Below are 57,167 nucleotides of genomic sequence, written 5' to 3' on the forward strand. Positions count from 1 at the left end.
CGCGCACCGCGCCACTGGCCATGGCGCGCGCCAGCTCGCGCAGGTTCATTTCCTCGCTGCGCTGGCCGCGGCGGGTGATGAACAGACTCTTGCCAGTGACCGGCGAAAACCAGGCCAGCTTGCGCCGGCTGGTCTTGCCGGTGTCCAGGTCGGTGAATTCGAACCAGCTGCCGTAGGGCAGCTGGCGCAGACGGTTGTGGATGCGTGCTTCCTGCGGGCCCAGCGGTGGCTCCTTGTCATCGTCGTTCGCCGAAGCCGGTTTGCCCTGCGGCGATTCGCCCAGCCGCTGGCGTTGCTTGAGGCGCAGCGCGAGGTCGGTGGCGCTGGGCAATTCCGCGGCGGCGGGCGGGGCTGCTGTCACGACAGGCGCTATGGCGGCGGGAGCAGGGGCCTCCGCGACGGGGGCGCTCCCGGCGGCGGCAACGCCATCCGGCGATGACGGTATGACGGCAGACGGCATGGCGGCAGACGCTGCCGTAGTTGCAGGCGGCGTGGATCGAGGCGGCGCGGCAATCGGCTCGATCTCGCCTTCGCCGATCAGGCGCAGCGCCACCTGGCTGGCTTCCTCGGCGTGCATGCCGATCTGTTGCAGGCCGGCTTGCACCTCGAGGCGCAGCAGGCCGGGGTCGTCCGTGGGCAGGCGACCCAGCAGTTCGTCGGTGACACGCAGGCGTTGCGCGAAGGCGGGACTGTCTTCGCCGTGTTGCAACACGGCGAGTGCCAGCACGTCGGACCAGGCGCGGTCTAGCAGGGTACGCAGCAGGCCGCGCGGCGGATTCTGGGCGTAGCGTTCGGCCAGCAGTTCGTTGGCGCGATGGCGAGCGAGATCCAGCCGCTCGCGACCTTGCATGGCTTCGACGTGGCGGCGTTCGGAGGCTTGCGCGCGGCGGTTCAACTGGGCCAGGTGGTGCTCGATGTCGGCCAGCAGGCTGGTGTAGAGGCCGGCACTGGGCGGTTCCTTGCGCGCGCGTTCGACCAGTTGGTTGAGCCGCACGGTGAGCTGCTGGTCGGCATCGCCGTCGGTGCCGTCGAGCCAGTCGTTGGCGGCGTCGGCCACCACGCCTAGCAGGCGCCGCGCGGGGTGTTCGCGCTTGTCGAAGAAGTCGCGGTCGGTGACGGCGAGGCGCAGCATCGGCAGTTGCAGATCCCCGAGCACGGAGTGTGCGTGCTGGCCTTCGTGCAACTGCTTGCCGATCTGTTCGAACAGCATCGCCACCAGCTCCACGGTGTCGTCCTGCTCGGGGCTGAGCTGGGTGGGCGCGGCACCTGCGGGCTTGCCGGCATTGAGCTGCAGCAGGAGTTCTTCGCGCAGGCGCTGGGCGCTGCGCAATTCGCGGCTGGCGTTGTCGGTGACCTGGGCCAGATGCTGCTGCAAGGCGCCCAGCGCTGTCTGCAGCTCCTCCGGCGAAGCAGCCTGTCCCGCGACGACGCCACCGCCGCCAGCGGTGCGGCGCTGGGAAAGCAGGTCGCGCAGGGTCTCCAGCACGGTGATGGGCGCCTGCGGTGCGCCAGGGCTTTCCGATCCCGCGACGGCGGCGGCAGCAGGTGTTTCGGCTGCCGCGGAGCGCGCGCCGGGCGTGGTGCGAGGGGGCGCGTACGGGCGCAGTTGCGGCAGCAGGCCGTCGTCCAGCAGCAGCGCATTGACCACCGTGTACAGCGGTTCCGCTGCAACGATGAGCGCCTGCTCGAAGTTCTGCAGCAGCAGTTGCCGGTGCTCCGACGGCAGATCCAGCGTGCCGATGGCGATACGCAATGCATCGGCGAGGCCGGCCGGTCCGATCGGCAAGGCCTTCCCTTCCAGCGGCGCGGCGCCGACCAGCACGGCAAAACGATAGGAGAGCTCGGTCAGCAGCTGGCCATGGTGCGCTTCGCCGCGGGCGGCGAGTTTTTCCAGTGCAGCAACCAATTCGTGTTCGCTGCGTTCAAGCAACCGCAGTGGCTGGTGCACGCTGCTCGCGCCCGCGCCCGCGCCTTCCTCGACTTCGCCCAGATGTGCGAAGCCGTCGCGCAGATGGTTGGCATAGGCCTGCATGAACGCCGGGCGTTGCATCTGCAACTGCGCACGGCTGTCGATGTACTGCTGCTGGGAAGCATGGCTGCGCGCATGCTCGGCCATCTGGTAGAGCTCCTTGTCGAAGCGATCCAGGCACTGTTGCAGTGCGGGTTCCAGCCATTGCGCGCATTGCGGGCCGATCACGTTGAGCAGTCGCTGGGTGCGCGCGGGCCAACGAGGGCGGACAGGACCGTCCGTCGCGTTGGTGGCTTGCGGTTTGCGATGCTCTGCGTCCATGACGCCTTCCCGGTGATTCCCCTGAGTGGAAGTGTAGGCGGGTTGCCGCGGGGCCGCTACGGTCAGAGAAGGAAGCTTGCGATCACATCGTTGAGGAAACGCTGGCCCAACGCCGTGGTGCGCAGGTGCCGGGTATCGTGAGTCAGCCAGCCGCGCCGGCGGCCCTCGGTCAGCGGGGCGGCGATGCGCTCCAGCGGCAGGCCGGTGCGCGCGGCGAAATCCGCCACGGGCACCCCGTCGATCAGGCGCAGCGCGTTGAGCATGTACTCGAACGGCAGCTCGTCGGCGGCCACTATGCCGTCGCCACCGATGCGTGCCGGGCCGCCCGCAGCATCCATGTACGCACGCGGATGGCGGGTCTTCCAGCGGCGGTACACCGTGCCTGCTGCGGCGTCGCTGAGCTTGCCGTGGGCGCCGGCGCCGATGCCGAAGTAGTCGCCAAACTGCCAGTAATTGAGGTTGTGCGTGCAGCGCCGGCCCGGTTGCGCGTAGGCGGAGATCTCGTACTGCCCGTAGCCGGCTTGCGCGAGGCGTGCCTCGCAGGCTTCCTGCATCGCCCAAGCGTGGTCGTCGTCGGGCAGCGGCGGCGGGTTGGCGGCGAAGGCGGTGTTCGGCTCCAGGGTGAGCTGGTAGTGCGAGATGTGCGTGGGCGAAAGCGCCACTGCGCGCTCCACGTCGGCCAGCGCGCCGTCCAGTGTCTGCGTGGGCAGCGCGTACATCAGGTCGAGGTTGAGGTTGCTGTACCCGGCGTCTTGCGCCGACTTCACCGCGGCTTCGGCTTCGGCGGCGGAATGGATGCGGCCCAGGCGCTTCAGCTTGTCGTCGTCGAAGCTCTGGATGCCGAAGGAGAGCCGGTTGACGCCTGTCTTGAGATAGCCGTCGAAACGGCCGTGCTCCACCGTGCCCGGATTGGTTTCCAGCGTGACTTCGCAATCGGTCGCGAACGGCAGCCGCTCACGCGCGCCATCGAGAAAGCGGGCGATCAGCTCCGGCGCAAACAGGCTGGGCGTGCCGCCGCCGAAGAACACGCTGACGATCCCGCGGTCGTGGACGGCCGCATCGAAGTCGCGCAGGTCAGCATCGAGATCGGCCAGCAGCAGGTCGACATAGGCGGCATAGGGTGGCGGTTCGCCGCGCAGGCCGTGCGAGTTGAAGTCGCAGTACGGGCACTTCTTCACGCACCAGGGCATGTGCACGTACAGCGAAAGCGGTGGTGCGGCGAGGCTCATTGCCAGTGCTGTTCGCGCAGCCGTTCGCGCAGCAGGACCAGCGCCTGGCCGCGGTGGCTGAGCCGGTTCTTCAGTGCGTCGTCCATCTCGGCCACGCTCTGCGTGTAGCCGTCCGGCAGGAACACCGGGTTGTAGCCGAAGCCGCCGCTGCCGCGCCCCTCGGCGAGGATGCGGCCATACCAGCGGCCTTCGGCGATCAGCGGGGCAGGATCCTCGGCGTGGCGCAGCAGTACCAGCACGCCGATGAAGAAGGCGCCGCGCTGCTTGTCCGGCACGCCTTCCAGGGCGTGCAGCAGTTTGGCGTTGTTGGCCACGGCATCGCCGTGGCCGCCGCTGTAGCGCGCCGAATACAGGCCGGGTGCGCCGCCGAGATGGTCCACGCACAGGCCGGAGTCGTCGGCCAGCGCGGGCAGGCCAGTGGCGCGTGCGGCATGGCGTGCCTTGATCAGCGCGTTTTCGACGAAGGTGAGGCCGGTTTCCTCGGCATCGTCCACGCCGAGGCTGGCCTGCGTCACGACCTCGAATCCGCTGTCGGCGAGCAGGGCGCCGAATTCCTTGAGCTTGCCGGGATTGCTGCTGGCGAGTACGAGTTTCATGGCTTGAGCTGCAACAGGTCCCAACGATTGCCGTAGATATCCTCGAAGACGGCAACAGTGCCGTAGTCCTCGTGGCGCGGAGCTTCGGCAAAACGCACGCCGCGCGATTTCATCGCGGCGAAGTCATGCTCGAAGTTGTCAGTGTGGAGGAAGAACCCCACGCGTCCGCCGGTCTGGTTGCCGATGCGCGTGGCTTGAAGGTCGGTCGTCGCCTTCGCCAGCAGGATGCTGGTTGCGGCTCCGGGCGGCGCCACCAGCACCCAGCGCTTGCCGTTTTCGCGCTGCGAATCCTCGCGCAGCTCGAAGCCGAGCACCCGGGTGTAGTACGCGACCGCTTCGTCGTAGTCCGCCACCACTAGCGCGAAACTGGCGATGTATTGAGTCATGCGTGCGGGCCGTGCGAGCGCTCAGAGCGCCAGCGCGGCGCGTTGCGCGGCAACCAGTTCGGCTATGCCCTTTTCGGCCAGCGCCAGCAGGGCATCCATTTCGTCGCGGCGGAAGGCATGTCCTTCGGCGGTGCCCTGCACCTCGATGAAGCCGCCGCCGTCGTTCATCACCACATTCATGTCGGTATCGCAGTCGGAATCCTCGGCGTAATCGAGGTCGAGCACGGGCACGCCCTTGTAGATGCCAACCGACACGGCGGCCACGGCGCCTACGATGGGGTTGCGCTTGAGGTTCTCGCGCTGCACCAGGTCGTTCACTGCGTCGACCAGGGCCACGTAGGCGCCGGTGATCGCGGCGGTGCGCGTGCCGCCGTCGGCCTGCAGCACGTCGCAGTCCAGCGTGATCACGCGCTCCCCCAAGGCCTGGCGGTTTACGCAGGCACGCAGGCTGCGGCCGATCAGGCGCTGGATCTCCAGCGTGCGCCCGCCCTGCTTGCCGCGCGCTGCCTCGCGGTCGCTGCGGGTGTGGGTGGCGCGCGGCAGCATGCCGTATTCGGCGGTGACCCAACCCTCGCCCTTGCCGCGCAGGAAGCCGGGCACCTTGTTCTCCACGCTGGCGGTGCACAGCACGCGGGTGTCGCCGAAGCTCACCAGCACCGAGCCTTCGGCGTGACGGGTGTAGTGGCGCTCGATGGTGACGGCGCGCAACTGGTCGCTGGCGCGACCGCTGGGGCGGCTGCCTGCAGGGGATGGCTGGTTCATGGGGGCGATTGGGCAAGGCTGGGTGGGAAAGTTTACCATTGCGGCCTTTCCCGCCGTCCGCAGGCCACCAATGATCCGCAGCATGACCGCCTACGCTTCCGCCGAATCCGGCGGCTCCTCTGGCGCGTTGAGCTGCGAGCTGCGCACGGTCAACCACCGTTACCTGGAACTCTCGCCGCGCCTGCCGGACGAGTTGCGCAGCCTTGAATCCGCGTTGCGCGAACGCATCGCGGCGAAGCTCTCGCGCGGCAAGGTCGACGTGACAGTGCGCAGCCGCAGCGATTCGCGTAGCGAATCGCTGCAGGTCAACAATACCCTGCTGAATCAGCTCTCCGAATTGAACCTCGACCTGGTTTCACGCTTCCCAGGCATGCAGGTGCAGTTCACCGAATTGCTGCGTTTCTCGGGTGTTCTGCAGCAAGATTCCACTGATCCTGAGACCCAGCAGGCCGCATTGTTCGAGGTACTCGACCGCGCGCTGGATGTGTTGACCGCCACCCGCGAGCGCGAAGGCGCCAAGCTGGCGCAGATCCTGCACGAGCGGCTGAACGCGATCGAGCGCATCGTGGCCCAAGCGCGCGAGTGGATGCCGGAAATCCGCGCTGCATTGCGCGCGCGGCTGGAGGCGCGGCTGGCCGACCTCAAGCAACCCGCCGATCCCGGCCGGCTGGAACAGGAACTGGTGCTGCAGATCACCCGCAGCGACGTGGACGAGGAACTCGACCGCCTCGCCACGCACATCGCCGAGACGCGCCGCGTGCTGGGCCTGCAGGAACCGATTGGGCGCCGTCTCGACTTCCTGATGCAGGAATTCAACCGCGAGGCGAACACGCTGGGCTCCAAGTCGGTGGATGCGCGCAGCACCAATGCCGCGGTGGAGCTAAAGGTGCTGATCGAGCAGATGCGCGAGCAGGTGCAGAACATCGAATAGCGTCCGATGCCGTGTAACGGCATCTGAATTTTCCTCACTAGAAAATCGAACCTGCAAGAGAGCACACCCTGCGCGCTTTCGGAATCGACGGGTTCACCGCACATGCGCCGCAGCTGCATCGCAGTTTTGCTCTCGGTTCGAGATCGCTGAAAGCGGTATGCGCGCGTGCTTTGGGCATGGCGTCGGCCCCAGCCTGCGCTAAGCAAACGCAAAGCGTTTCGTCAAAGACCCTTCATCAATCGCGAATAACGTGATCCGGCACGCCTATTTCGGGCGACGCACGAACTCACGGAGGCTCTATGACTTACCCCCTGTATCACCGTCTTGACCGGCGGCGCATCGGCGTGGCTCTGATGTTGGCTTTGTTGGGTGGTGCTGCAGTCGCGCACGCAGACGATGACTGGCATTCTCGCGATTTCCATTTCTGGCCGGGCAATCTGGTCGTCAGCCGCAGCGTGTATGACAACAAGGCCGGCAATGTCCAGGTCGGCATGATCCTGCCGGTGAATTGTGCGAATACGACGGGTGGCTGCGGCGCCGCGAGCGGCGCGCCGTACGACGGCATCTACCCGTACGTATGGAACAACGATATCTACGACGGCAGTTTCGGCATCACGGCACGCATCTATCTGGATCAACTGACGACGGACGGCCGCCTGGTCAATTCCTTGCAGGTACCGAACAGCTTGTTGCCGGCCGCGCTCGAAGGCGAGCTGGTGACCAGCTTCAGTTCGAAGTCGGAACTGGGGTTGCACTTGTCGCAGGATCGCAAGTACCTGAGCTTCATGGGCTATGTCGCACCCGTGAACGCGCTGGACGTTTCCAACTCGAATACCCCGGGCGCAGTCGATCCGACCAACCCGGACGGCCAGAATTTCTATCGCGCAGCTGCCACGGTCGATCGTGCGGGCCACTTCCATTTCACCGAAACCAACGCCTACAGCGGCAACAACGGCCGCGCCGCGATCCTGCTCGGTCGCCATGGTGCGGACTATTTCTTCACGGTCGGCAATGCCGGCAACGGCAGCAATCCACAACCGAGTGGCGTCGTGCTTGGCGCGGGCGCGCAATTCATTCCGCGCTCGTGGTTGCCGGAGATCAGCCAGCATCCAGGGGCCAGCACGCCGCTGGGCAGCTTCTCGGTCACCGCGCTGGGCCTGAAGGCCGACAAGATCGGCAAAGACGACAACTTCCGCGGCGTCACCGTGCACGACAACGTGGTGTATGTCACCAAGGGCAGCGGCGGCAACGGCGTGAACACGGTGTACTTCATCGACACCACTGGCACGGCCTGCCCGAACGGCGTGGGTGTGCCGGTCGCGGGCGCACCGCTGCCCAGCGCGCCGCTGGCCTACAACCCGGTCACGTTGCAGAGCGATGGCCTGCCCACCAACATGTGCATACTCGCCGGCTTCCCGACCACGCCCGCGAAGACTGCGAAGACCCTGACCTATCCGTTCGCGTTGTGGTTCGCCGACGACCATACGGTGTACGTGGCCGACGAGGGCGACGGCTATACCGGCGGCACGGATCTGTATGCGCACGCAGCCGCGCAAACCACCGCGGGCCTGCAGAAGTGGGTGTACAACAGCGCGAGCAAGAGCTGGTCCCTCGCCTATACCCTGCAGGGCGGCCTGCAACTGGGTCAGGCCTATACGGTGAGCGGCTACCCCACCGGCAGCAATGCCGCGACCGGCCTGCCATGGGCACCGGCCACCGATGGCCTGCGCAACCTGGTGGGGCAGCTCGACCGCGACGGCCGAGTGACGATCTGGGCGACGACCTCCACGATCAGCGGCAACGGCGATATCGGGGCCGACCCGAACCGCCTGGTCGCGATCCGCGACGTGCTGAAGAACACCAGTGCCGCCACGGCCGCCAAGGAGAGTTTCGTGACCTTGCGTGACGCAGGCTTTGCCGAGGTGCTGCGTGGCGTGTCGTTCACGCCGGATGAGGACGGCAGTGGGCGGGACAATCAGCGTTAAGCCAGGTTCGAACTTTCAGGGCTCGACGGAAATGCCGGCGCTCCTGCGTCGGCATTTTCGCTGGTCGCGCGTACAGCAAAGCCATGGCGCTTGCCGGGTAGGTGTGCCAAGAGCGTGCTCGCATCTATACTTTTTCGATGTGCGTCCATTCTTGCCCATCCTCGTTGCCGCTTTGCGCCGACTCCCTCCCGAAGCGGGAGCCATGCGCCGCGACCACGCGTGCAAATCCGCCATGTAGGGGTGGGGAGTGAGCTACGGGCCGCCAGACCTTGCACGGCAAGGCACCTTGTTCGTGGTCGCCGCGCCATCGGGCGCCGGCAAGTCCACCCTGGTCAACGCCTTGCTAGAGCGCGAGCCGGCCATCTCCCTGTCGATCTCGCACACCACGCGGCCGCCGCGGCCGGGCGAGCTGTACGGACGCCATTACTATTTCACCGAGCGCGCGGAGTTCGAGCGCGAGATCGCCGAAGGCATCTTTCTCGAACACGCCGAGGTTCACGGCAACCTGTACGGCACTTCGCGCGACAGGGTGGATGCGCTGTTGGAACAGGGTCGCGACGTGCTGTTGGAAATCGACTGGCAGGGCGCTGCACAGATCCGCAAAAGCAAGCCTGACTGCGTGAGCGTGTTCATCCTGCCGCCGTCGCGTGCGGAACTCGAACGCCGTTTGCGCGGTCGAGGTTCGGACGCGCCGGAAGTGATCGAGCGTCGCCTCGCCAATTCGCGCGGCGAGATCGCCCATGCCCACGAGTTCGACTACATCATCGTCAACGACCGCTTCGAGGATGCGCTGGATGAATTGCAGGCCATCGTGCGAGCGGTGCGCCTGCGTGGTGCGCCGCAATGCCGACGGCACGAGGCCTTGATCGCCGAGCTGCTGGCCTGAACGTCACACCGTCGCCCGGGGCGCCTCCCGGCTTGGCGCCCTTCCGCCGCTCCGCTACCGTAGTCCACTTATGAATGCTGCCGCCTCTCCCGACGACACGCTGATCCGCATCCGCGGCCTCACCACGGTGCTGAACGGCAAGAAGGTCTTCGACGCGCTGGACATGGACATCCCTCGTGGCAGGGTCACCGCGATCATGGGGCCCAGCGGCACCGGCAAGACCACCCTGCTCAAGCACATCACCGGGCAGATGCATGGCGACGCCGGGCAGATCCTGGTGGACGGCCGGAACGTGCCGGATCTCAGTCGCGAGGCGCTGTACGCGTTGCGCGAGAAGATCGGCTATCTGTTCCAGAACTCGGCCCTGCTCACCGACTTCGACGTGTTCGAAAACGTGGCTTTCCCGTTGCGCCAGCACACCAAGTTGCCGGAGGTGCTGATCCGCAACCTGGTGCTGACCAAGCTGCAGGCGGTGGGCCTGCGCGGGGCCGCGCAGCTGATGCCCAGTGAGCTTTCCGGCGGCATGGCGCGGCGCGTGGCGCTGGCGCGGGCGATCGTGTTCGACCCGATGCTGATCCTCTACGACGAGCCATTCGTGGGCCTCGACCCGATCGCGCTGAACCAGGTGCTGAAACTGATCCGCACGCTCAACGAGACGTTGGGCATCACCAGCGTGCTGGTGGCGCACGAGCTGGAGGCGATCAAGCAGGTGGCTGATCACATCTTTCTCATCGCCAACGGCAAGGTGGTGGCGCAGGGCGATCCCAGGACCATCGCCGACGACGGCTCGCCGTGGACGCGGCAGTTCTTCGGTGGCGACGCGGACGGCCCAGTGCCGTTCCAGTACCCAGCCGGCGATTACGCCGAGGCGTTGGGCTTCCCGCGGAGCGGCGCATGAACGCACGTATCGAACGCGACAACGTGGTGACGCAGGCGCTTGGCCAGATCGGCAATTGCGGGGTGTTCCTGCTGCAGATCCTCGCGGCGATCCCGCGCAGCCTGCGCTATGGGCGCGAGACGGTGCGCCAGCTGTGGTTCGTGGGGGCGATGAGCCTCACCATCATCATGACCTGCGGTCTGTTCGTGGGCATGGTGCTGGAGCTGCAGCTCTACCATGTGCTGTCGATGTTCGGCAGCACGTCGATGAGCGGCACGGTCGTGGCCATCGCGACTTATCGCGAACTGGGACCGGTGGTTACTGCGCTGCTGTTCGCCGGGCGCGCCGGCACAGCGATCACCGCCGAGATCGGCCTGATGCGCGCGACCGATCAGATCTCCGCGATGGAACTGATGGCGGTCGATCCGCTGGCCTACGTGGCTGCGCCGCGCTTCCTCGCCGGACTGGTCGCGATGCCGTTGCTGTGTTGCGTGTTCTGCGCGCTGGCGGTGTTCGGCGGTCACCTGGTGGGCGTGTCTTGGCTGGGTATCGACAACGGCACATTCTGGTCGAACATGACCGCCACCGTGGATGTGTGGCAGGACATCGTCAGCGGCGTGATCTGGAAAAGCCTCGCCTTCGGCGCGGTGGTGGCGCTGATCGCGGTGTACCAGGGTTATACCGCGCCGCCCACCAGCGAGGGCGTGGCCTACGCCACGACCCGCACCGTGGTCGCCTCGTCCATTGCCATCCTGGCGCTGGATTTCGTGCTGACCACCTTCCTGATGTGATGCCATGACGACGCACGAAAGCATTGTGGCGCCCGCGGCACATGGATGTGCCGCCCGCGATCAAGCATGCGAATGCCTGATCGGCGGAGCCAAGCCCGGACATGCGCCGGGCTTGGCGACGCGAAAAGCCGCCAGGAAGGCGGCTTTTCGAGATTCCAAAAAACCTTCGAGGATGTCGCCGTGAGCCAGAGAAAATCCTACGCCGTCGGCACCGGCCTGTTCATCGTGCTCGGCTTCGCCGCGCTGGCCTATCTCGCCACCCAGACCAGTTCGGTGGCGAACCGCCAGCAGGGCGCCAGCTACACGGTGGACGCGCAGTTCGAGAACATCGGCCAGTTGAAGGAGCGTGCCCCGGTGAAGATCGCCGGCGTGCGCGTGGGCCAGGTACAGTCGATCGGGCTGGAGCCGGGCAAGTCGGTGGCCGATGTGAAGCTGGCGATCGACAAGCGCTATGCCGACATTCCCGCCGATTCGGTGGCTACGATCTTCACCAGCGGCCTGCTCGGCGACCAGTACGTGGGCATCGAGTACGGCCACTCCAAGGATCGTGTCGCCGATGGCGGCAAGCTGGCGCTAACCCGTTCCAGCGAGCCGCTGGAGGAGATGCTCGGCAAGTTCTTCGGCGCCGGCGGCGCGGCCGACAACATCGGCGGCAGCTACAGGGTGACCGCGCGCTTCAGCAACGTGGGGTCGCTGTCGGCGGGCTCCCCGGTGAAGATGGCGGGCGTGCCGATCGGCCAGGTGGTGTCGGTGCAGGCCGAGCCGGCCAAACTCGATGCGCTGGTGACGCTGGCCATCGACAATCGCTACAACCAGATCCCAGACGACTCCGCCGCCGCGGTGTTCACCAGCGGTTTGATCGGCAGCCAGTACGTTGCGATCCAGCCCGGCGGCTCGCCGGACATGCTGAAGAACGGCGACGAGATGATCCTTACGCAGTCGGCGATGCAGCTGGAAGACCTGATCGGCAAGTTCCTGGTCAACGGCTCCGGCAGCAGCGACGGCAAGCAGGGCGCCAACCCGCCAACGCCCCCCGCCGGCAAGCACTGAGCCGGCAGCGCAACTAAATAAAGGAGTTTCCGCATGATGCGTCATCTGGCACTCGCCGTCGCCGTCGCTCTTGGCAGCGCATTCGTCGCACCGGCTTTCGCCCAGCAGGCCGCCCAGCAGGCCGCCGCCCAGCAGACCCCGACCCAGGTGGTGCAGGGCATTGCCCAGCAGCTCGATACCGCCGTGGCCGGCCACAAGGCCGAGCTGAAGCAGAACCGGGAGAAGCTGATCGGCGTCATCAACAGCGTGTTCCTGCCGCACTTCGACGTCGACTACGCGGCGATCCTGGTGCTTGGCCAACACGCGCGCGAGGCCACGCCTGAGCAGCGCTCGCAGTTCTCCAAAGCGTTCTACAACTCGATCACCCGCCGCTATGCGGAAGGCCTGCTCGACTACACCTCGGGCGCGGTGAAGGTGTTGCCTACTGCCGCCGGCGACGACCTCAACGACAAGCGCAGCGTAGTGCGCACCCAGGTGGCCACCGGCGACGGCAAGACGGTCTCGGTGGATTTCGCATTTCGCAAGACCGCCAGCGGCGAGTGGAAAGCCTACGACGTGTCGATCGAAGGCATCTCCTACATCACCAACTACCGCAACCAGGTCGATGCGGAGATTCGCAAGGTCGGTCTCGACCAGCTCATCAAGAATCTGCAGACCCAGGGCGACCAGGCGCTGAAGTCGATGGAGCAGCAGGCTGGTGGCAAGCCCAATGGTGGCTGACGATGCGTTCACGCTGAGTCGCAGCACGCCCGCTACCTTGGCGGTGTCGGGGGTCCTGGGCTTCGCCACTGCGGCGTCGGCTTTGCTCGACTTGAACGAAGCGTTGCGCGCGGGTGATCGTTCGCAGATCGACCTTGCTGGCGTGCGCGCTTCCGACAGCGCGGGCTTGGCCTGCGTGTTGGCCGTGCTGGCCGAGGCGCGTGGGCGAGGTCAGGCAGTGAGCCTGCTGCACGTGCCTGAGGGCATGCGCACACTGGCGCAGGTCAGTGGTGTGGAGGTCTTGCTGACCTGAGCGGATTCCGGCAGCGCATACGCAAAACGGGGCCAATCGGCCCCGTTTTGCGTATGCGTGAAGTGGCGTGCCTCAGTTCTTCGAGGGTACCGGCGTCTGCGCTGGCGCAGGTTGCGAGGAGCCATGCTGCTTCTCCCATTGCTTCTGCTGCTCCAGCAATTCGTCGGGATCGAAGCCCTGCTGGTCGACGCCCTGCAGCTTGTCGACGACCGCGGCCGGCGGGTTGCCGTCGTAGAGCAGGTACAACCGGCGTTGGCGGTAGGCGTCGCGCATGAACGCGTACGGATCGTAGGCCGTCTGCAGGAAGCCTTCCGCATCGATCAATTGCGCGCGCATCGACACCACGTACAGCACCTGCGGCAGGTAGTACTCGCCGAAATTGAAGCCGTGATTTTTCGCGATCAGGCTCAGCGGATCGAAGAAATAGCCGTCCACCGGATAGCGCCACATGTCGCGCAGCGTGCTCGGACCGAGCAGGGGCAGCATCACGAAATCGCCGTCGGGCATGCCCCAGCGCGCGAGGGTGATGCCGAAGTCGGTGGTCTGCAGCGGCAGGCCCAGCTTGGAAGCGGGGTCGAACAAGCCGCCCACGCCCACGGTGAGGTTGATGAAGAAGCGCCCGGTGTTGCCCAGCGCCTGCGAGGGGCGTGCCTGCAGCAAGTCGTTGGCCACCGTGACCGGCAGTTCGATATTGGTGAAGAAGTTGTCCACCGAGCGTCGCACGCCCGGCGTGGTCACCTTGCGATAACCCACGGCAGCGGGGCGCAGCACGGCCTTGTCCAACGTATCGTTGAATGCGTAGACCTTGCGATTGACCTTCTGCAAGGGATCGTCGGTGCGCGGTGGCGCGATCGCGCAGCCAGCTAGCAGCGCCACGGCGAGAAGGATCAGGCCGCGGTGCAGTGAAAGGAGTCGAGGTAGCGGAAGTATGGGCATGCGATCAGTCGCGGCCGGGGTGGGGAAGTGGCTGGTAGCGCTCGGGGGCAATAGTGTACCGACTGGTTTTATATCGTGCACGCGTTTCGTTCCGCTTTCGCATCGCGGTGGCGAAGCGCCCTCGCCATGCGCTGCTTGCGTTGCCAGCCCAGGGCGGGCTGCACTAAACTGCATTCTGTATAAGTCTCTATTCCCTAAGGATTTGGCATGGCACGCATTACCGTGGAAGACTGCCTCGAGGTGGTCGACAACCGATTCGAACTGGTGCTGATGGCGACCAAGCGCGCCCGCCAGCTCGCCAAGGGTGCCGAACCGGCGGTCAACCCGAACAACGACAAACCGTCCGTGCTCGCGTTGCGCGAAATCGCCGGCCGTCGCATCGACCAGGCCACGATCGATGAGATCGACAAGGCCGAGCGCGAGCGCGCCGAGCGCGAGGCGCTGGAGTGGGCCGCCGCCGAGGTGGACGACGACCTCAAAGGTGGTGATGATTGATGGAGTGCAGCTGTAGACCGTGCATGCATCGCATCGGGGCAGCCGATGCGTACGCACGCGCGGCCGGTTGCGCTCCCTTGTATTGCGGTGCCGCTCCCCCGGCGCGGTGCCCCTGGCGAGTCCAGCGATGACCGCCGCCAGCACGCCAGTCGCCATCGATCCCGCCGTGCTGCCGCCCTATGTGCTGGTACTCAAAGGCCAGCTCGGTTACCTGCCGGAATCGCAAATCGAGCGCGTGCTGCGCGCGTTCCATATCGGCGCGCAGGCGCACGAGGGGCAAACCCGCAAGAGCGGTGAGCCCTACATCACCCATCCGGTGGCCGTGGCCGGCATTCTTGCCGAGCTGGGCATGGATGCCGAGACCATCATCGCGGCAATCCTGCACGATACGCTGGAAGACACCGCGCTCAGCCGCAGTGCGCTGGCCAGTGAGTTCGGCGAGACCGTGGCCGAGCTGGTGGATGGCGTCACCAAGCTGGACAAGATGCGCTTCGGCAGCCGCCAGGAGGCGGATGCGGAAAGCTTCCGCAAGATGCTGCTGGCGATGGCGCGCGATCTGCGCGTGATCCTCATAAAGCTTGCCGATCGTCTGCACAACATGCGCACGCTGGGCGCGAAAGATTCCGCCTCGCGTCGCCGCATTGCGCGCGAAACGCTGGAAATCTACGCACCCATCGCCCAGCGCCTGGGCATGAATGCGATCAAGGCCGAGCTGCAGGATCTGGGCTTCCGCGCGCTGCATCCGGATCGCTACCGTGTCATCAGCGAGCGCATCCGTGCCGCGCTGGGCAACCGTCGCGAGGCCATGGGCAAGATCGAGGCTGCGCTGTCGCAACGGCTGGCTACCGAACATTTGCCTTCGCGCGTGGTGGGCCGGATCAAGTCGCCGTGGAGCATCTATTCGAAGATGCGCCACGAGCACAAGAGCTTCGCCCAGCTGATGGACGTGTACGGCTTTCGCGTAGTGGTCGAAAGCGCATTGAACTGCTACATGGCGCTGGGCGTGGTGCACGGGCTGTACAAGCCGGTGGATCGGCGCTTCAAGGATTTCATCGCCATCCCCAAGGCGAACGGCTACCAGTCGCTGCACACCGTGCTGCTGGGGCCGTTCGGTGCGCCGATCGAGGTGCAGATCCGCACTGCCGAGATGGATTCGGTGGCCGAGCGCGGCGTGGCCGCGCATTGGGCCTACAAGACCGATTCCGGCCCGGCGAACAGTGCGCAGGCGCGCGCGCGAGAGTGGTTGTCTTCGCTGGCCGACAGCCAGGTCAATACGGCTTCGTCCAGCGAGTTCATCGAGAACGTCAAGATCGACCTGTTCCCCGACGAGGTCTATCTGTTCACGCCGCGCGGCGACATCCTCGCCTTGCCGCGCAACGCCACCGCGCTGGACTTCGCCTATGCCGTGCATACCGACGTGGGCGACCATGCGGTGGCCGCGCGCGTGGACAAGAAGCTGCTGCCGTTGCGCACGCGGTTGGAGTCGGGACAACTGGTGGAAATCATTACCGCGCCGTCGGCGGTGCCGAATCCGGCGTGGCTGGAGTCGGTGGTCACTGGCAAGGCGCGTACCGCGATCCGTCAATACCTGAAGCATCTGCAGCATGAGGACGCGGTGGACTTCGGCCATCGCATGCTCGACCGGGCGCTGGATGCGCGCGGCAGCAGCCTTGATGCGATCCCTTCCGACGTGCTCGATCGCTTCCTGCACGAAGCCCGGTTGAAGCGCCTGGAAGAGCTGTTGGCCGAAATCGCGCTGGGCAATCGCATGCCCGACGTGGTGGCGCGCCACCTGCTGGCATTGCGCGACGGGCAGTCCGATGACGCGACGCCGGGCGCCGGCATGGTGCTCGAGAAGATCCGTATCACCGGCGCCGAACGGGGTGTGCTCAGCTTTGCCAACTGCTGCCATCCGTTGCCGGGCGATGCGATCGTTGGCTATGTGTCGCCGGGCAAGGGCATCGTGGTGCATCGCGAGGAATGCCCGAACGTGGTCGAGTTGCGCAAGTCGCCCGAGCGCTGCGTGGATATCGAATGGGATCGCGACGTGCAGGGTGACTACCGCGCGGAGCTGCGCATCGAGGTCATCAACCGCCCCGGCGTGCTTGCCACCATCGCCGCGGCGATCGCCGCGGCCGACTCCAACATCGAGAACGTGGAATACGTCGAGCGCGATCTTGCCGCAGCCACCCTGCTGTTCGCCATCGAGGTGAAGAACCGCAAGCACCTCGCCGAGGTGATCCGTCGCGTGCGCCGCACCGGCGTGGTGAGCGGCGTCTACCGCTATCCGCTGTGATCGGCGGAGCCGTGACGCGTTCTGACTCCGTCGTACTGGTGATCGACCTGCAGCTTGGCGTGCTGGACGGCTGTTTCGACGTTGCCGGCGTGGTCGCGCATGCCGGAGCCCTCGTGGCGCGGGCGCGCCGCAAAGGCGTGCCGCTGGCGTGGGTGCAGCATGAAGAAGCGGAAATGCCGTACGGCAGCGCGGGATGGCAACTCATGCCGGGCCTTGTGCCGGCGCCTGGCGAGGCGATCATCCGCAAGACCTGCTGCGATGCCTTCGTCGATACGCCGTTGCACGATGTGCTTAAGAGCCTGGACGCGAAGCGGCTGGTGCTCGCCGGTGCGCAGAGCGATTACTGCATCCGGACCACGGCGCAACGCGCCGTTATCGAAGGCTATCCCGTCGTGCTGGTCAGCGATGCGCATACCGCGGCCGATGCCGTCTTCGGCGGCGTGGCGATCAGTGGCGAGCAGATTGTGGCGCACACCAATCGATCCATCGGTGGCCTGGCGTGTCCGCAGGTCACCGTCGACCTCGCCACGCACGATGCCGTGATGCTCTGAAGCCTGCGGCGAGCGGCAGGCTCGTTTAGACTGGCAGGCCTGAGTGCAGTTGCGAGGTGTCCGTCATGTCGTCCCGCCAGATCATTGCCACCACCCATGCCCCCGCCGCAATCGGCCCGTATTCGCAGGCTGTGTGTGCCGGCAACACCGTATATTTCTCCGGGCAGATTCCGCTCGACCCGGCCACCGGCAGCCTGGTCGGCGGCGATATCACGGCGCAGGCTCGACGCGTATTCGACAACCTGCTGGCGGTGGCGCAGGCAGCCGGCGGCTCGCTGGAGCAGATCGTGCGCGTGGGGATCTATGTTACCGACCTTGCGAACTTCGCCGAAGTGAATGCGGTGATGGCCGAGTATTTCCAGCAGCCGTATCCGGCGCGTTCCACCATCGAGGTTTCGGCGTTGCCCAAGGGCGCGCAGGTGGAAGTGGACGCGATCATGGTGCTGGGCTGATTCGCTTCCATCGACGATGAGTCTCGCCGCCGCAACGGATGCAGGCGCGCAGCCTGTGACCAGGCTGACAGGCGTGGGGCCGGCGCTTGAAGCCCTGCTGCACAAACTGGGGCTGGAGTGCCTGCAGGATCTGTGGTTCCACCTGCCGCTGCGCTACGAGGACCGTACACGCGTCACCGCCATCGCTGATTTGCGCGCAGGCCAGAGTGCGCAAGTGGTGGGCGTGGTCGAGGCGGTGGAGCGAGGCTTTCGCTATCGCCCGCAGTTGAAGGTGGCGATCTGCGATGACTCGCGGCAGACCCTGCAGCTGCGCTTCTTCCATTTCAACCGTGCGCAGGCCGAACAGCTTGCGCCAGGTGCGCGTTTGCTGTGTTTCGGTGAGGTGCGCCAGTCGGCGCAAGGCCTGGAGATGGTGCATCCCCAGTATCGTCGTCTCGGCGCCGCCGAGGCTGTTGCGGTGGAGGACAGGTTGAGCCCGATCTATCCGACCACCGAAGGATTGGGACAGAAGCGGCTGGCCGGCGTGATCGCCAAGGCGCTTGCACTGTTGCCATCGGATTCGGCGCTGGAGCTGATTCCCCGCGACTTGTGCGCAACGCATGGCCTGGCCTCGTTGCGCGATGCGTTGCTCACCGTGCATCGACCGCCGCCTGACGCCCGGCTGGACTTGCTGCTGGGTGGTCGCCATCCCGCGCAGCAGCGGTTGGCCTTCGAAGAATTGTTGACCCAGCACCTGAGTCTGAAACGTATGCGTGCGGCCGTGCAGAAGCGCAAAGCACCGCGACTGGCAGAGGCTGGCGGCCTGCGCGAGCAAATGCTCGAATCCTTGCCGTTTGCTCTCACGGCCGCCCAGCAGCGCGTGGATGCGGAAGTGCGGCGCGATCTTGCGCAGGCGCACCCGATGTTGCGCTTGGTGCAAGGCGACGTGGGCTCGGGAAAAACGGTAGTTGCCGCTCTGGCTGCCTTGGCTGCCGTGGAGTCCGGGCACCAAGTGGCGCTGATGGCGCCTACCGAACTGTTGGCCGAGCAACACCTGCGCAACTTTCGCCACTGGCTGACGCCCCTGGGCGTGGAGGTGGAATGGCTAGCCGGCAAGCAGCAGGGCAGGGCGCGCGATGCGGCGATGCGTCGCGTGGCCGATGGCGTTCCGATCACCGTGGGTACGCATGCGTTGATGCAGGAAGGCGTGCGCTTCGCGCGGCTGGGCCTGGTGATCGTGGACGAGCAGCATCGCTTCGGCGTGCAACAGAGGCTCGCGCTGCACGACAAGGGCGCCGACCACGCGCGCGGCGAGGTGCCACACCAGCTGGTACTCACCGCCACGCCGATTCCTCGGACGCTGGCGATGAGTGCCTATGCCGATCTCGACGTTTCCACCATCGACGAATTGCCGCCCGGCCGCACACCGGTGCAGACGGTTGCGGTGTCCAACGCGCGCCGCGCCGAAGTGGTCGAGCGCATCCGCGTCGCCTGCGCGGAAGGCAGGCAGGCGTACTGGGTCTGCACGTTGATCGAGGAATCCGAGCAGTTGCGCGCGCAGGCCGCCGAGGTGGCGCACGCGGAACTCTCTGCCGCACTTGCCGACTGCAGGGTGGGCCTCGTCCACGGCCGCCTGAAGCCCAAGGACAAGCAGGCGGTAATGGATGCCTTCAAGGCCGGTGAGCTTGTCGCTCTGGTTGCCACCACGGTGATCGAGGTGGGCGTGGACGTGCCGAACGCCAGCCTGATGGTGATCGAGAACTCCGAGCGCCTTGGACTGGCCCAGTTGCATCAATTGCGCGGACGCGTGGGGCGCGGCGCCGTGGCTTCGAACTGCGTGCTGCTGTACCAACCGCCGCTGGGTCAGCTTGCGCGCGAGCGTTTGGCCGTGATGCGCGAAACCAACGACGGTTTCCGCATCGCCGAAAAGGATCTGGAACTGCGTGGCCCGGGGGAAGTGCTAGGTACGCGGCAGACCGGCCAGCTTGGCTTTCGCATCGCCGACCTGGCGCGTGATGCGCATTTGCTGCCTGCCGTGCAACAGGTGGGCGAGCGCCTGCTGGCCGAACATCCGCGCGAAGCGGACCTGCTGATCGCGCGGTGGATCGGCGGCGCGGCGCGCTACGCACGGGCGTGATTTTTGCGATCATCCCTGACCGCGAAAAAATCGCCCGGAGTGATTTTTGGCATCGCGCGAGCGATGGCCTAAAGGGCGGCCGCCAAGGATGGTGGTGGCAGGACCAACGGGTGGCTGTCCCTGGTCCCGCTTTTCGACACCTTTGCGCTCATCCTTGATCGCGAAGATCAAACGGGCAGCCATCCTTGGCTGCACTTTTCAATCCTTGTGAATATCCATCTATGAGCAAGCCGCAATTGCTGATCGACACTGACCCCGGCGTGGACGATGCGCTGGCCATCCTGATGGCGCACGCGCATGCCGACATCGTGGCGTTGAGCGTCGCCGCCGGAAACGTTGGCCTGGCCCATACCGTGCGCAATGCACGCACTTTGCGAGACCTGCTTGGTGCCACGTTCCCGGTGTTCCCCGGTTGTGCCACGCCCCTGGTACGCACGCCGGACGAGGACGCCGCCTTCGTGCACGGCGTGGACGGTCTTGGCGACGTGGGTTTTCCCGAGCCGAAGGCGGCGGCGGAAGGCGAGGCCGCCGCGCTGGCCTTGCTGCGACTCACCCGCGAGCTTCCCGGCCAGCTGACCCTGGTCGCGCTGGCGCCGCTGACCAACCTCGCGTTGGCGTTGAGGCTCGACCCAACCTTGCCGCAACGAGTGAAACGGCTGGTGGTGATGGGCGGCGCGGTGACCGGCCGCGGCAACACCGGCAAAGTACCCGCCGAGTTCAACGTGGGCTTCGATCCCGAGGCTGCACACGTGGTGTTCGAGGCTTTTCCCGCGTTCGACCTGGTCGACTGGGAGGCCACGTTGCGCCACGGTTTCGATGACGCCGAGTTCGATGATTGGATCGCAGCCGGCGACCATCGCGCAAGGTTTTTCGAGCAGGTATTCCGCACCGCGCGCGACTACAACGCCACGCATGATCGCAACGGCGTGGTTGCCGCCGATGCGCTGGCGATGGCGGTCGCGATCGATCCCTCCATCGTCGTGCGCAGCGAGACGCGTGCGGTGGCCGTCGAGCTGGATGGTCGCCTCACCCGCGGCGCCACCGTGGTGGATTGGGCCAAGCGGTTAGGGCGGCCCGCGCAAGCGCGCATCGTACTGGAGGTGGATCAGGCGCGGTTCGCGGCGATGGTGCGCAAGGCCGTTGGCGCGGCTTGACGCACTGCCGCGTAGCTCGTTACACTTGCTCTCTTTTCACGTTGCAATAGAGCCCGTCATGAAGCCCGATATCCATCCGAATTACCGCCAGGTGGTGTTCCAGGATCTGTCGTCCGACTTCGCGTTCCTGACGCGTTCGACGATTGCCGCCAAGGACACTGTCAAGTGGGAAGATGGCAACGAGTATCCGCTGATCAAGGTGGATATCTCCAGCCATTCGCACCCGTTCTATACCGGCAAGCAGAAGACGCTGGACGTCGGCGGCCGCGTCGACAAGTTCCGCAAGCGCTACGCGCAGAAGTAAGCGCGTTTCGCGGCTGCCGCATCGCGGCGGCTTGAAGCATTCATGCACGGGGCAGGCAATGGCCTGCCCCGTGTGTTTTTGCGTCTGTCATTCCAGATCAGCGCCCTTCGGCCTTCGCCGGCGCGGCGTCAGCCGCCCCAGGCGATTTTTGCATTCGTCGTACGACCATCCGCGAACGCATGGCTATTGGCCGTTGTGTGATAATGCGTGGATTGCATCGCGACATTCCCTGGCCGCGATGCCTGTTCCCCCTCGTCAATCGGTGATGCCACGCGCCTCCGGTTGGCGCGACCCACGCTAAGGAGGTTCCCGTGTCCGATCCCAAGACTGTCAAGCTGGTGGACGAGTCGACCCAGCGCAGCAGCACCATGCCGCTGGTTTCCGGCACCCTTGGTCCGGCCTGCATCGACATCAGCACGCTGTACAAGGACACCGGTCACTTCACCTACGACGTCGGCTACGGCTCGACCGCGAGCACCAAGAGCGCGATCACCTACATCGACGGCGACCAGGGCGTATTGCTGTATCGCGGCTACCCCATCGAGCAACTGGCCGAGAAATCCAACTTCCTCGAAGTGGCTTACCTGCTGCTCAACGGCGAGCTGCCGAAGCAGGACGAGTTCGCCGCTTTCGAAAACCAGATCACGCATCACACGATGATGCACGAGTCCCTGAAGAACTTCTTCCAGGGCTTCCACCACGACGCGCACCCGATGGCGATGCTGGCCGCCGCGGTGGCTTCGCTGTCGGCGTTCTACCATGACGATCTCGACGTCGAGGATCCGGCCGACCGCAAGCTGGCCGCAATCCGCCTGATCGCGAAGATGCCGACCATCGCGGCAGCCTGCTACCGTTATTCCATCGGTTGGCCGTTCCGCTACCCGCGCAACAATCTCGAATACGTCGATCGCTTCCTGCACATGATGTTCGAAGTGCCGAGCGAACCGCTGACGATGAGTCCGGTGGCTGCCAAGGCGCTGGATCTGCTGTTCATCCTGCACGCCGACCACGAGCAGAACGCCTCGACCTCGACCGTGCGCCTGGTCGGCTCCACCGGCGCCAACCCGTACGCCTCCATCGCCGCGGGCATCACCGCGCTGTGGGGTCCGGCGCACGGCGGCGCCAACGAGGCGGTGCTGAAGATGCTGGAAGAGATCGGCACGCCGGACAAGGTGGAAACTGCGGTCAAGCGCGCTAAGGACAAGAACGACAGCTTCCGCCTGATGGGCTTCGGTCACCGCGTCTACAAGAACTTCGATCCGCGCGCGAAGATCATCCGCGAGATGTGCCACAAGGTGCTGGCCGAGCTGGGAGTCAACGACCCGCTGCTGGACGTTGCGATGAAGCTGGAAGAGGCGGCGCTGAAGGACGAGTACTTCGTCGAGCGCAAGCTGTACCCCAACGTGGATTTCTACTCCGGCATCATCTACAAGGCACTGGGGATCCCCACCGAGATGTTCACCGTGATGTTCGCCATCGCGCGCACCGCCGGCTGGATCTCGCACTGGATCGAGCAGCATGAGACCCCCGGCTCGCGCATCGGCCGTCCGCGCCAGATCTACACCGGTGCAGGCGTGCGCGACTACCTGGCTTCCGGCAATCGTTGATCCACGCTGGCAACGCTACGCGAAACGCCCCGGCATGCCGGGGCGTTTTTTTGTATGGGTGATCATGGGCTTCTTTGAAAGGGCAGCCATGAATGGCTGCCCGTTTGACTCCCGCGATCAGGGATGGTCGCAAACCATGCCTACGCGCGGCGTGTCGCGTTCGCCAGCATGCGTTCCAACTCGGCCATGCCGTCGCCTTCGGCCAACAGTTCTTCCACGGCGGCCAGGGCAGCGCGACGCATCGGCTTCTCGTCGATCCGGTTCAATGGTGCCTGGCGCAGTGCATCGTGCGGCAGAACGGTGAGGTCAAACGGCAGTGCGTCGGCGGCGAACAGCAGCACCGGGAATTCGGCTTGTTCTTCGCGGCTGGTGCGCAGGCGACGCGTCTGCATCTCGAACGGCACGCCGTGTTCGTGCAGGTGACGAGGCACGGCGTCGGGATCGTCGCTGAACACGTGGAGACAGACTGCTGAATGGGCGTCGGCGGTGCCATCGAGCACGGCGCCGACGAGGCGCGGCTCAAAGCGGGCAAGGAAGCGCATCGCTTCCACGGCCGCTTCTCGCCGCTCCTGCAGCAATCGCGGCTGGCTGCTGGCCTGGAACAGGCGCTGGTGCTCGCGTAGCGCCTGCTCGATTTCCTGGTTGCGGGGCAGTGCCTGCTCGTCGAGGATGCCCAGCCGCTCGGCGGCCTTGAGCTTGGCGCGATGGAAATCGCGGATGCCGTGCTCGCTCATCAGGCGGGCGGCCTCCTGTGCCACGCGCAACCGGTTGCGCTGCTGGCGGTCGCTAGCATGGATGCGGTGGTGTTCGCCTCGTGCCATGTCTGATCCTCCGCCGCTTGCGCCGTCAGACTAGCGCAAGCAATGGAGAGTGCAAAACTGCAGTGGGCTATCAGGATCAGAAGATGTTGTAGGGATTCTGCTGTTCCTGCTGCTGGGTTGCCTGGTTGCGCAGGCGATCCACGTCCTCGACCTTGAAGAATTCGTTCATGCTGTTCGGATCGTCCGGCGTGGTGGGCAGGCCACTGTCACGATTGATCGGCACGGTGGCAATGCCGGGCGGCATCGGCAGCGAGTTCAACGGCTGGCCCTTGAGTGCCGTGCCCATGTAATCCATCCAGATCGGCAGTGCCGCTTTGGCGCCGAACTCGCCATGGCCCAGCGAGCCGTAGTTGTCGAAGCCCACCCACACCGCGGTGGAGACATCACCGTTGAAGCCTAGGAACCAGGCGTCGCGGAAGTCGTTGCTGGTGCCGGTCTTGCCGGCAAGATCGGCCCGATCCAGCGACTTGGCCGCAAAGCCAGTGCCGCGCAGAATCACGTCCTTCATCAGCGAGGTGACCAGGAAGTCGGTGCGCGGACCGAGCACGTGCGGCGCGAGTACGGGGGCCTGTGCGTCGCCAGCGTTGGCCGGCAGAGTGTCCACGCCGGAATCGTCGCTGCTCGCTGCGCTGGCGGGAGTTGCAGCGCTAGCGTTGTCGGCGATCTGGTTGATCGTGTGTTTGCCCATGTCCGCAGGCGGAGGGCCGGGCGGAGCGTTTTCCAGCAGGCGCGCCTGGCATTCGCGGCAGGCGCGTGCAGGGTTCGCGATGTAGATCGCCTTGCCGTCGCGATCGTCGATTTCGCTGATGAAATACGGCGTGACCAAGTAGCCGCCATTGGCAAACACCGCGTAGCCGCGCGCCATGTTGATCGGCGATGTCGAGGCGGTGCCAAGCGCCATCGACAGGTTGGCCGGCAGTGCATCGAGCGGAAAGCCAAAGCGCGTGATGAAATCACGCGCGTAGCGGATGCCGATGGCATCGAGCAGCCGGATCGAGACAAGGTTTTTCGACTGTACCAATGCTTCGCGCAGGCGCATCGGGCCGGCGAACTTGTCGTCGTCGTTGCTTGGCGTCCACAGGCCGCCGGGTTTTGAGGGATCAGGCAGCGCCAGCGGCGCGTCGTTGATGATCGAGGCCGGCGTGAAGCCGTGGTCGAACGCCGCCGAGTACAGGTAGGGCTTGAAGCTGGAGCCTGGCTGTCGGGCCGCCATCACCGCGCGATTGAACTTGCTGCGGGTGAAATTGAAGCCGCCCACCAGCGCCTCGATCGCGCCGTCTTCCGGGCGGATCGAAGCCAGTGCGCCCTGTACGGCTGGAATCTGCGCGAGTTGCCAGGCCCCCTTGTCATCCCGCGACACGCGGACGATGTCGCCGCGCTTGAGTACGGTGTCCACTTGTGCGGGTGCCGCCCCGGAGCGGCTCTCGTTGATATACGGATGTGCCCATGCGATGGCGGCGCGGTCCAGGCTTACGCTCTGGCCGTCGACGGTGACAACGGTGGCGGAGTCGGTGGAGCTGGCGGAGACGATGCCCGGTTCGAGGCCGGAAACGTTGGTGTAGCCGGCGAGCGCGTGCACGCAGTCCTGGGTGCTGGCGTCGGCGGCCAGGTCCTGATGCGCTTCCGGGCCGCGCCAACCGTGGCGCATGTCGTAGTCGATCAGCCCTTTGCGCACCGCATCCGTCGCGGCCAGCTGATCGGCGGCCTGGATGGTGGTCTTTACCACGTATCCTTCGGTAAGCGCATCGTTGCCGAGGCGGTCAAGCACCTGTCGGCGCACCATCTCGGCGAGGTAGGGCGCGTCCACCTGGATCGGCACTTCGTGCGGTGCGGCATCGTTCGGTTCGGCGAGCGCCGCCTGGTATTGCGCGTCGGTGATATAGCGATGCCGCAGCATCTCGCCCAGCACCCAATTGCGCCGCGCCAGCAGGCGTGCCTGATTGTTCAGCGGGTTCACCACCGAAGGCGACTGGAAAGTGGAGGCGATGGCCGCACTCTGCGCGATGGTGAGCTGATCCAGCGTCTTGCCGTAATAATACGAACTGGCTGCGGCCACGCCGTATGACCGGTGGCCCAGGAACATCTTGTTGAGGTAGAGCTCCAGGATCTGGTCCTTGCTCAGTTCCTGCTCTATGCGCAGCGCGGTGAATATCTCGATCAACTTCCGCGAATAGAGTTTTTGCGGACTGAGGAAGAAGTTGCGCGCCACTTGCTGGGTAATGGTGGAGCCGCCTTGCACCTTGTCGCCACCGGCAAGGATCACGTGCCATCCCGCGCGCGCTATGCCGCGCCAATCGACGCCAGGGTGGTGGTAGAAGTCGGCATCTTCCGCGGACAGCACGGCATGCTTGAGGTTGTCGGGCACATTGGCGATGGCCACCGGGATGCGCCGCGTCTCGCCGAAGCTGGCGATCAGCTTGCCGTCGGCGCTTTCCACGCGCAGCGGCACCTGCATGTGGTAATCCTTCAGCTGTGCCACCTGGGGCAGCCGGGGAGCCACCAGCCAGTACGCCACGCCCACCGCGAGCACCGCCAACAGAAAACCCGAAAACGCCAGGATCAGTGCCCAGCGAAGCAGACGCTTGAGAATACGCATGTTTGGCGGATGGCCCATGTCGAGACCCGACAGAGTATAGAGGTTGTGCCGCAAGCCACCCCGGACCAGCATATCTTTGGGTACAGGGCGATCCGGGACGCAACATCGTGCGTTCGGCGCGGAATGGGGCCCCAATCACACCCCAAAAAAGGCGTTGACCTAAATGTGGGCGCCATCACGGGAAATACTTGAAAAAAATGCGGCAGGCCATTGCGGGGGCGTTAATTTTTCGATCTAATGCCGTCGCGGATCGGCCGGAAATCCGGTCTGCCGCCCAGGGGCAAAGGGGGAACACCGTGGGGCTCTTCACACCCAAGAAGCCGGCGCTGATCGGCGTCGATATCAGCTCGACCGCCGTCAAGTTGCTGGAGCTAAGCCAGTCGGGCGGCCGCTACCGCGTGGAGCACTACGCGGTCGAACCGTTGCCGCCGAACGCCGTGGTCGAAAAGAACATTGTCGAGGTCGAGGCGGTAGGCGAGGCAATCCGCCGTGCGCTCGCGCGTTCTGGTTCCAAGATCAAGCACGCGTCCGCCGCGGTGGCTGGCTCGGCGGTGATCACCCGTATCATCCCGATGCCAAGCGAACTGACCGAGGATGATCTGGAAGGCCAGATCCAGGTCGAGGCGAACCAATACATCCCCTACCCGATCGAGGAAGTGAGCCTCGATTTCGAAGTGTTGGGCCCGGTGCGCGACAACCCTGAGATGAACAGCGTCCTGCTCGCGGCCTCACGCACGGAAAATGTGGACATGCGCGTGGCCGCGCTGGAGCTGGGTGGCCTGACCGCCAAGGTGGTCGACGTGGAGGCTTTCGCGATGGAGAACGCCTTCGCGCTGCTCACCGATCAGCTCAACGTGGGTCGCGATGCGCTGGTGGCGGTGGTGGACGTGGGTGCAACCATGACCACGCTGTCGGTGCTGCGCAACCAGCGCACGATCTATTCGCGCGAACAGGTGTTCGGCGGCAAGCAGCTCACCGACGAAATCATGCGCCGCTACGGGCTCTCCTACGAGGAGGCCGGCCGCGCCAAGCGTAAGGGTGGCCTGCCGGAGTCCTACCAGAGCGAGGCGCTGGAGCCGTTCAAGGAATCGCTGGTGCAGCAGGTCAGCCGCCTGTTGCAGTTCTTTTTCGCCGGCAGTGAATACAGCAAGGTCGATCAGGTGGTCCTGGCCGGCGGTTGCGCGACCATCGACGGCATCGCCCGGATGCTGGAGGAACACATCGGCGTGCCTTGCGTGGTGGCGAACCCGCTGGCGCGCATGTCGATGTCGCCCAAGGTGCAGGGGCAGTCGTTGTCCCAGGATGCGCCGGCGCTGATGGTCGCGGTCGGCCTGGCACTGAGGAGTTTCGACTGATGGCACACGTCAACCTCCTTCCCTGGCGCACCGAACGCCGCAAGCTGCGCGAGCGCGAATTCTATGGGCAGCTTGGCGCCGCCTTCGTCGCTGGCCTTGGCTTCGTATTGCTGTGGGCGCTCTGGATGGGCGCGCGCATCGACAACCAGAATTATCGCAACACAATCCTGCAGGGAGAGATCAAGCAGCTCGACGTGAAGATCGACAAGATCAAGGAGCTGGACAAGGTGCGCGACCATCTCCTCGCGCGCAAGCAGATCATCGAACAGTTGCAGGCCGACCGTTCGAAGATGGTGCATCTGTTCGACGAGCTGGTGAAGACGATACCCAACAGCGTGCGTCTCACTGCGTTGAAGCAGGCCGGCGACACCATGTCGCTGGATGGCGTGGCGCAATCCAACGCCAGCGTTGCCGAATACATGCGCAACATTGAGGCTTCGCCGTGGATGGGCCATGTGGATCTGCGCAGTACCGTCAACACCCACGACGCTTCGCGCACACCCTACGGTTTCGGCCTGAGCGTGGGCTTGGGTAAGCCAAAGGCTGATGACAACGGGACTGCGGCGCCAGCAAGCTCCAGCTCGGTCGCGGTGCCAGCACATGCGGGCAGTACTACCGCTGCGCCGCCAGCCTCCCCCTTGGTTCCGAGCACCAAGCCGGCCACCGCCGCAACCGCCGCCAAGGGAGGGGCCAAGTCATGAAACTCATAGATGATCTGCGCGGCCTCGACCGCAATAACGTCGGCGCGTGGCCCAAATCAGTAAAGTCCCTCTTCACCATACTGCTGTTCTTGGTGATAGTGCTGGTGGGCTGGTATTTCTACATAAGCAGCCAGCAGGACGAGTTGACTTCGTTGGCAGGCAAGGAAGAACAACTCAAGCAGGAATTCAGCACCAAACAGGCCAAGGCGGTGAATCTCGACGCGCTGCAGCACCAGCTCGACGAGATGAAGGACATGCTGCGCCAACTGCTGCGTCAGCTGCCCAGCCGGACCGAAATGCCGGAGTTGCTGGTCGACGTTTCGCAAACTGCGTTGGCTGCGGGCCTGCAGGTGGATTCCTTTACTCCACAGCCCGAAGTGCCGAAGGACTTCTACGCTGAGAAGCCAATCGAGTTGAGGATGGTGGGTACCTATCATCAGTTCGGCACCTTCATCAGCGGCGTGGCTTCGCTGCCGCGTGTGGTGATCCTGACCATGCACGACGTCGCGCTTACGCCCGAACACGGCTCCAAGAACGGCACATCCCAGGATGGCGTGCTGGTGCTGCAGGGCACGGTGAAGACATATCGTTATCTGGATGAGGACGAGGCCGCTGCGGCTGCAAAAGGCACGCCCAACAAGGCAGGGGGGCACAACTGATGAAGCTGTCCACTGTCAATAAGCCTGTCATGTTGCTGCGGATCACCCTGCTGTTGGTCGCCGCGCTGATGTTGGGAGGCTGCACTCGTGGCACCTCGGATCTGCGCGAATGGATCTCCCAGCAGAAAGCCAAGAAGGGCGAACCGATCCCGCCGCTACCGGTCATCAAGACCTTCGAGACTTTCACTTACGCAGACCAGGATCAGCGTGATCCGTTCGGGCCCAGTGCCGTCGAGCAGGAGTCTGCCGCTACCAACGGGCCGCGGCCGGACAGGGACCGCCCCAAACAACCGCTGGAATTTTTCGCGCTGGACAGCCTGAAAATGGTCGGCACCATCGGTGCTGGTCCAAGCACCGTGGCGCTGGTGAAGGATCCTGGCGGCGTGATCCATCAGGTACACAATGGCGAATACATAGGCCAGAACTACGGTCGCGTCACCGCGGTCAGCGACGATCACATCGACGTTACCGAACTGGTATCCAACGGCAATGGCGGCTGGATGGAGCGTTCGGCCAGCCTCGCGCTCGGCGATAAATAGGGGACACAGGGGCTGATGCAATGAGCAACCACATTCAATCTGTCCGGGGCCGGGTCATGCGCCACGCCATTCGTAGTCTCCTTCTGTTGCTGCTGCTCGCAGGCGCGGGCTTCAGCCAATCCGTGTTGGCTGCCGACAGCAACACGCTGAAGGACATCAGCTACACCACACAGGCTGGAGGCAGCGTGCAATTGCACCTGAACTTTGCCGGTGCGGTGCCGCAACCGCGCATCTTTACCACCGACAACCCTGCGCGTATCGCGATCGATTTTGCCAACACCGGCACAACTGCCCAGCGACATACGGACATCGGCCAGGGAGCGACTTCGGGCGTCTCGGCGGTGTCCGCTGGCGGGCGGACCCGGGTCATCGTGGAACTGATGCGTCCGGCTTCCTACCAGTCAGCGGTCGAGGGCGACAGTCTGGTCCTGACCGTAGCCGGTGGTGCCAGCAGCGACGTGTCGCAGGCAACGCCAGCGCCAGCGCAGCGCAGCGTCACCACCGCGGCGATCATCGATCCTTCCAAGCATCTGCCGGCAACGGTCGACGGGGCTATCAGCGTCACCAACATCGATTTCCGTCGTGGCTCGGACGGTCAGGGTCGCGTGCTGGTCAATTTCAGTGGCCCGGGTGCTGATGCGCAGATGCGCACGATCGGTGACAAGGTCGTGGTCACCATCCCCAATGCCAATGTGCCGACCAATCTCGCGCAGCGGTTGGACACGATGGATTTCGCCACCCCAGTGCAGTCCATCACCACCCGTGTCGGGGCGGGTGGTGGTGTCCAGATGACGATCGCCACCAAGGGCGTGGTTGATAACTCCGCTTACCAGGAAGGCAACCAGTACGTGGTGGAGGTGACACCGAAGAAGGGCAACACAGCCGCTGTGAGCGCCAGCCTGGCGGCGCTGGACCAGCATCCGGCCTACAACGGCAAGCGCGCCACCTTCAATTTCCAGGACATCCCGGTGCGTTCCGTGCTGCAGCTGATCGCCGACACGTCGGGCCTCAATATCGTGGCTGCGGACAGCGTCACCGGTAGCATTACCCTGCGCCTGGTGAACGTGCCGTGGGATCAGGCGCTGGATGTGATTTTGCGCGCCAAGGCGCTGGACAAGCGCCAGGATGGCAACGTGATCTGGGTGGCTCCGCAGCAGGAGCTGGCCAAATACGAGGAGGATGTCGCCACGGCGCGCATGAAGGCCGAAGACAATGCGCCGTTGATCACCACTTACATCCCGATCAGCTACGGCAAGGCGGCCGATATTGCCAAGCTGCTGACCACGGGCAGTTTGCAGAGTACGGGTGGCAGTTCGACCGGAAACACTTCCCATGGTTTCCTGTCTGGGCGTGGCAGCGTCTCCTCCGACGACCGTACCAACACCCTTTTGCTTAATGACACAGCTGACAAGACCGAACAGATCCGCAAACTGGTCGCCGTGCTGGACAGGCCGGTGCAACAGGTGCTGATCGAATCGCGCATTGTGATCGCTACCGACAGCTTCACCCGCCAGCTGGGTGTGCAGTGGGGAGCATACGCGCAGCGTGTCAATCCAAGCGGCCAGGTGATTCAATCGGGTGCAGGCGCTGGTGGCACAACATTGGGTTGGACCACTCCGGGCAGCACCAACACCAGCACCACTGGTGCTTCTACCAACCCTGGCCTCAACGTAAATCTCCCGCAATCCACTTCATCCCCTGCCGGTACGCTGGGCTTCGCTATACTCGGCAAGAACTACGCGCTGGATCTGGAGCTGTCGGCGGCGCAGACCGAAGGCAACAGCGAAACCATCGCCAGTCCGCGCGTGATCACCGCGAACCAGCAGGAGGCTGTGATCCGCCAGGGCCAGGAAATCGGCTACGTCACCTACCAGGGCGGCGCCGGCGCTAGTGCGAGTACCGGCACGGCCACGGTGCAGTTCAAGGACGCCGTGCTGCAGCTCAAGGTGACGCCCACCATTACTGCGGATAACCGCGTGTACCTCGCGATCAATGTCAACAAGGATACGCTTGCCCAGTTCCTGCAGACGCCGCAGGGCCAGGTGCCGGAAATCAACACCCAGTCGGTGAACACCTCGGTCCTGGTGGACAACGGTCAGACGGTGGTGCTCGGCGGCATCTACGAAGTCGACAAGAGCAACACGGTGACCAAGGTGCCAGGCCTCGGCGACATCCCTGTCCTCGGCATTCTGTTCCGTACCACCAGCCGCAACGACAGCAAGGCGGAACTGCTGATCTTCGTGACTCCGCGCATCCTCAACGATTCGCTGCAATAAGGGGTTGCGCATCGAGCGATGCGGAAAGAGGCGGCCTTGGCCGCCTCTTTCCTTTTGTGCGCCTGAACGCTGCTTAGGGGGGATTAAACTTGTACGCCTGGCTGCGGTCGATAGCGGCGTCTTTATTGCAGGAAACACCATGATGGACATGCCTGAAACCTCGCCGCGAAGCCGCTTGCATCAGGCTTTCGTGCAACTTCGCGACGAGCTGCAGGGTTGCATCATCGGCCAGCCGAAGCTGGTGGACTGCTTGCTGGTGGCGTTGCTCGCTGATGGTCATCTGTTGGTGGAGGGAGCACCGGGCCTGGCCAAGACCACGGCGGTGAAGGCGCTGGCCGCGCGCATCGAAGCGGATTTCCACCGCGTGCAATTCACGCCCGATTTGCTGCCAGCCGACCTCACCGGCACCGACGTCTTCCGTCCGCAGAGCGGCAGCTTCGAATTCGAGCAGGGACCGTTGTTCCACAACATCGTATTGGCGGACGAGATCAATCGCGCGCCGGCCAAGGTGCAGTCGGCGTTGCTGGAGGCGATGGCCGAACGGCAGATCACCGTGGGCCGTGCCACCAGGCCTTTGCCGGAACTGTTCATGGTGATGGCCACGCAGAACCCGATCGAGCAGGAGGGCACGTTTACGCTGCCCGAGGCACAGCTCGACCGCTTCCTGCTGCACGTGACCATCGGTTACCCCGACGCCGGAGCCGAGCTGGCGATCCTGCGTCTCGCTCGCGAACAGGCCAGTCGCCGGGCGCATGCGGTTGCTGCTCCGGTGTCCCTGCTGAGTCAGTCCGACGTGCTCGCTGCTCGCGATGCGGCGATGGCGGTGCACATGGCACCTGCACTGGAGGAATACCTTGCCCAGCTCGTGCTGGCCACGCGCGATGCGGGGCGCTACGGGCCGGAACTGAAACGCTGGATTGCCTGGGGCGCCAGCCCGCGGGCCACCATTGCACTGGATCGCTGCGCGCGCGCGCAGGCGTGGCTGGCGGGGCGCGACTACGTATTGCCTGATGATGTGCATGCCATCGTGCACGAAGTGCTCCGCCATCGAGTATTGCTGAGCTACGAGGCAGAAGCTGAAGGAGTTCGCAGCGACCAGGTGATCGCGCGGCTGCTGGATCTCGTGCCGCTGCCGTGAGCGCCGTCTTGCCGAACCGTGCCGATGGCGACGGCCGCGTGCGCGTGTCGCTGGCCGAACTGGTCGCATTGGGCACGCGAATAGGTCGCGCGAAATTGTCGCCAGCCGACAGCCGCGCAGCGCGCAGTGGCCAGCACTCCAGTCGCCTCTACGGCCGCGGCATGGATTACGCCGAGTCGCGTATTTATCAGGCGGGCGACGACGTGCGCCGGCTCGATTGGCGGCTCACCGCGCGAAGCGGCAGGTTGCACACCAAGCTGTTCCAGGAGGAACGCGAGGGTCGTCTGTTGATCCTGCTGGATACCCACTCGAGCATGCGCTTCGGTACCCGCGTCCGCTTCAAGTCGGTGCAAGCCGCGCGTGCCGCGGCCTTCGCTGCATGGCTGGCCGTGCGCGCGGGCGAACGCGTCGGCATGCTGGCTTTTGGCGAGCAGGATCGCTTGCTGCGTCCACAAGGCTCCGCCCGTGGCGCGCTCGCCGCATGCGGTGCGCTGGCCGAGTGGGACGCGATGCCGTCAATGGCACGCTCCGAGCCGCTATCCACAGCCTTGTTGCGCGCGCGGCGCTTGCAGCATGGTGCCAGTCGCGTGCTGCTTATCAGTGACGGTTTCAGTGCGGACGACGAAACGCGGCAGCATTTGTTCGAACTGAAGGCGCGCGCCGAAGTCGGTGTGCTGGTGGTGGCTGACGCGTTGGAGCGCGAACCGCCGCCGCCCGGTCGTTATCCACTGGAACATGGCGGAGAGCGTCGCGACGTGGTGCTGTTTGGCGAGCGTCAGCGTCGCGAGTTCCAGCAGGCGCTGGGCACCGGTCCGGCGCGATTGGAAACGCTGGCGCACGGCGCAGGCGTGCGCTGCCGCGTCATTGACACGCGCAACGACCCGCTCGCAGCCGTCAGCGAATTGCTGGGTGCAACCGGGGTGTGCCGATGATGCCGCAGTCGCTACCGCTGAATGGCCCCGAGCTGCGCGACATCCACTTGCCGCCTGCCCCCTCATGGTGGCCGCTGGCGCCGGGCTGGTGGGCAATGATGGTGCTGGTGCTGCTGGCATTGATCGTGGCGGCGTGGTTCCTGCTGCATCGCCACCGCCAGCACAAGCGACAGCGCCTGTTGCTGGGTGAACTGGAAGAACTGGCGGCACGGCACGCGCGCGTCGGTGACGATGCTGCGCTGGCAGCCGCACTCCATCAACTGCTGCGCCGCGTGGCCCGTAGCCACGATGAGGCTGCGACGAGGCAGCGCGGCGACAGTTGGCGACGGACGCTGGCACGCGTGCCGGTTGCGATACCCGTGCTCGATCGCCTGATGGCATTGGAGCAGGCGATCTACCGGCCGCAGGCGAAGCTCGACGCGCCCGCCACCTTGGCTGCTGCCCGCAGCTGGTTGCGAGCGGCGGCAAGCCCTCGTGCTTGGAAGCCACTTGCGGTGGAGCAGGGCCATGTTTGAGTTCGCATGGCCCTGGCTGTTCCTGCTGTTGCCCTTGCCTTGGTTGTTGCGGCGCATGCTGCCGCCGGTGTCGCCAGGGCAGGCATTGCATCTGCCGCAACCGGGTCTGCGACTCGCCGCGACGGGCGGCAATGCAGTCCGCAGTGTCGCACCGTGGCTGCTTGCGTTGGCCTGGTCGTGCCTGGTGGCCGCTGCTGCTCGCCCACAATGGGTGGGTCCCCCGCAGGCACAGCAGCGCAGCGGTCGCGCGCTGCTGATGGCGGTGGATCTGTCCGGCAGCATGCGCACGCCCGACATGGAACTGGCCGGCCAGCCGGTGAGCCGCTTCGGTGCGGTGAAGGCCATTGCAGGCAATTTCATCGATCGCCGTCGTGGCGATGAGATGGGGTTGATCCTGTTCGGTAGCCAGGCATTTCTCGTGACGCCGCTCACCTACGATCTCGACGCGGTACGCGCACAATTGCAGGGTGCCGAGGTGGGTCTGGCCGGCACCGAGACCGCCATCGGCGATGCCATCGCCATTGCGGTGCGGCGCTTGTCCGAACTGCCCGAACAGGCGCGCGTGCTGGTACTACTCACCGACGGCGTCAACAACGCCGGCAGCATCACGCCGTTGGAGGCCGCGCGCGCCGCACAGGCGGCTGGCGTACGCATCTACACGGTGGGCATAGGTGCCGAGCGTATGCGCGTACCCGGTTTCTTCGGGGCACAGGTCATCAATCCGTCCGCCGACCTGGACGCGGCGATGTTGACGAAGATCGCCGGCGACACAGGCGGCCGCTTTTTCCGCGCCACGGACAGCGCCCAACTGGCTGATGCCTACCGCGCCATCGACGCGCTGGAACCGATGCAGCAGCATGGCCCCAGCCTCCGGCCACGCAAGGAATGGTTCACCTGGCCGCTGGCAGCAGCCCTGCTGTTGTGGCTGTTGGCCACCTTGCCGCGTGGACGGGTGCGTGGAGCAGTGGCATGAGTGCGATGCTGGCGCAGTTCCATTTCCTGCGGCCATGGTGGTTGTGCGCGCTTATTGCGTTGCCATGGTTGCTGTGGCAAATCTCGCGGCGTTCGCGCGGGCTGCAGGCTCTGTCGCGGCTGGTCGATGCGGAATTGTTGCCGCAATTGCTGCACGGTCGCGCCGCGCGGCAGCGCCTGCCTTCGGGATTGCTCGTGATTGCCTGGATGCTGGCGACGCTGGCATTGGCCGGGCCGACCTGGAGCCGTGTCGAGCAGCCGTTGTACGCGCGCCGCGCGGCACAGGTAGTGGCGATTTCGTTGTCGCAGCGCATGCTGTCACGGGACGTGGCGCCAAGCCGCATCGATCGCGCGCGCTACAAGGCGCACGAATTGCTGGCGGCCAACCAAGACGGCCTCAATGCACTGATCGGCTATGCCGGCGAAGCCTTTGTAGTGGCACCGCTGACCTCCGATGCGCATAGTCTTGGAACCCTGCTCGATGCGATGGCGCCCGATACGATGCCGGTGGACGGCAACGACATGGCGGCGGCAATAGAGCGCGGCGCTGCATTGATCAGCGACGCGAAGGTCGGCGGCGGTTCGCTGGTGCTGATCGCGGATACGGCGGATGCAGCGGCACAGTCGGCCGCGCGCAAAGCGCTTGCAGAAGGCGTGCATGTCTCGGTGATGGGCATAGGCACGACGAAGGGCGCACCGGTGCCGTCTGGGGGTGGCGGTTTCCTGCACGACGCGCAGGGCAACCTGCAACTCGCCGCCCGCAATGACAGCGCGCTGGCCGCGGTCGCAGCAGCAGGGGGCGGACGCTACGTGCCGATGAGCGCAGATGACGGCGACATCGCTACGCTCAAGGATGCATTGCGCGCGGGGAACGTCCAATCGGCACAAGGCCAGTTTGGCGACCAGTGGCAGGATCGCGGCCCATGGTTGCTGCTGCTTCTTCTTCCACTGGCCGCGCTGGCATTTCGTCGTGGCTGGCTGATGTTGTTGCCGCTGATGTTGCTGCCGATGTGGCCGGGCACCGCACATGCCGCGAGCTGGCGCGACCTGTGGCAGAACAAGAACCAGCAGGCGGCTGCGGCGCTCAAGCAGGGCGACGCGAAGCAGGCGATGCAGCTGGCGAAGGATCCCTCCCTGCGTGGTGCAGCGGCCTATCGTGCTGGCGACTATGCGGCCGCCGCGCAGGCGCTGCGCGAGGCGAAAGGTGGCGACGCGAACTACAACCTCGGCAATGCATTGGCGCGCGAGGGCAAGTACGAGGAGGCAATCCACGCCTACGACGAGGCCCTGCGGCACGATCCCGCGAACGCGGACGCAAAGGCGAACAAGCAAGCAGTTGAGGACTGGCTGCGCAAGCAGCAGAAGCCGCCGCAGAATTCTTCTTCCTCGCAGCAGCAAAAGCAGCAACAAAAGCAGGAGGGTTCGTCCTCGTCGCAGGGACAGAGCGGCAGTGGGCAAGGCAACGGTCAGCAGGACAAGAGCGGCAAAGATGACAGCGGCCAGGACAAAGATGGACAAAGCCGGCAAGCCCAGGGCGACGCGAACAAGAGCGACAAGCAACCCGGCAAGCAGCCGCAGCAAGGCCAGGACTCCAAGTCGCAGGATCGGCAGAATCCATCCAACGGCCCCGGCCAGTCGCAGCAGGCCCAATCGCCAACGGATCAGGCTGGGCAAAGCGACAGGAAATCCGGCACGCAACAAGACAAGCAGCAAGACAAGCAACCGCCATCGACGCCCGAACAGCAGGCTGCACAGCAAGCGCAAGCCGCAAGGGCACAGCAGGCGCTGAAACAGCAACTCGACAAGCAGTTGGGTGCACCCGGCAAGCCCGAGGCCAAACAACCGCCGGCACATCAACTCGGCGCGGTCGGCGTCGACGACCTGCAGACGAAGCTTCCGGCGGATCTGCGTCAGGCCCTGCAGCGCGTGCCCGACGATCCGGGCGCGCTGTTGCGCCGCAAGTTCGAGCTCGAATACCAGCGTCGCCACGGCGATGCGCCCGACGAGGATGGGCAGTGATGTTTCGACGACAGCACCTGTTCTTGCGTTCGTTTCTGACCGCGAAGATCAAATGGGCGCAAATCCCAGGTCGCACTATGCAAAGCATTTGCGTGCTCCTGTTCCTCGTTTTGCCGTTCGCCGCACATGCCACCGACGTGCAGGCCACGCTGGATCGCAGCACCGTACAGCTGGGCGAGACGGTGACCTTGAACCTGCACATCAAGGACGGCACAAGTGCGGCGATGCCCGACCTGAGTCCGCTCGAGCAGGACTTCGACATTCTCGGCAGCTCGCAGAGCAGTGATCTCAGCATCGTCAACGGCCAGCGCAGCGCCGAGCTGGTGATCGGCGTGGTACTGCGACCGAAGCATGTGGGCACGCTCGTCGTGCCGCCGCTCGGCGTGGCCGGCGGGCAGACGGCGCCATTGCAACTCGTGGTAAGCCAACCCGATCCGTCGTCGGCTGCGGCGGCGGACAAGAATGTCTTCATGGAGTCCGAGCTGGCGCCGCAACACGCCTGGGTAGGCCAGCAGCTCAGCTATGTGGTGCGGCTCTACATCAGCGGCGATGTCACCAACGGCACGCTGGATGCGCCGCTGGTCGATGGCGTGCAGCTCAACCAGGTCGGTGACGACCTGCGTTACGACAAGGTGCGCGGCGACCGCGAATACCGTGTGATCGAGCGGCGCTATGCGGTGGTACCGCAGCACGCCGGCACGCTCACGGTTCCCGCATTGAACTTCAGGGGCGTGGCGGTGGATCCCAACGATCCCGACAGCTTCTTCGGTGGGGGTACTCAGGTCGCTGCCAGTGCTCCCGCACAGACGGTGCAGGTGCAGGCTGCGCCCGCAAACTGGGGGCAGTCGGCATGGCTGCCCGCGCGCGCGCTCAGCCTTTCGCTCTCGGGCTGGCCCGACGCCGGCACGCCCGTGCGCGTGGGCCAGCCGATCAACCTCACCATGACGCTCAGCGCGATCGGCCTGCCGGCCGAGGCGCTGCCGCAGCTCAGCCTGCCTTCGATATCCGGCGCCACGGTGTATCCCGACCAGCCGAAGACCGCCACCGCAAACGACGACGCATGGCTGCAAGGCAGCAGCGAACGCCGCTTCGCAGTGGTGCCGGAACGTGCCGGCACGCTGACCTTGCCGGCCACCACCTTGCGCTGGTTCGACGTGACTTCGGGACAGGAGCAAACCGCCGAAATCCCTGCGCACAGCGTCACCGTGTTGCCGGCAGCGGGTGCGGCATCCGCATCGCCGACCGCTGCGTCGACTCCGGAGCCAGCTGCGGCAATCCCTGCTGCGTCGGCGCCGTCCAGCGCGACGTCGCACGGCGTTCCATGGCGGTGGATCGCGCTTGGCAGCCTGCTGTTGTGGTTGTGCACGATGTTGGCGTGGTGGCTTTTTCGGCGACGCGTGCCGCGAGGCGTCGTCGCGGCCACGGCGAAGCACGCATCTACCGATGGCGTGCGTCAGCGGAGGCTGGCTTTCCTGGCCGTGGCGCGCGGTGGCGATGCAATGGCGCAGTTGCGCAGCCTGCTGGCGTGGGCACGGGCGGAACGCCCGGCCATCCGCAATGCGGGCGAGTTGGAAACCGCGCTGGCAGACGTGACGCAGCGGCGCGCCATCGCCGACCTGCAACGCTGCTGCTACGGCAATGCCGCGCCGGCGGTGGCTGTCGATCTGGTGGGCGCCTTCGAACGCGGGTTCATTTGGCGCAATGACGAAAGCAGGGAAGATGACGGCTTGCCGCCGCTGTACCCCTTCAAGCTGGAATGAGCGCGTGCCGGAATACCGCGCGCATCGGCTCGCTGTAACAGCAAAGGATGAGGTCCAGCCCGGGATCGCGCGCCAGCTCTTCGTGCAGCCCGCCGGCGACAACCTCGGCGGCAAGCGGAGCGGGATAACCGAACACGCCGCAACTGATCGCGGGAAAGGCGATGCTGCGCAAGCCGTGTTCGCGTGCGAGGCGCAGCGCGTTGCGGTGGCAATCCGCCAGCAACAGCGCCTCGGCACGGTCGCCGCCGTGCCATACCGGGCCCACCGTATGGATCACCCAGCGCGCTGGCAGGTCGAAGCCGGGCGTGATGCGCGCTTCGCCGGTGGGGCAGCGTATGCCTGGCGCGACCTGTGCCAACGCCCGGCATGCGGCGAGCAATGCCGGGCCGGCGGCGCGATGGATGGCGCCATCGACGCCACCGCCGCCAAGCAACGTCTCGTTCGCCGCGTTGACGATGGCGTCCACGGCCAGCGTGGTGATGTCGGCGGTGACGACGGTAAGGGGCATGCGGGCTTATGCTTGGCCTGTTGACGGCGAGGTTGCAACGATGACGGCGAAAACGGAAGAACTTTCCTTCGGCTATCTGCTGAACGACGTGACCTTGCTGTTCCGCAAGCACTTCGACCGGCGCGCCGTTAAGTACGGCCTCACGCGCGCGCAGTGGCGCGCCACCAAGATGCTCTATCACCGCGAGGGCATGCGGCAGAACGAACTGGCCGAGGCGCTGGAGATGGAGCCCATTGCGGTGGGCCGGGTGATCGACCGGCTGCAGGCCGCCGGTTTTGTGGAACGCCGTCCCGATCCGCGCGACCGTCGCGCCTGGCGGCTGTATGTCACCGCACAGGCGCACGAGGTGGTGGACGATATGGAACAGGTGGCGCGTGAGCTGCGCCGCGAGTCCACCGTGGGCATCGAATACGACGAGCTGAAGCGCGCGCTCGACGTGATCGAACGGATCAAGGCGAACCTGCAGGCACTGGACGCAACAGAGGCGCAAGCTCCCCTCGAAGAGTAGGCGCTAGTCGCATCGGATGCATTTGCCAAGTGCCGGGCGTCGTTGTCGTTGACGCATCGACGTGTGGTGCGATGCGCGGTACTTTTGGAATCCGCCGACCATCCCGGTGTGTGATCCCCGGATGGTGAAATTCCGTATCGCATCCGCGGGGAGCCCATGCCGCAGCGCATTTCCTTCAAGAAACCAGTGGCATTGCTGGCCGTGGTAGCAGTGGCCGCGCTGGTCGCGCACACATGGTCCAGCCACGGCAAGGCCGGTTCGGACAAGCCCAAGGCCACGCAGGCGGTGCCGGTGAAAGTGGCAACGGCCGTGCGCGGCGACCTCGACCTTTCTCTCAAGGTGAACGGATACGCCGAGGCATATTCCACCGTGACCGTGCAGTCGCGCGTCAGCGGCCAGCTCGAATCCATCGCGTTCGCGCTGGGCGGCCGCGTGCGCGAGGGCGAGGTGATCGCGCGCATCGATCCCAGCCTGTTGCAGGCGCAACTGGACCAGGCGCGCGGCAATCTCGCCAAGGACCAGGCGCAGCTCGTGAATGCCCAGCAGGTGCTGCGACGCTATACGCCGATGCTGGCCAAGGGCTACGTCGCGCAGACCGACTACGACGGCTACAAGGCGAACGTGGGCATCTACGCCGCCTCGGTGAAAGCGGACCAGGCCGCCGTGGAAATGGCGCAGACGCAGCTTGGTTACGCACAGATCAGCGCGCCCGTGGACAGCATCGCCGGTGCGCCGCTGGCCTATCCCGGCGCGCAGGTGAGCGCGAACAGCACCAACCTCGTCGTGCTCAACCAGGTGCGGCCGATCCACGTGACGTTTTCGGTACCGGAATCCGCGCTCGGCGACATCCGGGCGGCGGAGGCGCGCGGCAAGCTGGCGGTGAACGTGCAGGTGCCGGGCGCATCGGCGCCGCTGCAGGCCACGCTGGATTTCGTCAACAACGCGGTGGACACCGGCACCGGCACGATCCAGCTGAAGGCGAGCTATGCCAATGCGGACGATCGCCTCACTCCCGGCCAGTTCGTGCAGGTGACCCTGCCTACCGCGCGCCTGCACGACGTGGTGACCGTGCCGGTGACGGCCCTGCAGAACTCGCCGAACGGGGCTTTCGTGTTCGTGTTGGATGCGGAAGGCAAGGCTAGTCAGCGCATGGTGACCGCGGGAGCGAATGACGGCGCAAGCATCGTGATCGGGAAAGGCCTGGACGGCGGCGAGAAGGTGGTCACCGACGGGCAGATGCTGTTGACGAACGGCACGAAGGTGCAGGTGGTGACGGAATGATGGGGGCTGCGGCGAGATTGGCCCTTCTTCCCGGCAGAGAGAGGGCTCAAGCGGGTGTTGCGGGTTCGCCTGCCGGGCTGAGCGGTGATCCGGCGCCACGCCGCCTGCAGGAGGGGCGCATCCTTTGAACCTGCCAGCCCTGTGCATCCGCCGCCCGGTGATGACCGCACTGTTGATGATCGCGCTGATCGTGTTCGGCGTGGCCGCGTATCCCAACCTGGCGGTGAACGAGTTGCCGAACGTGGATTTCCCCACCATTTCGGTGAGCGCGAGCCTGCCAGGTGCCTCGCCGGAGACGATGGCGACGGCGGTAGCCACGCCGCTGGAGAACCAGTTCTCCACCATCGCCGGCATCAGCCAGATGACCTCGACCAGTGCGCTGGGCTCGACTTCGATCACGCTGAGCTTCGACCTGAGCCGCAACATCGACGGTGCCGCACAGGACGTGCAGGCGGCGATCTCGGCGGCGATGCGCCAGTTGCCCACCAACATGCCCACGCCGCCCACCTTCCGCAAGGTGAACCCGGCGGACAAGGCCATCCTTTACCTCACGCTCAGTTCCGACACGCTGCCGCTGTCCACCGTGGACGAATACGCGGAAACGCAGCTGGCGCAGGAGCTGTCGATGATCGAAGGCGTGGCGCAGGTGGGCGTGTTCGGCACGCAGAAATACGCCGTGCGCATCAGCGTCGATCCCGCCAAGCTGGCCGCCAACGGCGTCGGCATCGACGTGCTGGAGCAGGCCGTCGCGAACGCCAACGTCAACCTCGCCACCGGTTCGCTCAACGGCTCGCGCCAGCTGGTACAGGTGAGTTCGGACGGCCAACTGCAGAAGGCGGCGCCGTACAACGACATCATCGTGGCCTGGCGCAACGGCGCGCCGGTCATGTTGTCGCAGCTCGGCAAGGCCGAGGACAGCGTGCAGAACGACCAGGTGGCGAGCTGGTACAACGGCAAGCGCGCGATCGTGCTGGCGATCGACCGCCAGCCCGGCTCCAACACCGTGGCCACCATCGACCGCATCCGCGCGGTGCTGCCGCAGTTCCTGGCCACGCTGCCGCCGTCGATCAAGCTGGAGACGTTGTACGACCGTTCCGTCTCGATCCGCGCCTCGGTGGACGACGTGCAGTACACCCTGCTGCTGGCGGGCGTGCTGGTGGTGCTGGTGATCTACCTGTTCCTCGGCAACGCCTCGGCCACCCTGATCCCCGCGCTGGCGCTGCCGGTGTCCATCATCGGTACCTTCGGCGCGATGTACGCGCTGGGCTACAGTCTGGACAACCTCTCGCTGCTGGCGCTGACCCTGGTGGTCGGCTTCGTGGTGGACGACGCCATCGTGATGCTGGAAAACATCGTGCGCCACATCGAGACGGGCACGGACCCATACGAGGCGGCCATGGTCGGCGCCAGCGAGATCGGCTTCACCATCTTCTCGATGACGCTGTCGCTGGTCGCGGTATTCCTGCCGGTGATGTTCATGGGCGGCATCGTGGGGCGTCTGTTCCACGAGTTCGCGGTGACGCTGAGCGTGGCGATCCTGATCTCGGGTTTCGTCTCCATCACGCTGACGCCGATGCTTTGCAGCCGCTTCGTGAAGCATGCTGAGCACGAGAAGAAAGCACGCGTGGTGCTGTGGTTCGACCGCGGCTTCGATGCCGTGCGGCGCGGCTACGCGCGCTCGCTGGACTGGTCGGTGGCGCATCCGCGGACCATCCTCGGCGTGTTCTTCGCCAGTCTGGTCGCCACGGCGGTGCTGTTCGTGGTGGTGGACAAGGACTTCATCCCCGCCGGGGACACCGGCCAGCTGCAGGTCAATACCGAAGGCCCTGACGACATTTCCATCAGCGGCATGGCCGCGCGCCAGCAGCGGCTGGCGGAGATCGTGGCGGACGATCCGAACATCGACGCTTACATGTCCTCGGTGGGTTCGGGCGGCTCGCGCACCACCACCAACAACGGTTCGATCTTCATGCGTCTCAAGCCCGCGGACGAACGCGCGCTGACACCCGACCAGATCATCCAGGAGCTGCGGCCGAAGTTCGCCAGGGTGCCGGGCATCCGCGCCTATATCCAGAACCCGCCGCAGATCCAGGTGGGTGGCCGTGCTTCCAAGGCCGAATACCAGTACACGCTGCAGTCCACCGACCTCGATGCGTTGTACGCGGAGTCCGGCAAGGTGCTGGCCGCGTTCGCCAAGCTGCAAGGCTTTCAGGACGTCACCAGCGACCTCGATCTCAACGGACCGGCCATCGACGTCAAGGTGGATCGCTCCAAGCTGGCGCCGCTGGGACTCACCATGTACCAGGTGCAGAACGCGCTGGGCACGGCATTCGGCGAAGGGCAGGTCTCGACGATCTACGGCACGGCCACCCAGTACTGGGTGATCCTCCAGGTTAACTACGCGTTGCAGAACAACCCGGAGGTGCTGTCGCAGCTCTACGTCACCTCCAATACTGGCACGCTGGTGCCGCTCAACACGGTGGCCAGCTTCACGCGTACCGCACAGCCGCTCACCGTGAACCACCAGGGCGAGCTGCCGGCGGTGACCATCTCGTTCAACCTCGCGCCGGGCGTGAGCCTGAGCCAGGCAGTGGGGGAGATCGACGGCGCGATGCGCGACCTGCGCCTGCCCGCGTCCATCACCGGCAGCGTGCAGGGCACGGCACAGGCCTTCCAGGACTCCATGCAGGGCATGGGCCTGCTGCTGGCGCTGGCGCTGTTCGTGATCTACCTCGTGCTGGGCATCCTGTACGAAAGCTTCATCCACCCGCTGACCATCCTCTCCGGCCTGCCTGCGGCAGGCGTGGGCGCACTGCTCACGCTGATGATCTTCCGGGCGCCGCTGGACCTGTTCTCCTTCGTGGGTATCGTGATGCTGATCGGCATCGTGAAAAAGAACGCGATCATGCTGATCGACTTCGCGCTGGAGCGGCAGCGCACGGAAGGCATGGCGCCGGCCGCGGCGATCATGGAAGCCTGCCACGTACGCTTTCGACCGATCATGATGACTACCATGGCCGCCTTCGCCGGCACCTTGCCGATCGCGCTGGGCCTGGGCGCCGGCGCGGAAACGCGCCGCCCGCTGGGTCTTGCCGTGGTCGGTGGCCTGCTGGTGTCGCAGGTGCTCACGCTTTACCTGACGCCGGTGATCTATCTGTACATGGACCGGTTGCAGCAGCGGTTCGGCGGCAAGCGCCGCCACGGCGCCGAGGCCGCACGGGCAGGCTGAGCCGGCGCCCGGCGTCGCGGCGGCGACGCTGGGCGTCATTCAGTCGGCTGCACCTGCCTGCAGTTCGGCAATGGTGCGGCTGGCCTGCGCCAGGCCATTGGCCTGTGCACGGGCATCGTCGGCGATCTGCCGGATCAAATGGCCGACCTGGGTCGACGAGCCGGTGATGGCCTGCATCGCGTGGCCGGCGCGTTCGGCATGGTTGGCGCAACTGGTCACGGCATCGGTGGTGCTTTGCACCAGGGAGTGGATGTCCTTGGCGGACTCGGCGCTGCGTTGCGCCAGCGCGCGCACTTCCTGCGCCACCACGGCGAAGCCCTTGCCAAGTTCGCCGGCATGCGCGGCTTCCACTGCGGCGTTGAGGGAGAGGATATTGGTCTGGAAGGCGATCGAGTTCATCACCGAGATGATTTCGGTCATGTCCCTGGAGTGCCGGTTGATGTCGGCGATGTCGGTGACCAAGCGTGCCACCAATGCGCTGCCGGCGTTGGCACTCTCATTGGCTTCAGAGGCCAGCTTGTTGGCGGTCTGCGCCTCGCCGGCGATCGCGGGCACCGTGGCATTGAGCTCTTCGACCGAACGGCGCAGCGCCTGCGCGGCCAGCGTCTGGCGGGTCACGTCGGTGGCGAGCTTGACCACCTTGTGCGGCTGGCCCGAGGCATCGAGGATGGGGTTGTAGCTGGCCTGCAGCCATACCGGGCTGCCGTCGCGGCGCACGCGCTGGAACAAGCCGGAGTTGTACTCGCCCCGGTGCAGACGTATCCAGAAGTCGCGATAGGCCGAGCTTTCGCGTTCCTTCCGTTCGACGAACATGCGATGGTGCTGGCCGACCACCTCGTCGCGCCGGTAGCCCATCACGGCGAGGAAATTGTCGTTGGCTTCCTGCACGACGCCGTCGAGATCGAAGGTGATGACCGCCTGCGCGCGATCGATGGCGGCGAGGCGACTCGCCATCTCCGCCGCCGCAAGGCGCTGGGCGGTGACGTCGGTGGCATGCTTGATCACGCGACGCACGCGTCCGAGCGGATCGCGTATCGGGCTGTAGCTGCCCTGGATCCACACCTCGCGCCCGTTGGCATCGATGCGGCGGTACACGCCGCTGTCGTGCTGGCCGCTGCCCAGTCGCTGCCAGAACTCGCGATAGGCGTCGCTGTCGCTTTCGTCAGGAAGCACGAACATGCGATGGTGCTGGCCGACGACCTGCTCGCGGCTGTATCCGAAGCAACGGAGGAAGTTGTCGTTGGCGTCGAGGATGGTGCCATCCGGCGCAAACTCGATCACCGCCTGCTCGCGGTCGATGGCTGCGAGGCGGCCGATCAGTTCATGGCGCTCGCGCTGGTCGAGCCACAGTTGCCGCAAACCACGCAGGCGGTCGAACAGGGAATACAAGGTAGTAGCCACGCAATCCCCCCTGGTACGCAGGTTGTCCCTATCTCTGCGCTAACGGCGGCAGTGCGCCGGACTTGAGCGCTTTTACCGTTGCCAGGTTCCTTCCCGGCAAACAGCCCTGGTACCGGCCCCGGCATGCATCAGAACAACCATTGTGCGGCCCGCTGACGTTGGCGCTCGTTCAAACGGGAATTCGGCGGGGTTGGGCCGTAGCCCAGCAGGTAGTCGATAGCGCGGTGGCCTTTGGTATCGGCCTGGTACGGGTCGGCGCCGGCGTCCAGCAGTGCCTTGATCAGGTCCAGCGAGCCGTTGGCCGCGGCATGCTTCAGGGCGGTGCGGGCATCGTTGCCGAGTTGTGGTGCAAATCAACCTCGGCTTCAGATCGTTGCGTTGACTGACGCGCGATCTCCGGGCAGCAGGCTTGCAACGCCGGCCTGGTCGAACGGCGCAAACCTCCATGAGCGCCATCCTGCCAGCCCGGCTAGCCGCCGCGCGCTGCCTGCGTGCGATGACCCGCCGGGCAACCGGCAAGCGCCGTCGACGGCCTCCTGCATGGCCAAGTCCCGGTATGCGCGCACGGGCATGGGCACGTCGTATCGGGAAGCGGGCCTTATTCCTCCGCGCCATCTCCGGCAAAGGCTCCCGGCGCCGATCCGAAGTCGCCGTCCGCCTGCGCCGCCATGTACGACCACGCCGCATACGCGGCCACGTTCTGCGCCAGCTCCTTGGGGTCGACCTTGTCCAGCGTGTCGTTGCTGGTGTGGTGCCAGTCGAAGTAATGCGTCGCGTCCTGGTCGAGGGTGAGCGCGGCCATGCCCTTGGCGTGCATGGCGCCGAGGTCGGAACCGCCGCCGCCGGGACGCCTGGGGTCGTAGGCCACGCCCAGCGGCTTGAGCACGTCGGCGATCTGCTCGATGGCGTGCCGCGCCCCTGGCTTCACGCTGGCGCTGATGCGGTACACCTTGCCGGCGCCGAGGTCGGAGTCGGTGCCGAGCATGAAGTCCGTCACTTCCTTGGCGTGCCTGTCGGCGTAGGCGCGCGCGCCCCACAGGCCCATTTCCTCGTTGGCGAAGGCGATCACGCGGATGGTGCGGTCGGGGCGTTGCGGCAGGTCGTGGATCAGCTTGGCGGCGGCCATCGAGATGGCAACGCCGGCGCCGTCGTCGATGGCGCCGGTGCCCGGATCCCAGGAGTCCAGATGGCCGCCAATGGCGACGACCTGCTCGGGATGCTTGCTGCCGGTGATCTCGCCGATCACGTTGGCGCCGGTGTATTCGCCAACGATGCCGCAGTCGAGGTCGAGCTGCACCGACACCGGCTTGCCATAGGCGAGTTCGCGTTCGAGCTGGTCGGCGTCGGGATTGGAAAGCGCCGCGGCAGGGATCGCCTTGGACGGGTCGCGGAAGCCGGTGACGCCGGTGTGGGCGATGCGCTCGTGCGCGTCGGTGCCAGCCGAGCGCAACAGGTAGCCTGCCGCGCCTTTCGAGGCGGCGATCACCGGACCGGCCACGCGCACCATCGAACCCATGCCGTAGTCGTGGCCGTCCTGGCTGCGCTGCATGCGGTAGCCGACGTAAACGATCTTGCCCTTGATCGTGGCCGGATCGGCGGCCTTCAGCGCCGCGATGCTGTCGAAAGCGATCACCTGCGCGGTGAGGCCGCCCTTGGGCGTGCCAGGGGAATAGCCCAGCGCGGTGAGCACGAGATGCTGCGGGAACGGCGCCACGATGGAGCCGCTCTCATGGCGGCGCACCCACAACGGATAGGTTGCCGGCTCGGTGTAGACCTTGTCGAAGCCCAGCGCCTTGAATTTCGCCACCGCCCAATCGCGACCGGGCTGGTCGTTGGAGCCACCGGCCAGCCGCGGACCGACTTCGGTGGTCAGCGACTGCAGTACGGCATAGGCCGTGCCGTCATTGAGCGCCCTGTCGCGCAATTGTTCAGCCGTCTTTACCGCCGAGGCGGGAATGGTGGTGTCGGCGGCGCTGGCGGCGCCTGCGGCAAGCAGCAGGCTGGCGGCGAGCAGGGTGGAAGCGTGATGGCGCATGAATGTTTCCTTTTTCGTGGGGCATGACGCCGCGGCGAACCATGGGTTCGCACACGGCGTGTCTGCGGCGTGTGGCCGCGCGGTGCGGGATTTACTGCCTGTTCTTCAGCAGATCGCGGATTTCGGTGAGCAGGACCACGTCGGCCGGCGGCGCGGCGGGAGCCTCCTCCTTCTTCTTCTGCAGCCGGTTCATCACCTTGATGAGCATGAAGATCGCGAAGGCAACGATGATGAAGGTGATGATGGTATTGATGAAGCTGCCGTAGTTGATCGCCACTTCGGCGATCTTGTGCTTGGGGTCGCTGTCGTCGGCAGGCTTGAGCACCCACTTCATCGCCGAGAAGTCGATGCCACCGGTGAGTACGCCGATCGGCGGCATGATGACGTCGCTGACCAGCGAGCTGACGATCTTGCCGAACGCGCCGCCGATCACGATACCGACGGCCATGTCCAGCACATTGCCGCGCATGGCAAACGCCTTGAATTCCTGCAGCATGCTCATTGGTGCTACTCCCCGATGGTGACGAGCCGGATGGCCGGGAAACTCTAGCGCAGCACGCACAGTTTCGGCATCAGTGACGCCGGCAGATTCCGGGTTTGTCCGAGGCTCCACGAAGCCGTGTGGCCTTGCCGAAACCGACAGATGGCAGTGCTTGGCGCAGTGCTTGCTTGGCGGGCAAGCCAGGCCGCGCTGCCGGATGGCAGCCACGGCAAGGCAAGCCACAGGCGGATCAGACGATCCGGCAATCCAGCTCGGCGTAGCCGGCCAACTCGGCGCGGACATGGTCGCCGCGCTCCAGCGCCGCCACGCCGGCGGGTGTGCCGGTGAACACCAGGTCGCCGGGTTGCAGTTCGAACAGCGTGGACAGCGCGGCGAGGATGTGCGGCACGTCGTGGATCATTTCGCCCAATGGCGCGTGCTGGCGCATGGCGCCATTCACCGTGAGCCGAAGCTCGGTATCCGGGCCGGGCAGCGCACCCGCCACCGGCCGCAGTGCCGACACTGGCGCGGAATGGTCGAAGGCCTTGGCCACGTCCCAGGGATGGCCCTTGGCCTTGGCCTGTGCCTGCAAGTCGCGGCGGGTGAGATCCAACCCAACGCCTACGCCCCACACCAGCGCGGCGGCATGTTCCACCGGCACATCGCGGCCGCCGGCGCCCAGGGCGAGCACCATCTCCACTTCGTGATGGAGCTCGTTCGTGAGGGTCGGATAGGGGACGTCCTTGCCGTCGGCCACCACGGCATCCGCCGGCTTGCAGAAAAACATGGGTCGCCCGCTTTCCACCGGGGCACTCATTTCCTTCGCGTGCTCGGCGTAGTTGCGGCCGATGCAGAACACGCGGCGGATCGGGAAGCGCAAGGTGTCGCCGAGGACCGGCAGGCTGGTAGGAACAGGCGGGGCGATGACGTAGTTCATGTGCGAGAGCCTAGCGGGTAGCTGTCGGTCCAATCCTTACCGGGTCGCGCCAGGATGTCGAGCAGCGTGTGGATCCTGCGTCCGGCACATGTTTGCACGGACGGGATGACATCTGTCATCGTCGATGGCTGATAACCACCCGTGGCCGCGATGGCCCGGGAGCGCTACGGTGTCGCGCATCACGGAGTCACGGGGATGACGGTGAGCCAAGCCGAGTTGCTGAAGGAACTGCGTATCGAAAAACACCAGCGCGACGACCATCGCCAGGGCCCGGCGCGCTGGCCGTGGATCGTGCTGGCGGTCGTGGTGTTGCTGGCGCTGATCGGCGCCGGCACATGGTGGGTGGGTGGGCATCGCGCCATCCCAGTGCAGACCGTGGCCGCGGTATCGCCGGCCAGTGACCCCGGTGCCGGTGCCGTGCTGCAGGCCACCGGCTACGTCACCGCACGTCGACAGGCCACGGTGTCGGCGCAGATCACCGGCACGCTCACCGAGGTGCGGATCGAGGAAGGCGACCATGTGAAAAACGGCCAGGTGCTGGCCCAGTTGGACGACAGCGCCTACAAGGCTGCGTTGGACGCGGCACGGACGCAGGCTGCCGCCACGCATGCGCTGGTTGCGCAATACCAGGTCCAACTGGCGCAGAACCTGCGCGATGCCGCGCGCCAGCAGTCGCTGGCCGAGCAGGGACTGGTATCAAAGCAGACGGCCGAGCAGGCGCGCACACTCGCCGACAGTACGCGCGCCCAGCTTGTCTCACAGCAGAAGACCGCGGCGTCGGCCGATGCGCAGGTGGTCGAGGCGCAGGTCAATTTCGACTACTGCGTGATCCGCGCGCCGTTCGACGGCGTCATCACCACCAAGGACGCCCAGGTGGGCGAGATCGTCTCGCCGTTCTCCGCCGGCGGCGGCTTCACCCGCACTGGCATCGGCACCATCGTCGACATGGATTCGCTGGAAGTGGACGTGGACGTCAACGAGGCCTATATCGGCCGCGTGAAGCCGGACATGCCTGCCGAAGCGGTGCTCGATGCCTACCCGGACTGGAAGATTCCTGCCCATGTGATCGCCATCGTGCCCGCCGCCGACCGCGGCAAGGCCACGGTGAAGGTACGCGTGGCGATGGAGCAGAAAGATGCGCGCATCGTGCCCGACATGGGCGTGCGGGTGTCCTTCCTCGAACAGAAAGCGACGAGCGTGGCGCAGGCACCCAAGGGCGTGCTGGTGCCAGCAAAGGCGATCGCCCAGCGCGACGGGCGCAGCGTGGTGTTCGTGGTTGCCGGCGGCAAGGTACAACTGCGTGCGGTACAGCCGGCGGCGCAGAGCTACGGCGACATGAAACTGATACCCGATGCGTTGCAGGCGGGCGACGCGGTGGTGCTGTCGCCGCCGGCCGAGCTGCGCGACGGCGCGGACGTCCAGACGGAAAAATCATCTCCCTGATTGCCGTGCCTGCGCGAGCGGGCACGTATCTGCCTCCATCCATCCGGCCAATATCCACGGAGCAATGCCATGGACACACTGATCCAGATCCGCGACCTTTCCAAGGTCTACGCGCGCGGCAAGCAGAAGGTCGAGGTACTGCACCACATCAACCTCGACATCGCCGAAGGCGACTTTCTCGCGCTGATGGGGCCGTCCGGTTCGGGCAAGACCACCTTGCTCAACCTGATCGGCGGCCTCGATTCGCCCAGTGCCGGCAGCATCAGCGTGGGCGGTTCGCGCATCGACCAGCTGGGCGGCGGCGCGCTGGCGAAGTGGCGTGCGTCCAACGTCGGCTTCGTGTTCCAGTTCTACAACCTGATGCCGATGCTGAGTGCGCAGAAGAACGTGGAACTGCCCTTGCTGCTGACCAAACTCTCGGGTGCACAGCGTAAGAAGAACGCGGCCATTGCGCTGCAATTGGTGGGGCTGGCCGAGCGGGCCTCGCACAAGCCCAGCGAACTGTCCGGCGGCCAGCAGCAGCGTGTGGCGATTGCCCGCGCGATCGTCTCCGATCCCACCCTGCTGGTCTGCGACGAACCTACCGGCGACCTCGACCGCCAGTCCGCCGAGGATGTGCTCGGTCTCCTGCGCACGCTCAACCGCGAGCACGGCAAGACCATCGTGATGGTCACCCACGATCCCAAGGCTGCCGAGTACGCCAACCACACTCTGCATCTGGACAAGGGCACCCTCGTCGAACAAGTGACGGCTTGAGGACGACGCCATGAAATACTTTCATCTCGTCTGGGCCGCGCTGTTCCGGCGCAAGACCCGCACCATCCTCACCCTGGTGTCGATCGTCGCGGCGTTCCTGCTGTTCGGCATGCTGGACGCGGTACGCACCTCGTTCGATCAGGCCGGGCAGAGCGCAAACGGCGCCGAGCGCCTGCAGACCGGCTCGAAACTCTCCTTCATCCAGACCCTGCCGCAGTCGCTGGGTGCGCAGATCGCCCAGGTGCCGGGCGTGAAGATGGTGACATACGCAAACTGGTTCGGCGGCGCCTACCAGGACCCGCACAACCAGGTCTTCAGCTTCGCGGTGGCGCCGAACTATCTGGATGCCTATCCCGAGATCCAAGTGGATCCCGCCCAACGCAAGGCGTTCGACGACTTGCGCACCGGGGCACTCGTCGGCGAGACGCTGGCGGAGCGCTTCCACTGGAAGGTGGGCGACAAGATCCCGATGCAGTCCACGATCTTCCCGGACAAGAGCGGCAACAAGACCTGGACCTTCGACATCGTCGGCATCATGCACGCGAAGGACAAGAAGTCCGCGGGCTTCTACGACCAGATGTTCCTGCTGCACTGGAAGTACTTCGACGAGACGACGCCGTACAACCGCGGCACGGTGGGCTGGTACGTCACCCGCGTGGCCGACGTGAACCAGGCCGACCGCGTGGCCCGGGCGATCGATGCCTTGTCGACGAACTCCGACCACGAGACGCGTACGCAGACCGAGCAGGCCGCCACCGCGAACTGGATGAAGCAGCTCGCCGACATCGGCCTGATCGTGGGCTCGATCATGGGCGCGGTGTTCTTCACCCTGCTTCTGCTGTCCGGCAACACCATGATGCAGGCGGTGCGTGAGCGCACGTCCGAACTCGCGGTGCTGAAGACGATCGGCTTCTCCAGCCGCAGCGTGCTGGCGATGGTGCTGGCCGAATCGGTGCTGCTGCTGCTGATCGGCGGCGTGGTCGGGCTGGGGCTGGCCGCGGTGCTGATCCCCGGCGTCAGCGCGCACAGCGGCGGCATGCTCAACCTGCCGACTGTGGGCGCCGGTAGCTGGGTGCTGGGTCTGGTGCTGATGGTGCTGATCGGCCTGCTGGTGGGCGCGCTGCCGGCAGTGCGCGCGATGCGACTCAACATTGTCGATGCGCTGGCCGGGCGTTGAGGAGCGAGCCATGAAGAAATTCCTGATCAATCTGTCCCTGCTGATCGCGCTCGCCGTGGCACTGGCGATCTGGGTGAAACTGCCGTGGCCGGCCGTTGTGGTGCTGGCGGCGCTCGGTGCGCTGTGGATGGCGTTCACTCGCCGAGGCCGACAAGCTGCTTCGGTCACCGGCGTAGGTGTCAGTACCTTGCGCCAGCGGCTGGGCTCGTCTGCGGTGATCGTGATCGGCATCGCCGGCGTGGTCGGCGTGCTGGTGGCGTTGCTGGCGATGGGTGAGGGTTATAGCCAGACCTTGCTCAAGACCGGCAATGCGGACACTGCCATGGTGATGCGCGGTGCTTCGGCTTCCGAGGTGATGTCGGTGCTCGATCACGACAGCATCGTGCAGGTCGTGCAGACGCCGGGTATTGCGCGCGATGCCAAGGGACAGCCGCTGGCCTCGCCCGAGCTGGTGGTCGCCGCCAACCTGCCGTTGAAAGGCGGCAGCGCCGACGACGAAGGCAGCGTGCAGTTGCGCGGCGTGGGCGACGAGGCCTGGGCGGTGCGGCCACAGGTGAAGATAGTCGAGGGACGCAAGTTCAACCCGGGTATGCGCGAACTCGATGTGGGCAAGGGCGCAGCGCAACAGTTTGCCGGCCTGGTGCCTGGCCATCAGGTACGCCTCGGCAGCCAGTTGTGGACCGTGGTGGGCGTGTTCGCCTCTGGCGATGCGATGGATTCGGAAGTGTGGGGCGACGCCAACGTGGTGGCCGACACCTACCGCCGTGGCAGCAGCCGCGCCTCGGTCGTGGCGAAACTCGCCAATCCGCAGGCGTTCGATGCGTTCAAGGCCGCACTGGCGGCGAACCCGCAGCTGAAGGTGGATACGGATACCACGCTGGCCTACTACGCCAAGCAATCCGAAGGCATGACCACGGTGATCCGCATCATGGGCATCACGGTGGGTCTGATCATGGCGATCGGCGCGATGTTCGGTGCGCTCAACACCATGTTCGCCGCGGTGGCCACACGTGCCCGCGAGATCGCCACGCTGCGCGCGATCGGCTTCCGCGGCCTGCCGGTGGTGGTGGCGGTAATGCTGGAGACCATGCTGCTGGCCTTGCTCGGCGGCGTCATCGGTGGTGCGCTGGCGTGGCTGATCTTCAATGGCTACGGCGCCTCCACCCTGGCCGCCGGCACGGTAGGCAAGCTCAGCTTCCAGTTGGCAGTGACGCCCAAGCTGCTCTGGACGGGCCTGAAGTGGGCATTGGCGATCGGCTTTGTCGGTGGCCTGTTCCCCGCCGTGCGCGCCGCGCGATTGCCGGTGACCACGGCGTTGCGTGAACTGTGATCGGACGTCGACTGTAGGAGCGCACCCTGTGCGCGAACGCTCTTCGCCAAGAGCCATTCGCGCACAGAGCGCGCTCCTACGGCATTACCGGCGGCACGTACTGCAGCGTCAAGCCCAGCAGCCACAGCAAGCCGAGCACCAGCGGTACGTGCACGGCGAGCTGCATGAAGGTGTAGCCCACCACGTCGCGCGCCTTGAGGCCGAGCACGCCGAGCAGGGGCAGCATCCAGAACGGATTGATCAGGTTGGGCAGCGCCTCGGCGGCGTTGTACACCTGCACCGCCCAGCCGAGGTGCACGTGCAGATCCTTCGCCGCCTGCATCACGTAGGGTGCCTCCACCAGCCACTTGCCGCCGCCGGACGGCACGAAGAAGCCGAGGATGGCGGAATACGCGCCCATCACCGCGGGGAAGCTGTCGGTGCTGGCCACGTGCACGAACAACTGCGACAGCCGGTGCGCCAGCGTCGCGCCGCCTGCGCCCTGCGCATGGGTGAGCAGGGCGGCGATGCCGCCGTACAGCGGAAACTGGATCAGCACACCGGCGGTACTCGGCACCGAGCGTGCCACCGCGTCGAGGAAGCTGCGCGGACGCCAGTGCAGTAGCAGGCCCACCGTGAGGAACAGGAAGTTGTAGGTGTTGAGGTTGGCAATGGCGCTCACCACCGACTTGGTGGCGAACTCGTGGCCGAGCCAGCCCAGGCCCAGCAGGCCGATCAGCACCGCCAGCAGCGGGCTGTATTCCAACCACTCACCGGGACGCTGGCGCGGTGGCAGGTCCGGTACGGCGGCAGCTTCGGTCACGCCGAAATCGCGCGCGGTGCGCGCGTTGAGTTTCGACGGCGCGGTGAACCAGCACACCAGCAGCGAAGCGCCGATCAGGCAGGCGGTGAGCGCGAAGGACTGCCACAAGAAGATGGTGCTGGTGAACGGCAGCACGCCGGTGATTGCGAGCAGGCCGGGCGGCATGCTGGCTGGATTGGCCTGCAGTTGCGCCGCGGACGAAGAGAGGCCCATCGCCCACACCGCGCCGAGGCCGAGATACGCCGCCGCGCCGGCTGCGCGGTAGTCCATGTGCAGCTCCTCGCGTCGCGCCAGCGCGCGCACCAGCAGACCGCCGAACACCAGCGAGAAGCCCCACGACAGCAGCGAAGCCAGCATGCTCACCAGAGCCACGTAACAGATCGCGCCGCGCCCGCTCTTCGGCGCCCGCGCGAGGAGGTCGATGAAGCGCGCCACCACTGGTGCGGTGGCCACCACGTAACCACCGATCACCACGAAAGCCATTTGCATGGTGAAAGGGATCAGGCTCCAGAAGCCATCGCCGAACGCATTGACGGCGGCAACGGGCGTCGCGCCGAAAGCCAGCGCTGCGATCGCCACGATCACCACGCCCAGCGCCGCGAACACCCATGCGTCGGGGAACCAGCGCTCCGACCAAGCCGCGCTGCGCAGCGCCAAGCGCGCCATCAGGCCTTCGTTCGTCGCATTCATGCGGTCCCCCTCGCGTTGTCGCCGGCATGGTGACGTGCGTTGCGCAGGCGAGGCAAGCCGACAATGGTCGATCAGTTGCGTCGCCTATGTGCGGTCATGATTGCCGCGACGCCAAGCAGGATGACCATCATGCCCACGATTCCGGAGGGGCTGATGTGCTCGCCCGCCAGCAGCACGCCAAGCAGCACCGCCACCGGCGGGTTCACGTAGGCATAGCTGGTGGCAAGCGCGGGACGCGCGTGCTTGAGCGCATAGAGGAATGCGCTGAAGCCGATCAGCGACCCGAACACCACGAGATAGGCCATCGCCAGGCCGGCACGCAGCGTGACGTGCGCCGGCAGGTGCTCGCCACCGCCGAAGCCCATGACGAATTGCGCCGCGCTGCCGCACAGCATCTGCGCGGCGGTGTTCATCGGGCCGGTCGGCATGTCCTGCTGCTTGCTCCACACCGACCCGAAGGCCCACGCCGCTGCACCGAGCAACAATGCCAGCGCAGCGATATGCGAACCGGCGAGCGAGCTGCCGAGGTTGAGCACGATCACGCCCGCGAAACCGACCACGAGGCCCAGGGCTTCGCGGCGATTTGGTCGATGGCCATACCCGATGCCGAACAGCGTGGCGAACAGCGGCATGCTGGCCAGCGCGACGGCGGTGATGCCCGAGCTTACGTATTGCTCGGAGAAACTCATCATGCCGTTGCTGATGCCAAGCAGCAGCACGCCGGTGACCGCCGCGTTGCGCCACTGCCGCGGTGTGGGTAAGGCCACGCCGCGCAGGCGCAGGAAGCCGAACAGCAGCGTGCCGGCAATCAGGAGGCGCACGCCGACGAGCAAAAACGGTGGCCAGCTCTCCAGGGCGAAACGGATGCCGAGGTAGGTCGAGCCCCAGATCACGTACAGCACCAGCATGCTCAGTGGCAGCAGCAGGCGGGAATGGTCGGTCGCGGCATCTATCGCGCCGGGAGCGGTGGCATCGTTCATGGGGACTCGGCGTGGGGCATCGCGGTGTCGGCGATGCTGCGCATGATGGATGAGGCGCGTGCCGAGTGACAGCAACGGTATGGCATATCGGGCCACAACGAGCCCGATCCCGGTGCGGCATTGTGCATCGGATGCGCTCGCGGATCAGTGCGCGACAGGCCCCTGGCGGATGACCACGAACTCGCCTTCCAGCACCTCCGGCGCCGGCTTGCCAGGCTGGGTCGCCGAGTTCGCGGGCATGCGCGGCCTCCGCCACTGGCGCCACGCCAGCCACACGCCGCCGCCAAGCAGCAGCACGCCGGCCAAGGCCAGCCCGAACACCAGCAGCACGCCTACCACGGCCACGCCAACCAGCAATGACAGGGCGCGCGCCAGCGGGTGGCGGAAACGACGGGGCGAGGGCAGGTTGAGGCGCATGTGTTAAAAATCCGTGTGCTAAAATCAATGACTTACGTGAGCAACGATGAGGCCATCTGGCCCGCAGGACAAGTGCCGATGGATACCCTTTCCCCCGCCACCTTGCTATGTCGCCTGGACGAAGTTCCCGACGGCGGCGCCACCGCGATCGAAGGCGTGGCGGCAGTTGGTGGCGAAAGCGTGATCGTCGTACGCCGCGGCGA

52 protein-coding genes (2 of these 52 only partly in view) are annotated in these 57,167 nt (G+C 65.6%); 35 read left to right on the forward strand and 17 right to left on the reverse strand.

Annotation, left to right across the window (positions count from 1 at the left end; genetic code table 11):
• The 5 genes from ISP25_RS15155 to rph all read right to left on the reverse strand — a co-directional run.
• Nucleotides 1–2,290: the 5' portion of a DUF1631 family protein gene (locus ISP25_RS15155; RefSeq protein WP_404615062.1), read on the reverse strand. It extends 113 nt beyond the left edge of the window; 2,290 of the gene's 2,403 nt are visible here — the first part of the coding sequence; its start codon is at nt 2,288–2,290; its stop codon lies beyond the left edge, outside the window.
• A gap of 62 nt (nt 2,291–2,352) precedes the next feature.
• On the reverse strand, nt 2,353–3,519 hold the full coding sequence (hemW, locus tag ISP25_RS15160; RefSeq protein WP_404615064.1) for a radical SAM family heme chaperone HemW: 1,167 nt from the start codon (nt 3,517–3,519) through the stop codon (nt 2,353–2,355).
• On the reverse strand, nt 3,516–4,115 hold the full coding sequence (rdgB, locus tag ISP25_RS15165; RefSeq protein ID WP_404615066.1) for an RdgB/HAM1 family non-canonical purine NTP pyrophosphatase: 600 nt from the start codon (nt 4,113–4,115) through the stop codon (nt 3,516–3,518). Before rdgB ends, hemW begins: the two co-directional genes overlap by 4 nt.
• Nucleotides 4,112–4,501: a VOC family protein gene (locus ISP25_RS15170; RefSeq protein WP_404615068.1), complete on the reverse strand. Its 390-nt coding sequence runs from the start codon at nt 4,499–4,501 to the stop codon at nt 4,112–4,114. Before ISP25_RS15170 ends, rdgB begins: the two co-directional genes overlap by 4 nt.
• A gap of 21 nt (nt 4,502–4,522) precedes the next feature.
• Nucleotides 4,523–5,263 (reverse strand): ribonuclease PH, encoded by a 741-nt coding sequence (gene rph, locus ISP25_RS15175; RefSeq protein WP_192157937.1) that lies wholly within the window; start codon nt 5,261–5,263, stop codon nt 4,523–4,525.
• Nucleotides 5,264–5,333: 70 nt separating this feature from the next.
• Here rph and ISP25_RS15180 point away from each other — a divergent pair, with 70 nt between their 5' ends.
• The 8 genes from ISP25_RS15180 (at nt 5,334) to ISP25_RS15215 (ending at nt 12,795) form a co-directional block, all read left to right on the forward strand.
• A complete protein-coding gene (locus ISP25_RS15180) occupies nt 5,334–6,194 on the forward strand; it encodes a YicC/YloC family endoribonuclease (RefSeq protein WP_404615070.1) in 861 nt (286 codons plus the stop codon).
• Nucleotides 6,195–6,493: 299 nt separating this feature from the next.
• Entirely contained in the window at nt 6,494–8,179 is a 1,686-nt protein-coding gene (locus tag ISP25_RS15185) for a hypothetical protein (RefSeq protein WP_192157941.1), read from the forward strand.
• A gap of 247 nt (nt 8,180–8,426) precedes the next feature.
• The gene (gene gmk, locus ISP25_RS15190) at nt 8,427–9,065 is read left to right on the forward strand and encodes a guanylate kinase (protein WP_192157943.1); all 639 of its coding nucleotides are present in this window, start codon (nt 8,427–8,429) and stop codon (nt 9,063–9,065) included.
• A gap of 70 nt (nt 9,066–9,135) precedes the next feature.
• Complete coding sequence (locus ISP25_RS15195) at nt 9,136–9,963, forward strand: ABC transporter ATP-binding protein (RefSeq protein WP_192157944.1); 828 nt, start codon at nt 9,136–9,138, stop codon at nt 9,961–9,963.
• Nucleotides 9,960–10,733 (forward strand): lipid asymmetry maintenance ABC transporter permease subunit MlaE, encoded by a 774-nt coding sequence (gene mlaE / locus ISP25_RS15200; RefSeq protein WP_404615073.1) that lies wholly within the window; start codon nt 9,960–9,962, stop codon nt 10,731–10,733. Before ISP25_RS15195 ends, mlaE begins: the two co-directional genes overlap by 4 nt.
• A gap of 180 nt (nt 10,734–10,913) precedes the next feature.
• Nucleotides 10,914–11,783 carry an outer membrane lipid asymmetry maintenance protein MlaD gene (mlaD, locus tag ISP25_RS15205; RefSeq protein ID WP_404615075.1) on the forward strand — a complete coding sequence of 290 codons (870 nt, stop codon included), beginning with the start codon at nt 10,914–10,916 and terminating at the stop codon, nt 11,781–11,783.
• A 33-nt stretch (nt 11,784–11,816) separates the two neighbouring features.
• Nucleotides 11,817–12,503 carry an MlaC/ttg2D family ABC transporter substrate-binding protein gene (locus ISP25_RS15210; RefSeq protein WP_404615077.1) on the forward strand — a complete coding sequence of 229 codons (687 nt, stop codon included), beginning with the start codon at nt 11,817–11,819 and terminating at the stop codon, nt 12,501–12,503.
• Nucleotides 12,493–12,795: an STAS domain-containing protein gene (locus ISP25_RS15215; RefSeq protein WP_192157952.1), complete on the forward strand. Its 303-nt coding sequence runs from the start codon at nt 12,493–12,495 to the stop codon at nt 12,793–12,795. Before ISP25_RS15210 ends, ISP25_RS15215 begins: the two co-directional genes overlap by 11 nt.
• A gap of 72 nt (nt 12,796–12,867) precedes the next feature.
• Here the strand turns inward: ISP25_RS15215 and ISP25_RS15220 are convergent, their stop codons facing one another.
• Nucleotides 12,868–13,731, reverse strand: a complete 864-nt coding sequence (locus ISP25_RS15220; protein WP_404615079.1) for an MlaA family lipoprotein — start codon at nt 13,729–13,731, stop codon at nt 12,868–12,870.
• Between the two features lie 207 nt (nt 13,732–13,938).
• Here ISP25_RS15220 and rpoZ point away from each other — a divergent pair, with 207 nt between their 5' ends.
• The 8 genes from rpoZ (at nt 13,939) to ISP25_RS15260 (ending at nt 22,706) form a co-directional block, all read left to right on the forward strand.
• Entirely contained in the window at nt 13,939–14,226 is a 288-nt protein-coding gene (rpoZ, locus tag ISP25_RS15225; protein ID WP_192105389.1) for a DNA-directed RNA polymerase subunit omega, read from the forward strand.
• 127 nt (nt 14,227–14,353) lie between these two features.
• On the forward strand, nt 14,354–16,522 hold the full coding sequence (locus ISP25_RS15230) for a RelA/SpoT family protein (RefSeq protein WP_192157956.1): 2,169 nt from the start codon (nt 14,354–14,356) through the stop codon (nt 16,520–16,522).
• A gap of 11 nt (nt 16,523–16,533) precedes the next feature.
• Nucleotides 16,534–17,073, forward strand: coding sequence for an isochorismatase family protein (locus ISP25_RS15235; RefSeq protein ID WP_404615082.1), 540 nt, complete (start codon nt 16,534–16,536; stop codon nt 17,071–17,073).
• Between the two features lie 65 nt (nt 17,074–17,138).
• Complete coding sequence (locus ISP25_RS15240) at nt 17,139–17,525, forward strand: RidA family protein (protein ID WP_192157960.1); 387 nt, start codon at nt 17,139–17,141, stop codon at nt 17,523–17,525.
• Between the two features lie 16 nt (nt 17,526–17,541).
• The gene (gene recG, locus ISP25_RS15245; RefSeq protein WP_404615084.1) at nt 17,542–19,641 is read left to right on the forward strand and encodes an ATP-dependent DNA helicase RecG; all 2,100 of its coding nucleotides are present in this window, start codon (nt 17,542–17,544) and stop codon (nt 19,639–19,641) included.
• A 221-nt stretch (nt 19,642–19,862) separates the two neighbouring features.
• Complete coding sequence (locus ISP25_RS15250; protein WP_404615086.1) at nt 19,863–20,795, forward strand: nucleoside hydrolase; 933 nt, start codon at nt 19,863–19,865, stop codon at nt 20,793–20,795.
• Nucleotides 20,796–20,853: 58 nt separating this feature from the next.
• The gene (locus ISP25_RS15255) at nt 20,854–21,099 is read left to right on the forward strand and encodes a type B 50S ribosomal protein L31 (RefSeq protein WP_192157966.1); all 246 of its coding nucleotides are present in this window, start codon (nt 20,854–20,856) and stop codon (nt 21,097–21,099) included.
• A 311-nt stretch (nt 21,100–21,410) separates the two neighbouring features.
• Complete coding sequence (locus ISP25_RS15260; protein ID WP_192157968.1) at nt 21,411–22,706, forward strand: citrate synthase; 1,296 nt, start codon at nt 21,411–21,413, stop codon at nt 22,704–22,706.
• 140 nt (nt 22,707–22,846) lie between these two features.
• Here ISP25_RS15260 and ISP25_RS15265 read toward each other — a convergent pair whose 3' ends face one another.
• Complete coding sequence (locus tag ISP25_RS15265; RefSeq protein ID WP_404615089.1) at nt 22,847–23,527, reverse strand: hypothetical protein; 681 nt, start codon at nt 23,525–23,527, stop codon at nt 22,847–22,849.
• Nucleotides 23,528–23,603: 76 nt separating this feature from the next.
• Complete coding sequence (locus ISP25_RS15270; protein WP_404615091.1) at nt 23,604–26,123, reverse strand: penicillin-binding protein 1A; 2,520 nt, start codon at nt 26,121–26,123, stop codon at nt 23,604–23,606.
• 296 nt (nt 26,124–26,419) lie between these two features.
• Between ISP25_RS15270 and ISP25_RS15275 the strand changes: the two genes are divergently transcribed.
• The 11 genes from ISP25_RS15275 to ISP25_RS15325 all read left to right on the forward strand — a co-directional run bounded on the left by ISP25_RS15275 (nt 26,420) and on the right by ISP25_RS15325 (nt 38,989).
• The gene (locus ISP25_RS15275) at nt 26,420–27,478 is read left to right on the forward strand and encodes a pilus assembly protein PilM (protein WP_343227574.1); all 1,059 of its coding nucleotides are present in this window, start codon (nt 26,420–26,422) and stop codon (nt 27,476–27,478) included.
• On the forward strand, nt 27,478–28,179 hold the full coding sequence (locus tag ISP25_RS15280) for a PilN domain-containing protein (RefSeq protein WP_404615093.1): 702 nt from the start codon (nt 27,478–27,480) through the stop codon (nt 28,177–28,179). Before ISP25_RS15275 ends, ISP25_RS15280 begins: the two co-directional genes overlap by 1 nt.
• The gene (pilO, locus tag ISP25_RS15285; RefSeq protein WP_404615095.1) at nt 28,176–28,838 is read left to right on the forward strand and encodes a type IV pilus inner membrane component PilO; all 663 of its coding nucleotides are present in this window, start codon (nt 28,176–28,178) and stop codon (nt 28,836–28,838) included. Before ISP25_RS15280 ends, pilO begins: the two co-directional genes overlap by 4 nt.
• Nucleotides 28,838–29,377 (forward strand): pilus assembly protein PilP, encoded by a 540-nt coding sequence (locus ISP25_RS15290; protein ID WP_404615097.1) that lies wholly within the window; start codon nt 28,838–28,840, stop codon nt 29,375–29,377. Before pilO ends, ISP25_RS15290 begins: the two co-directional genes overlap by 1 nt.
• A gap of 56 nt (nt 29,378–29,433) precedes the next feature.
• Nucleotides 29,434–31,653, forward strand: coding sequence for a type IV pilus secretin PilQ (gene pilQ / locus ISP25_RS15295; protein WP_404615099.1), 2,220 nt, complete (start codon nt 29,434–29,436; stop codon nt 31,651–31,653).
• Nucleotides 31,654–31,795: 142 nt separating this feature from the next.
• Nucleotides 31,796–32,791: an AAA family ATPase gene (locus tag ISP25_RS15300; RefSeq protein WP_404616322.1), complete on the forward strand. Its 996-nt coding sequence runs from the start codon at nt 31,796–31,798 to the stop codon at nt 32,789–32,791.
• Complete coding sequence (locus ISP25_RS15305) at nt 32,788–33,723, forward strand: DUF58 domain-containing protein (protein ID WP_404615101.1); 936 nt, start codon at nt 32,788–32,790, stop codon at nt 33,721–33,723. The genes ISP25_RS15300 and ISP25_RS15305 overlap by 4 nt, the downstream gene beginning before the upstream one ends.
• Nucleotides 33,723–34,238, forward strand: coding sequence for a DUF4381 domain-containing protein (locus tag ISP25_RS15310; protein WP_404615103.1), 516 nt, complete (start codon nt 33,723–33,725; stop codon nt 34,236–34,238). Before ISP25_RS15305 ends, ISP25_RS15310 begins: the two co-directional genes overlap by 1 nt.
• The gene (locus ISP25_RS15315) at nt 34,231–35,211 is read left to right on the forward strand and encodes a VWA domain-containing protein (protein WP_404615105.1); all 981 of its coding nucleotides are present in this window, start codon (nt 34,231–34,233) and stop codon (nt 35,209–35,211) included. The genes ISP25_RS15310 and ISP25_RS15315 overlap by 8 nt, the downstream gene beginning before the upstream one ends.
• A complete protein-coding gene (locus ISP25_RS15320; RefSeq protein WP_404615106.1) occupies nt 35,208–37,229 on the forward strand; it encodes a tetratricopeptide repeat protein in 2,022 nt (673 codons plus the stop codon). The genes ISP25_RS15315 and ISP25_RS15320 overlap by 4 nt, the downstream gene beginning before the upstream one ends.
• Nucleotides 37,230–37,321: 92 nt before the next feature.
• The gene (locus ISP25_RS15325) at nt 37,322–38,989 is read left to right on the forward strand and encodes a BatD family protein (protein WP_404615108.1); all 1,668 of its coding nucleotides are present in this window, start codon (nt 37,322–37,324) and stop codon (nt 38,987–38,989) included.
• Here the strand turns inward: ISP25_RS15325 and ISP25_RS15330 are convergent.
• Nucleotides 38,976–39,497: an O-acetyl-ADP-ribose deacetylase gene (locus ISP25_RS15330; protein ID WP_404615110.1), complete on the reverse strand. Its 522-nt coding sequence runs from the start codon at nt 39,495–39,497 to the stop codon at nt 38,976–38,978. The two genes, ISP25_RS15325 and ISP25_RS15330, sit on opposite strands and share 14 nt — an antisense overlap.
• A gap of 40 nt (nt 39,498–39,537) precedes the next feature.
• Here ISP25_RS15330 and ISP25_RS15335 point away from each other — a divergent pair, with 40 nt between their 5' ends.
• From ISP25_RS15335 to ISP25_RS15345, 3 genes are all read left to right on the forward strand, one after another.
• The gene (locus ISP25_RS15335) at nt 39,538–40,005 is read left to right on the forward strand and encodes a MarR family winged helix-turn-helix transcriptional regulator (RefSeq protein ID WP_192157991.1); all 468 of its coding nucleotides are present in this window, start codon (nt 39,538–39,540) and stop codon (nt 40,003–40,005) included.
• 156 nt (nt 40,006–40,161) lie between these two features.
• On the forward strand, nt 40,162–41,286 hold the full coding sequence (locus ISP25_RS15340) for an efflux RND transporter periplasmic adaptor subunit (protein ID WP_404615112.1): 1,125 nt from the start codon (nt 40,162–40,164) through the stop codon (nt 41,284–41,286).
• A gap of 124 nt (nt 41,287–41,410) precedes the next feature.
• Nucleotides 41,411–44,515 carry an efflux RND transporter permease subunit gene (locus ISP25_RS15345; RefSeq protein WP_404615114.1) on the forward strand — a complete coding sequence of 1,035 codons (3,105 nt, stop codon included), beginning with the start codon at nt 41,411–41,413 and terminating at the stop codon, nt 44,513–44,515.
• A gap of 39 nt (nt 44,516–44,554) precedes the next feature.
• Here ISP25_RS15345 and ISP25_RS15350 read toward each other — a convergent pair whose 3' ends face one another.
• From ISP25_RS15350 to ISP25_RS15370, 5 genes are all read right to left on the reverse strand, one after another.
• A complete protein-coding gene (locus ISP25_RS15350) occupies nt 44,555–45,916 on the reverse strand; it encodes a methyl-accepting chemotaxis protein (protein ID WP_192157997.1) in 1,362 nt (453 codons plus the stop codon).
• 128 nt (nt 45,917–46,044) lie between these two features.
• Entirely contained in the window at nt 46,045–46,233 is a 189-nt protein-coding gene (locus tag ISP25_RS15355; RefSeq protein WP_404616323.1) for a hypothetical protein, read from the reverse strand.
• A gap of 281 nt (nt 46,234–46,514) precedes the next feature.
• Complete coding sequence (locus tag ISP25_RS15360) at nt 46,515–47,951, reverse strand: M20/M25/M40 family metallo-hydrolase (RefSeq protein ID WP_404615116.1); 1,437 nt, start codon at nt 47,949–47,951, stop codon at nt 46,515–46,517.
• Nucleotides 47,952–48,042: 91 nt separating this feature from the next.
• Nucleotides 48,043–48,453, reverse strand: a complete 411-nt coding sequence (gene mscL / locus ISP25_RS15365) for a large-conductance mechanosensitive channel protein MscL (protein WP_225578392.1) — start codon at nt 48,451–48,453, stop codon at nt 48,043–48,045.
• A 229-nt stretch (nt 48,454–48,682) separates the two neighbouring features.
• Nucleotides 48,683–49,369 (reverse strand): fumarylacetoacetate hydrolase family protein, encoded by a 687-nt coding sequence (locus ISP25_RS15370; protein ID WP_404615118.1) that lies wholly within the window; start codon nt 49,367–49,369, stop codon nt 48,683–48,685.
• A 195-nt stretch (nt 49,370–49,564) separates the two neighbouring features.
• Here ISP25_RS15370 and ISP25_RS15375 point away from each other — a divergent pair, with 195 nt between their 5' ends.
• The 4 genes from ISP25_RS15375 to ISP25_RS15390 all read left to right on the forward strand — a co-directional run bounded on the left by ISP25_RS15375 (nt 49,565) and on the right by ISP25_RS15390 (nt 54,075).
• Nucleotides 49,565–50,812 (forward strand): efflux RND transporter periplasmic adaptor subunit, encoded by a 1,248-nt coding sequence (locus ISP25_RS15375; protein ID WP_404615120.1) that lies wholly within the window; start codon nt 49,565–49,567, stop codon nt 50,810–50,812.
• Nucleotides 50,813–50,881: 69 nt separating this feature from the next.
• Entirely contained in the window at nt 50,882–51,568 is a 687-nt protein-coding gene (locus ISP25_RS15380) for an ABC transporter ATP-binding protein (protein ID WP_192158005.1), read from the forward strand.
• Nucleotides 51,569–51,578: 10 nt separating this feature from the next.
• Entirely contained in the window at nt 51,579–52,745 is a 1,167-nt protein-coding gene (locus ISP25_RS15385) for an ABC transporter permease (protein ID WP_192158007.1), read from the forward strand.
• Between the two features lie 10 nt (nt 52,746–52,755).
• Complete coding sequence (locus ISP25_RS15390; RefSeq protein ID WP_404615122.1) at nt 52,756–54,075, forward strand: ABC transporter permease; 1,320 nt, start codon at nt 52,756–52,758, stop codon at nt 54,073–54,075.
• Nucleotides 54,076–54,151: 76 nt separating this feature from the next.
• On the opposite strand, the gene ISP25_RS15395 is transcribed toward ISP25_RS15390, so the two are convergent.
• The 3 genes from ISP25_RS15395 to ISP25_RS15405 all read right to left on the reverse strand — a co-directional run bounded on the left by ISP25_RS15395 (nt 54,152) and on the right by ISP25_RS15405 (nt 56,964).
• A complete protein-coding gene (locus ISP25_RS15395; RefSeq protein WP_404616324.1) occupies nt 54,152–55,543 on the reverse strand; it encodes a short-chain fatty acid transporter in 1,392 nt (463 codons plus the stop codon).
• A gap of 95 nt (nt 55,544–55,638) precedes the next feature.
• Nucleotides 55,639–56,547, reverse strand: a complete 909-nt coding sequence (gene yedA / locus ISP25_RS15400) for a drug/metabolite exporter YedA (RefSeq protein WP_404615124.1) — start codon at nt 56,545–56,547, stop codon at nt 55,639–55,641.
• Between the two features lie 144 nt (nt 56,548–56,691).
• On the reverse strand, nt 56,692–56,964 hold the full coding sequence (locus ISP25_RS15405) for a hypothetical protein (protein ID WP_404615126.1): 273 nt from the start codon (nt 56,962–56,964) through the stop codon (nt 56,692–56,694).
• A 78-nt stretch (nt 56,965–57,042) separates the two neighbouring features.
• Here ISP25_RS15405 and ISP25_RS15410 point away from each other — a divergent pair, with 78 nt between their 5' ends.
• Nucleotides 57,043–57,167, forward strand: partial view of a Rieske (2Fe-2S) protein gene (locus ISP25_RS15410; protein WP_404615128.1) — the 5' portion only. 232 nt of this gene lie beyond the right edge of the window; the window shows 125 of its 357 coding nt (coding positions 1–125); the start codon lies at nt 57,043–57,045; the stop codon falls past the right edge of the window.

The organism is Rhodanobacter hydrolyticus (genome assembly GCF_044904645.1).

Excerpts from the sequence above, each read along its gene's own strand:
- ISP25_RS15290 (WP_404615097.1), top strand. The coding sequence starts at position 28,838 with ATGAAGCTGTCCACTGTCAATAAGCCTGTCATGTTGCTGCGGATCACC.
- pilQ (WP_404615099.1), top strand. The coding sequence starts at position 29,434 with ATGCGCCACGCCATTCGTAGTCTCCTTCTGTTGCTGCTGCTCGCAGGC.
- rph (WP_192157937.1), bottom strand. The coding sequence starts at position 5,263 with ATGAACCAGCCATCCCCTGCAGGCAGCCGCCCCAGCGGTCGCGCCAGC.
- recG (WP_404615084.1), top strand. The coding sequence starts at position 17,542 with ATGAGTCTCGCCGCCGCAACGGATGCAGGCGCGCAGCCTGTGACCAGG.
- ISP25_RS15210 (WP_404615077.1), top strand. The coding sequence starts at position 11,817 with ATGATGCGTCATCTGGCACTCGCCGTCGCCGTCGCTCTTGGCAGCGCA.
- rpoZ (WP_192105389.1), top strand. The coding sequence starts at position 13,939 with ATGGCACGCATTACCGTGGAAGACTGCCTCGAGGTGGTCGACAACCGA.
- ISP25_RS15265 (WP_404615089.1), bottom strand. The coding sequence starts at position 23,527 with ATGGCACGAGGCGAACACCACCGCATCCATGCTAGCGACCGCCAGCAG.
- ISP25_RS15380 (WP_192158005.1), top strand. The coding sequence starts at position 50,882 with ATGGACACACTGATCCAGATCCGCGACCTTTCCAAGGTCTACGCGCGC.
- ISP25_RS15240 (WP_192157960.1), top strand. The coding sequence starts at position 17,139 with ATGTCGTCCCGCCAGATCATTGCCACCACCCATGCCCCCGCCGCAATC.
- ISP25_RS15315 (WP_404615105.1), top strand. The coding sequence starts at position 34,231 with ATGTTTGAGTTCGCATGGCCCTGGCTGTTCCTGCTGTTGCCCTTGCCT.
- rdgB (WP_404615066.1), bottom strand. The coding sequence starts at position 4,115 with ATGAAACTCGTACTCGCCAGCAGCAATCCCGGCAAGCTCAAGGAATTC.
- ISP25_RS15220 (WP_404615079.1), bottom strand. The coding sequence starts at position 13,731 with ATGCCCATACTTCCGCTACCTCGACTCCTTTCACTGCACCGCGGCCTG.
- ISP25_RS15185 (WP_192157941.1), top strand. The coding sequence starts at position 6,494 with ATGACTTACCCCCTGTATCACCGTCTTGACCGGCGGCGCATCGGCGTG.
- yedA (WP_404615124.1), bottom strand. The coding sequence starts at position 56,547 with ATGAACGATGCCACCGCTCCCGGCGCGATAGATGCCGCGACCGACCAT.
- ISP25_RS15180 (WP_404615070.1), top strand. The coding sequence starts at position 5,334 with ATGATCCGCAGCATGACCGCCTACGCTTCCGCCGAATCCGGCGGCTCC.
- ISP25_RS15330 (WP_404615110.1), bottom strand. The coding sequence starts at position 39,497 with ATGCCCCTTACCGTCGTCACCGCCGACATCACCACGCTGGCCGTGGAC.
- ISP25_RS15395 (WP_404616324.1), bottom strand. The coding sequence starts at position 55,543 with ATGGCGCGCTTGGCGCTGCGCAGCGCGGCTTGGTCGGAGCGCTGGTTC.
- ISP25_RS15215 (WP_192157952.1), top strand. The coding sequence starts at position 12,493 with ATGGTGGCTGACGATGCGTTCACGCTGAGTCGCAGCACGCCCGCTACC.
- ISP25_RS15250 (WP_404615086.1), top strand. The coding sequence starts at position 19,863 with ATGAGCAAGCCGCAATTGCTGATCGACACTGACCCCGGCGTGGACGAT.
- ISP25_RS15340 (WP_404615112.1), top strand. The coding sequence starts at position 40,162 with ATGCCGCAGCGCATTTCCTTCAAGAAACCAGTGGCATTGCTGGCCGTG.
- ISP25_RS15385 (WP_192158007.1), top strand. The coding sequence starts at position 51,579 with ATGAAATACTTTCATCTCGTCTGGGCCGCGCTGTTCCGGCGCAAGACC.
- ISP25_RS15370 (WP_404615118.1), bottom strand. The coding sequence starts at position 49,369 with ATGAACTACGTCATCGCCCCGCCTGTTCCTACCAGCCTGCCGGTCCTC.
- ISP25_RS15310 (WP_404615103.1), top strand. The coding sequence starts at position 33,723 with ATGCCGCAGTCGCTACCGCTGAATGGCCCCGAGCTGCGCGACATCCAC.
- ISP25_RS15230 (WP_192157956.1), top strand. The coding sequence starts at position 14,354 with ATGACCGCCGCCAGCACGCCAGTCGCCATCGATCCCGCCGTGCTGCCG.
- pilO (WP_404615095.1), top strand. The coding sequence starts at position 28,176 with ATGAAACTCATAGATGATCTGCGCGGCCTCGACCGCAATAACGTCGGC.
- ISP25_RS15405 (WP_404615126.1), bottom strand. The coding sequence starts at position 56,964 with ATGCGCCTCAACCTGCCCTCGCCCCGTCGTTTCCGCCACCCGCTGGCG.
- ISP25_RS15195 (WP_192157944.1), top strand. The coding sequence starts at position 9,136 with ATGAATGCTGCCGCCTCTCCCGACGACACGCTGATCCGCATCCGCGGC.
- ISP25_RS15390 (WP_404615122.1), top strand. The coding sequence starts at position 52,756 with ATGAAGAAATTCCTGATCAATCTGTCCCTGCTGATCGCGCTCGCCGTG.
- hemW (WP_404615064.1), bottom strand. The coding sequence starts at position 3,519 with ATGAGCCTCGCCGCACCACCGCTTTCGCTGTACGTGCACATGCCCTGG.
- ISP25_RS15300 (WP_404616322.1), top strand. The coding sequence starts at position 31,796 with ATGGACATGCCTGAAACCTCGCCGCGAAGCCGCTTGCATCAGGCTTTC.
- ISP25_RS15170 (WP_404615068.1), bottom strand. The coding sequence starts at position 4,501 with ATGACTCAATACATCGCCAGTTTCGCGCTAGTGGTGGCGGACTACGAC.
- mscL (WP_225578392.1), bottom strand. The coding sequence starts at position 48,453 with ATGAGCATGCTGCAGGAATTCAAGGCGTTTGCCATGCGCGGCAATGTG.
- ISP25_RS15320 (WP_404615106.1), top strand. The coding sequence starts at position 35,208 with ATGAGTGCGATGCTGGCGCAGTTCCATTTCCTGCGGCCATGGTGGTTG.
- ISP25_RS15375 (WP_404615120.1), top strand. The coding sequence starts at position 49,565 with ATGACGGTGAGCCAAGCCGAGTTGCTGAAGGAACTGCGTATCGAAAAA.
- ISP25_RS15360 (WP_404615116.1), bottom strand. The coding sequence starts at position 47,951 with ATGCGCCATCACGCTTCCACCCTGCTCGCCGCCAGCCTGCTGCTTGCC.
- ISP25_RS15255 (WP_192157966.1), top strand. The coding sequence starts at position 20,854 with ATGAAGCCCGATATCCATCCGAATTACCGCCAGGTGGTGTTCCAGGAT.
- ISP25_RS15270 (WP_404615091.1), bottom strand. The coding sequence starts at position 26,123 with ATGCGTATTCTCAAGCGTCTGCTTCGCTGGGCACTGATCCTGGCGTTT.
- ISP25_RS15335 (WP_192157991.1), top strand. The coding sequence starts at position 39,538 with ATGACGGCGAAAACGGAAGAACTTTCCTTCGGCTATCTGCTGAACGAC.
- ISP25_RS15280 (WP_404615093.1), top strand. The coding sequence starts at position 27,478 with ATGGCACACGTCAACCTCCTTCCCTGGCGCACCGAACGCCGCAAGCTG.
- mlaE (WP_404615073.1), top strand. The coding sequence starts at position 9,960 with ATGAACGCACGTATCGAACGCGACAACGTGGTGACGCAGGCGCTTGGC.